Origin of the sequence: Streptomyces sp. CB01580 (assembly GCF_001905795.1) — a bacterium.
Classification (GTDB): domain Bacteria; phylum Actinomycetota; class Actinomycetes; order Streptomycetales; family Streptomycetaceae; genus Streptomyces.
Genome location: NZ_LIXJ01000003.1, coordinates 398968 through 456055 on the forward strand (window position 1 = coordinate 398968; position 57088 = coordinate 456055).

A 57088-nucleotide genomic window follows, 5' to 3' on the forward strand; every position below is an offset into this window, starting at 1 on the left:
TGCCCGGCTGGTCGACCAGGAGCACCAGAGCCGCGTCGGCGTCCGTGCCGGCGAGGGCCCCGAGCCCCGCCCGCAGCGACGAGCCCATGCCCTCCGTCCACCGGGGGTTGACGGTCACTGCGCACCCGGTGAGGTCGGCCCGCTCGCGTACCTCGTCGGCCGCGGCGCCCAGCACCACCTGCACGCGGTCGCAGCCACCCGCCCGCAGCACCCGCAGCGCGTGCTCCGCCAGGGGACGGCCACGGTGGTCGAGCAACGCCTTGGGGCGCCCGCCGAGGCGACGCCCACCGCCCGCGGCGAGCAGCAGCCCCGCGACCATGGGGGCCCGATCTGTTCGATTCATGCGGAGTCCCTACCCCGGACGCGGCGCCTCGGACGTGCGGGGACGCGCGAGTGGCGGGTGGGGCGGGCGGGGTGGAACAGGGGTGCGATGACCTGGTGCGGCGGGGTCTACACCGCGCCGCTCGGATCACCCGTACGGGACCCCCGAATTCTGTCCGCGGAGTGGCGCACGACACCTTTCATGGCGTTAACTTGCGGGAACCCCCGGAGACTTGGCCGCAATCCGGGACCCGGTCGGACACTGGCACACGGACGTGTGAGGGGGAGTGCTTTGTTGCGAAGCGTGGGACAGGCGCGGGTGACGAGCAGCGGTGAGGACCCGAGGGTGACGGAGTTGCGAACGGCCGTCTCCCGACTCCGCAGGGAGCTGGCGGGACACCCCGCGGAATTCCCCGACAGGGGGATCGCCGAGGACGAGCTGGCGGCCCTGGACGCGATGGCGATCAATGGTGAGCCCGAGATCCCGCGGCTGCGGCGTTCGCTGCTGCTGATCGCGGGGGCGATCGGATCGGTCAGCGCGCTGGCCTCCGCTCTCCGGGACGTGCGCGTCGCCGTGGACCTCTTCGGCGAACCCCCGCGCGGCTGACCGCACGAGCGGAGCGCCTGCCGGTGCGGAGCGTCGGCCGGACGGTCGGGCGGAACGCCTGCCGAGTGGCGGAGCGAGCGACGAGGGCGGGGGCGGCCGTACGGCAGCGGCGGGGGCGTGCCCTTCGTCCTCGACGTGGTGACCGTCCTCGGCCCGGCCGCCGTGCCGGACCTCCTGGTCACGCCGACCCGACAGAGGTCGACGGCGACCGTGCTGGTGACGTACGACCGCACCCATCTGGATCGGGCGGACCACACCGTCACCATGCACGACGGGCGGCCGGAGGTTCCCGCGCCGGCCCGAGGGGGCGGTCGTCCGTACGGCCGTGGGACCCCGGAACTCATCGGGCTCCACGGCCTCTTCGCCGTCCGGCCCGGCCCGGAACCGAACCGGGCCTCGCTCGTGACCCGTCCGGCGTCCGGCGTCCGGGCTCAGCCCGCGGAACCGGTGCCCGCCAGGGCGTCGGACAGATCCCTCGCGGCCTGCTGGAGGACCGGCACGATCCGCTCCGTCGCCGCTTCCGTCACCCGTCCCGCCGGACCGGAGATCGAGAGCGCGGCGGCGGTGGGGGAGTCGGGGACGGACACCGCCAGGCAGCGCACCCCGATCTCCTGCTCGTTGTCGTCCATCGCGTAGCCGACCCGGCGGACCTGGTCCAGCGCCTCCAGGAAGGCCTCCGGAGAGGTGATCGTCTTCTCGGTGGCGGCCGGCATCCCGGTACGGGCGAGCAGCGCCCGCACCTCCTCCGGGGGCGTGTGCGCAAGCAGCGCCTTGCCGACGCCCGTCGAGTGGGGGAGCACACGTCGGCCGACCTCGGTGAACATGCGCATCGAGTGCTTGGACGGCACCTGTGCCACGTACACGACCTCGTCGCCGTCGAGCATCGCCATGTTCGCGGTCTCGCCGGTCTCCTCGACCAGCCGGGCGAGATACGGGCGGGCCCAGGTGCCGAGCAGCCGGGACGCGGACTCGCCGAGCCGGATCAGTCGGGGGCCGAGCGCGTACCGTCGGTTCGGCTGCTGGCGCACGTATCCGCAGAGGACCAGTGTGCGGACCAGCCGGTGGATCGTCGGCAGCGGCAGTCCGCTGCTCGCGGAGAGCTCGCTCAGCCCGACCTCGCCCCCGGCATCGGCCATCCGCTCCAGCAGATCGAAGGCGCGTTCGAGGGACTGCACACCGCCGCTGGAGGCGGCGGGCTTGGAGTCGGATGTGCTGGCGTGGGACGACGGCACGTCAACGGTCCTTTCGGGACGGAAAAGCGGGTGCCTCGCCCGGCGAGGCACCCCGCAGCCTACCGGGCGGCCCCCGATCGGCCCACCGCTCCCGGTACGGCGTCCTGGCCGGTCAGGGCCCGTTTGCCCCGGTCTCGCGGCTGAGGTGGCGCGGTGGTGCGGCCGTTCCGTTCACGCCGCGGGGGTTCCGTCTTTCGGGATATTCGTTCCGGCCCTCGGAAATGCTCGGGGTGGCGGGCGTGGGGGTGGTGGCCGGTGCGCGTGGCGGGGCGGGGTCTTGACGAGGTCGGACCCTGCGTGAAGACTTCTTCAACAGTTCGTTGAATTTCTTGGTGGCCGCGGGGTCGGGGCCGAGCCGGAGGCGGGCGTGACCGTGCCGGAGCCGGGCCGGAGCGAGAAGTGAGGAGCACGGGTGTCCGGTGCGGACGTGGAGGCGGACGTGAATCTGGTGCTGCGCTCGACGCGCGTCGTGACCCCGGACGGGACGCGTCCCGCGTCGGTCGCCGTCTCCGGCGGGACCATCGATGCCGTCCTGCCCCACGACGCCGAGGTGCCCGTCGGCGCCCGGCTGGAGGACCTCGGCGACGACGTCCTGTTGCCCGGCCTGGTCGACACCCACGTCCATGTGAACGATCCCGGCCGTACCGAGTGGGAGGGCTTTCGCGCCGCCACCCGGGCCGCGGCGGCGGGCGGCATCACCACCCTGATCGACATGCCGCTCAACTCCCTCCCGCCGACCACCACCGTCGGGCACCTGCGCACCAAACGGCGGGTGGCCGCGCCCGAGGTGCACGTCGACACCGGGTTCTGGGGCGGGGCCGTCCCGTCCAACGTGCAGGACCTGCGCCCGTTGCACGAAGCCGGGGTCTTCGGGTTCAAGTGCTTCCTCTCGCCCTCCGGCGTCGACGAGTTCCCGGAGCTCGACCAGGAGCAGCTGGCCCGCTCCTTGGCCGAGATCGCCGGTTTCGGTGGCCTGCTCATCGTGCACGCCGAGGACCCGCGCCACCTGGACGCCGCCCCGATGCGTGGCGGACCCGCGTACGCCGACTTCCTGGCCTCGCGGCCCCGCGACGCCGAGAACACCGCGATCGAAGCGCTCATCGCCTGCGCGCGGCGGTTCGACGCCCGGGTCCATGTCCTTCATCTGTCCTCCGCCGACGCGCTGCCGATGATCGCCGCCGCCCGGCGGGACGGGGTGCGGGTCACCGTCGAGTCGTGCCCGCACTTCCTCACCCTCACCGCCGAGGAGGTCCCGGACGGCGCGACGGAGTTCAAGTGCTGCCCGCCGATCCGGGAGGCCGCCAACCAGGACGCGCTGTGGGCGGGGCTGGCCGACGGGACGATCGACTGCGTGGTGTCCGACCACTCCCCGTGCACCGCCGACCTCAAGACCCCGGACTTCGCCTCCGCGTGGGGCGGCATCTCCTCCCTCCAGCTGGGCCTCCCCGTCGTCTGGACCGAGGCCCGCAGGCGGGGCCACTCGCTCGACGACGTGGCCCGCTGGATGTCGGCCGCCCCCGCCGAGCTGGCCGGGCTGGCCCGCAAGGGCGCGATCGAGCCGGGCCGCGACGCCGACTTCGCGGTGCTCGCCCCGGATGAGACCTTCACCGTCGACCCCGCCGAACTGTTCCACCGCAACCAGGTCACCGCCTACGCGGGCAGGACCCTGCGCGGCGTCGTGCGTTCGACCTGGCTGCGCGGTGCACGGATCGCGGCGAACGGCGTTCTCGCCGAACCCACGGGCCGCCTCCTGGAGAGACGGGGTGCACAGGACCGGCGAGGGCAGGCCGGAAGGGAACGGCTGACCGCGACGGCGGATGCCGGAACAGGACGCCTTCTCCGGTCGTGACGCCTCGCCCGGTCGTGACGCCTCGCCCGGTCGTGACACCCCGCTCGGCCGTGCCCGATGAGTCGATGCTGATTAACGTATGCGAACATGATGTCATGATCTTTATCGCCGTGAAATTCACCGTACGCAGCGACGAGCGCGACAACTGGCTTCCCGCCGTCGAGGACTTCACCCGCGCCACCCGGGCGGAGCCGGGCAACGTGTTCTTCGAGTGGTCGACCAGCGTCGAGAACCCGGACCAGTTCGTCCTGCTGGAGGCGTTCGCCTCTCCCGAGGCCGGGGAGGCCCATGTGAAGTCGGAGCACTTCACGGCCGCGATGGACCGGATGGCGGATCTCGTCGCGGAGACTCCGGAGATCATCAACGTCGAGGTGCCGGGCGAGGGCTGGTCCCGGATGGCGGAAGTCACCCCGCGCTCGCGGTGAGCCGATGCCGGTGACCCGGCCTCGGTGAACCGGCGTCGGCGCGACCGCCCGGAGTTCCCCGGGCTTTCCGGCGTACAGCGGCGCCGCCGCCCGGCCCGGTTCCCGGCTCCTCAGAACTCCTCGTGGACCTCGGGGCCCCTCCGTAGCGCCGCTGCGGCCCGGTGGAGTCATGATCTCCCTCTTTGTTCGGCTTGTCGGGCTTGTTTCAGAAGTTCTCCCCGGTCAGGTGAGGGCGGACCGGCCCCGGTCGCCGTCCCGCGGTTGCCGGTGCGAAGCAGTCCGCGAATCCTGATGGGAAGCCGTTTCGTCCGTCGAGGGAAGTCCCGGCGGGCCGACCGATGAGTTCCGGCCGACCGTGAGGTCTGAAGAGCGAAAGCGACCGATCCGAACGAGCATGCTGGCACAACACGACCGTTCTCTCCGCGGATGTCGCCGCCGAGGTCGCCCGGACGAAGGAACGGACCGAGGGCGGCGAACTCCAGATCCACGGCAGTGGCTCCCTCGCCCGGTTCCTGATGGCGCACGACCTGATCGACCAGTACAACCTTCTCGTCTTCCCGGTCGTGCTCGGCCGGGGACGGAGGCTGTTCCCGGACGGCGGCCTGCCGACGGCCTTCGAGCAGACGGAGGCGCGCACGACCGCGAGCCGCATCTCGATCCACAGCTACCGGCCCACCGGCCGGGCACGGTTCGGTTCCTTCGCCCTCGACGACTGAGACCGGGGGCGAGAGCCCGTACACCCCGCCCCCGTCCCGCCCGCTCGCCCGCCCGCCACGATGCGACCGATGGGCTGACGGGCCGGGCCGAAAGTCTCGAGTCGCGCGACTTTGGTCGCTTCCTCGTGCGGGGCGCACGGGACCGGCGTCCGGCCTGGCTACTTTGACCGTATGACGCGTACGGAGTACCGCTGGCTGCTGCCGTCGGCGATGGCCGACCCCGAACTGCCCGGAGACCGGGGCGGCCGTTCGCGGCGCACCGTGCGGGACTGGGTCGTCGACATCCACGCGTTTGTCTGCGCGGTTCTTGTCGGCATGCTCGCGGTGACGGCGATCGATGCCGACCGCACCACGTCGGACGGTGTCGTGTTCGTCGACTGCCTCGTCGGCGCGGCGGCCTGCTGCGCCCTGTGGGTGCGACGCCGGTGGCCGGTCGGGGTGGCGGTGGGCCTGGCCCTGGTCTGCGCGGTCGAGCCGGTCGCCGCGGGCGCCCTGCTCGTGGCCCTGTTCAGCGTGGCGGTGCACCGCCCGTTCCGGCCGGCGGCCGGTGTCCTGGCGCTGACGGCGGCCCTCTCGCCGGTGCAGCCGTATCTGCGGCCCGACCCGGAGACCTCGTTGGTCGAGTCCGTGTCCGTCAGCCTGTTGCTGTACCTGTTGGTCCTCAGCTGGGGGATGGTCGTACGGTCCCGACGCCAACTGGTCGCCACCCTGCGCGAACGGGCCCGCCGGGCCGAGACCGAGGCGGAACTCCGCGCCGAACAGGCGCAACGGCTGGCCCGGGAGGCCATCGCCCGCGAGATGCACGACGTCCTCGCCCACCGGCTGACGCTCCTCAGCGTCCACGCGGGAGCCCTCGAATTCCGTCCCGATGCCCCCAAGGCCGAGGTGGCACGGGCCGCCGGTGTCATCCGGGACAGCGCGCACGAGGCGCTCCAGGACCTGCGCGAGATCATCGGAGTGCTGCGCGGGCCCGGCGAGAGCGACGGCGACCGGCCGCAGCCCACGCTCGCCACCCTGGACTCGCTGATCGCCGAGTCCCGGCTGGCCGGCATGAAGGTCAGCGTCGACAACCGCGTCACGGACCCCGCCGCGACACCCGCCGCCACCGGCCGGACGGCCTACCGCATCGCTCAGGAAGCCCTGACCAACGCCCGCAAACACGCGCCGGGCGCCGAGGTCGAGGTCGGCGTGGCCGGCGGTCCGGGCGAGGGGCTGACCGTCGAGGTGCGCAATCCGGCGCCCGAGGGACCGTTCGAGCGGGTTCCCGGCTCCGGCCAGGGGCTGATCGGCCTCCGGGAGCGCGCCGCCCTGGCCGGTGGCCGCATCGACCACGGGCCCCAGCCGGACGGAGGGTTCGCCGTCCGGGCCTGGCTGCCGTGGCCCTCGTCCTGAACACCGGCCCGGAGCTCGCGCCGGTACGCGCCCGGACATGGCCCGGAGCCCGTGTCGCCATGGGCCCGGACGTGGCCAGGACCGCCTTTGGACCGGGGCCGGAATCCGCCCGGCGGCCCGAAGCGTCCGCCGGTCCGGTGGCCCTGAACGCGCGTCGCACGACCTACGGTTGTCGTCATGACGACCCCGACCCCCATGGATCCCGTGGCACAGCCGGTCCGGCTGCTCATCGTCGATGACGACCCGCTCGTACGGGCCGGGCTCACCCTCATGCTCGGCGGCGCCGACGACATCGTCGTCGTGGGGGAGGGGGCCGACGGTTCCGAGGTCGCGGCCCTGGTCGACCGGCTCGGCCCCGACGTGGTCCTGATGGACATCCGGATGCCGACCATGGACGGGCTGACGGCCACGGAAGCGCTGCGGGCCCGGCCCGACGCCCCGGAAGTCGTCGTCCTGACCACGTTCCACGCCGACGAACAGGTGCTCCGGGCCATTCGCGCCGGGGCTGCGGGTTTCGTCCTGAAGGACACGCCCCCGGCACAGATCGTCGACGCCGTGCGGCGGGTTGGGGCCGGCGACCCGGTGCTGTCACCCGCCGTGACCCGTCGGCTCATGGCCCATGCCGCCGGTGCCGGTGCCGGTGCCGGTCCGGGGAGCGCGCGGGGTGAGCGGGCGGACCGTACCGACCGGGCACGGCGGCGGATCGCGACACTCGCCGACCGGGAACGCGAGGTCGCGATCGGCGTCGGACGTGGTCGTTCCAACGCCGAGATCGCGGCCGAGCTGTATCTGAGCGTCGCGACCGTGAAGACACAGGTTTCCAGGATTCTGGCCAGATTCGGCTTCAACAACCGTGTGCAGATCGCGCTGTTGGTCCACGACGCGGGCCTGCTCGACGATGACCACGGCGGCGGCGGTGGCGTTGCCGACGGCGATGGCAACGGCGACGGCGACGGTGCCGACAGGCCGTACCATCCATTCGCCTGACCTCCTGACCGTCCTCCATCGTCCAAGTCGGGGTCCATGCACGGTGTTTCGGCCGATTTCCTGCGCGACGGCGATGCCGAATCGATCAGAAGGGCCGTGGAAGATCGAAGCCGCCGTAGGGTGAACCGGTCGCTCTCCAGTGATTGAACCGATCAGACCGGGAGGGGCGATCCCATGTCCGACGTCGGCAGCCTTGTCGATCTCGATCTGCGTGAAGTCGAAGATTTCACCGCGAACCCTTATCCGTCCTACGAGAAGCTGCGTGCCGCGGGCCCCGTTCACACCGTACGTACCGACGAGTTCGAGCGGATCTGGCTCGTGGTCGGATACGACGAGGCCCGCGCGACCCTCGCCGACCCGCGGTTCTCCAAGCAGTGGCAAGGACGCATCGAGTGGCCCGAGGGCAACGATCCGATCTTCGCCAACATGCTGGAGCTGGACGCCCCACGCCACACCCGGCTGCGCAAGCTCGTCACCCGGGAGTTCACCGCGCGCCGGATCGAGGCACTGCGTCCGCGCGTGCAGCAGATCACCGACGAACTCCTCGACGCGATGGTTCCCGCGGGGCGCGCCGATCTCGTGGACGCGCTCGCCTTCCCGCTGCCGATGACCGTGATCTGCGAGCTGATCGGTGTGCCGGACCTGGACCGCAACGCCTTCCGTCGGCTGTCGAACGCCATCGTGACCCCGACCACGCCCGATCAGGAGCGCGAAGCCGTCACCGCCATGGGCGCCTACCTCGGTGAGCTCATCGAGGACAAACGGCGCTCGCCCGGTGACGACCTGATGAGTGCGCTCGTCAGGACCCGCGACGAGGAGGGGGACGCGCTGTCGCCCGAAGAACTCGTGGGCATGGCCTTCCTGTTGCTGGTTGCCGGGCACGAGACCACCGTCAACCTCATCTCGAACGGGGTGCGGGCCCTGCTCGACCATCCCGGCCAACTCTCCGCCCTGCGTGCCGACTTCGACCTGATCGACGGTGCGGTCGAGGAGATGCTGCGGTACGACGGCCCGGTGGAGACCTCCACGTTCCGCTTCCCGCGCGAACCGGTCGAGGTCGGGCGGCGCGTCATTCCGGCGGGGGAGCCGGTGCTGGTCTGCCTGGCGGGTGCCGACCGCGACCCCGACCGCTATCCCGAGCCGGACCGTTTCGACATCCGTCGTGAGACCCAGGGGCATCTGGCCTTCGGTCACGGCTCCCACTTCTGTCTGGGGGCGTCACTGGCCCGGATGGAGGGCCGGATCGCGATCCGTACGCTGTTGGAACGGTGCCCCGGCCTCGCGCTGGACGAGGAGGCGTGGCGCCCGGACTGGCTTCCCGGCATGCTGATCCGCGGGGTCCGGTCCCTGCCCGTCCGCTGGTGAGAGAGGATTCCGTCATGACCGAACTCGATCTGAGCATGGCGCGCAAGGTTCTTGAGAGTCAGCCGTTCAGCGGGCTCGTAGGGGCACGGATCACCGCCTTCGGGTCCGGCGCCGCCACGCTGGAAGTGGACATGAGTCAGGAACTCCGGCAGCAGAACGGCTTTCTGCACGGTGGCGTCCTGGCCTACGCGGCCGACAACTCGATCACCTTCGCCGCCGGGACGACCCTCGGCCCGGCCGTACTGACCGGCGGCTTCTCCATCCAGTACGTGCGGCCCGCCACCGGCCGCACCCTGGTCGCCCGCGCGGAGGTCGTGCACACCGGACGGCGGCAGGCCGTGGTCCGGTGCGACCTGCTCGCGGTGGGGGAGGACGGGGCGGAGACGCTCTGCGCGGTCGCCCAGGGCACGGTCCTCTCCGTCACGTAGCAGTGACGGAGCATCACAAACCCATATGATCGAGGAGGGTTGGCGTCCTGCGGCGGCGTGTCACCTCGGGGCGCCGCCCCCGGTCCGGTCGGCCATCCCGTCGGACACCTCCGTGATCCCCACGGGGCGCCGCTCCCTGCGGGACACCTCGCACGCCTCCGCGATCAGCAGCGCATGCCATGCCTCCCTGCCGTCGCACGGGTTGGGCAGCTCGCCCCGCACCAGCCGGACGAACGCGTTCAGTTCCGCCTCGTACGCCGGGGCGAACCGTTCGAGGAAGCCCGGCCAGGGGTTCGGTGGCGCGGCGGGGCCCAGTGGTTCCGCCGACGTGACCGGTGTGCGGTCGTCCAGCCCGACCGTGATCTGCCCCTTCTCACCCGCCAGTTCCATGCGTACGTCGTAACCGGCGCCGTTGCAGCGGGTGGCCGTCGCCGTGGCCAGGGTGCCGTCGTCGAGGGTCAGCAGCGCCGCCGCCGTGTCCACGTCACCGGCCGCCCGGAACATCGCGGGCCCGGCGTCCGACCCGACGGCGTACACCTCCGTCACCTCGCGGCCCGTCACCCAGCGCAGCATGTCGAAGTCGTGCACCAGGCAGTCCCGGTACAGCCCGCCGGAGAGCGGCAGATACCCGGCGGGCGGCGGCGCCGGGTCCATGGTCATCGCCCGCACGGTGTGCAGCCGGCCCAGCGCCCCCGAGCGCACCGCCTCGCGCGCCGCGCCGTACCCCGCGTCGAACCTGCGCATGAAGCCCATCTGGAGGACGCTCCCCGCCCGCTCCACCTCGCGCAGCGCGCCGAGCGTCCCCGGCAGGCCGAGTGCGATCGGCTTCTCGCAGAACGCGGGGAGCCCCGCCCGCGCGGCCCGCCCGACCAGCTCCGCGTGCGACGACGTGGCCGAGGCGATCACCACGGCGTCCACCCCCGCGCCGAACAGCTCGTCGGCGCCGTCCGCGCGCTTCGCGCCGAGGTGGTCCGCGACCCGCGCGGCGCGCGCCCCGTCGGTGTCGGTCACCACCAGGGCGTCCACCGCCGGGTGGCGGGCCAGCACACCCGCGTGGAAGGAGCCGATCCGACCGGTGCCGATGAGTCCGATGCGCATGGACCCAACGTGCCGCCCACCCGTGACGCTGTCAACCATATGTCAGGACAACAGCACAACAGCGTGACAGGACGACGGGGCGACAGGACTACAGGACACCGGGGCAACAGGACGCCACGACGGCCGGACGACACGACGACAGAACGACGTGACGACAGAACGACATGACTACCGGAGGTTCTGACGTCGGCGTTACCCTCCACGCGTGTCCAAACCCACCGCCGACCCCGCCGCACTCGAACTCGGCGTGGACCGCGCGAGCCCGGTGCCCCTGTACCACCAACTGGCCCAGCAGCTGGAAGCGGCCGTCGAGGAGGGCCGACTCGCCCCAGGCACCCTTCTCGGCAACGAGATAGACCTGGCCTCCCGGCTCGGCCTGTCCCGGCCCACCGTCCGCCAGGCCATCCAGTCACTGGTCGACAAGGGGATCATGGTCCGCCGCCGAGGCGTCGGCACACAGGTCGTGCACAGCGGGGTCGGGCGCCCGCTCGAACCGAGCAGCCTGTACGACGACCTGGAGGCCGCGGGCGGACACCCCACGACCCGCGTCCTGCGCAACACGCTGGAGCCCGCCGGTCCCCGGGTCGCCGACGCCCTCGGCGTCGCGGAGGGCAGCGACGTCCACCTCGTCGAGCGGATCCGGTACGCGTACGACGAACCGCTGGCTCTCCTGCGCAACCACCTGCCGCCCGGAACCGTCGACCTGGACACCGCGCGGCTGGAGAGCACCGGCCTCTACCGGATGTTGCGCGGCGCCGGCATCGCCATGCACAGCGCCCGCCAGTCCATCGGCGCCCGCCCGGCCACCGCGGAGGAGGCCGCCGTGCTCGCCGAGACCGAAGGGGCCGTCCTGCTCACGATGGAACGCACCACCTTCGACGACACCGGTCGGGCGATCGAATGCGGGTCCCACCTCTACCGGGCCTCGCGCCACTCCTTCGACTTCCAGCTGCTCGTACGGTGACGGCGTCCTCCGGTTCGTCCGTCCGGTGACGGCTGCTCCCGGCCGGCTCGTACGGTGACGACCGTCACGCCCGGGGCGCCGCCCGCGGGCAGCAGGCCGGCCGCCCGGTATCGGCCGACCGCCGTCGGACGGATCGTCGACGACCGTCACGCGGACCGTTGACGCCGGGGCGGCCCGCCGCTACAACTGCCCTCGGGGCGACCGGACACCCGCGCCTTCCGGCCCGTCCGCCGCCGCCCGGTACCACGTACCACAGCGGGAGAGGGCCCACCGAGCACCGCCCCAAGACCCTCCCGCGTCCCGCACGGCACACCCCGCGCCGACGCCTGTGCCCCGCCCTGCCGGGCGGTCCCGTCGTCGACTCGGGGATACTTGGCCAGCCGGGCCGGGGGCGACACGCCTCCGGCCGACCACAGGGCACAGCGAGCAGCACAAGAAGGGCACGGCGTCGTGGCAAGGGTTCGGACAGGGGTACGTGCGATGGGCGCCGTGCTTGCGGCGGTGCTCGCGGCCTCCCTCGCGGGATGCAGCAGCACCGGTGGCAAGCGGGCGGAGGAGCGCGCGGCCCGGGCCGCCGCCGAGGGCCGCGCCGCGGTGGACACGCCCCGCTGGACCTTCGCCATGGTCACCCACTCCGGTGACGGCGACACCTTCTGGGACATCGTCCAGAGAGGCGCCGAGCAGGCGGCCGTCAAGGACAACATCAAGTTCCTGTACTCGCACCACGACGAGGCCCAGCAGCAGGCCCAGCTGGTCCAGGCCGCCATCGACCAGAAGGTCGACGGGCTGATCGTCACGCTCGCCAAGCCCGACGCGATGAAGGACGTCGTCGCCAAGGCCACCCGGGCCGGGATCCCGGTGATCACGGTGAACTCGGGCTCCGTCGAGTCCAAGCGGTTCGGCGCCCTCGCCCACGTCGGCCAGGACGAGTCCATCGCGGGGGAGGCGGTCGGCGACGAGCTGAACGCGCGCGGTCGCAAGAAGGCCCTGTGCATCCTGCACGAGCAGGGCAACGTCGGCCACGAACAGCGCTGTGCCGGGGCGAAGAAGACCTTCGACGGACAGATGCAGAACCTGTACGTCGAGGGCACCAACATGCCCGACGTCCAGGCGTCCATCGAGGCCAAGCTCCAGGCCGACAGGAGCATCGACGCGGTCGTCACCCTCGGGGCGCCGTTCGCGGACGCCGCCGTGAAGGCGAAGAAGACCGCGGGCAGCACGGCCGAGATCGACACGTTCGACCTGAACGCCAAGGTCGCCACCGCCCTGGAGGACAAGACCCTCGGCTTCGCGGTCGACCAGCAGCCCTACCTCCAGGGGTACGAGGCCGTGGACCTGCTCTGGCTGTACCGCTACAACGGCGACGTGCTCGGCGGCGGGCGCCCGGTCCTCACCGGTCCGCAGATCATCACGGAGAAGGACGCCGCCGCGCTCGCCCCGTACACGAAGCGGGGGACCCGATGAGCGCAACTGCGGATCCGGCCGCCCCGGCGGGCCCCGACGAACGGCTGCTGCGCACCTCCCCGCTGCGCAGGCTCCTCGGCCGTCCCGAACTCGGCTCGGTCGTCGGCGCCGCCGCCGTATTCGTCTTCTTCGCGCTCGTCGCCGACAGCTTCCTGCGCGCCTCCAGCCTCGGCACGGTGCTGTACGCGGCCTCCACCATCGGGATCATGGCCGCCCCGGTGGCGCTGCTGATGATCGGCGGCGAGTTCGACCTGTCCGCCGGGGTGCTGGTCACCAGCTCCGCGCTGGTCTCGTCGATGTTCAGCTACCAGATGACCGCCAACGTCTGGGTCGGCGTCCTCGTGTCGTTGCTGGTCACGCTCGCCATCGGCGCGTTCAACGGCTTCATGCTGACCCGTACCAAACTGCCGAGCTTCATCATCACGCTCGGCACGTTCCTGATGCTGACCGGCCTGAACCTCGGCTTCACCAAGCTGATCAGCGGAACCGTGTCGACGAAGACCATCGGCGACATGGAGGGCTTCGAATCGGCCCGCCGGGTCTTCGCCTCGCAGTGGACCATCGGCGGCGTCGAGTTCAAGGTCACGATCCTGTGGTGGGCCGTGCTCGTCGCGATCGCCACCTGGATCCTGCTCCGCACCCGTTTCGGGAACTGGATCTTCGCCGTCGGCGGCGAGGCGGACGCGGCCCGCGCGGTCGGCGTCCCGGTGATCCGCACCAAGATCGGGCTCTACCTCGGGGTCGCCTTCGCCGCCTGGGTCTCCGGACAGCACCTGCTGTTCTCGTACGACGTGGTGCAGTCCGGCGAGGGCGTCGGCAACGAACTGATCTACATCATCGCCGCGGTCATCGGCGGCTGCCTGATCACCGGCGGCTACGGCTCCGCGATCGGCTCCGCGGTCGGCGCCGTCATCTTCGGTATGACGAGCAAGGGCATCGTGTACGCGGAGTGGAACCCGGACTGGTTCAAGTTCTTCCTCGGAGCCATGCTGCTCCTGGCCACCCTGCTCAACGCATGGGTACGCAAGCGAGCGGAGGCGACGAAATGACGGCCCCCCTGGCACCGGCCGGCCGGGAGACGACCGGCCGGGCCCTCGTCGAGCTGGACCACGTCAGCAAGTTCTACGGCAACATCAAGGCGCTCACCGACGTCTCGCTGGAGGTCCACGCGGGGGAGATCTCCTGCGTGCTCGGCGACAACGGCGCCGGCAAGTCCACCCTGATCAAGATCATCGCGGGGCTGCACCGGCACGACGCGGGCAGCTTCCTGATCGACGGCGAACAGACCGTCCTCGTCAATCCGCGCGACGCCCTCGACCGCGGTATCGCCACCGTCTACCAGGACCTGGCCGTCGTCCCGCTCATGCCGGTCTGGCGGAACTTCTTCCTCGGCTCCGAGCCGACGACCGGCGCGGGCCCCTTCAAGCGCCTCGACGTACGGCTGATGCGCGAGACGACCCGCACCGCACTGCTGCGCATGGGCATTGACCTGCGCGACGTCGACCAGCCGATCGGCACCCTCTCCGGCGGCGAGCGCCAGTGCGTCGCCATCGCGCGGGCCGTCCACTTCGGCGCCAAGGTCCTCGTCCTGGACGAGCCGACCGCCGCGCTCGGCGTCAAGCAGTCCGGGGTCGTCCTCAAGTACGTCGCGGCCGCCCGCGACGCCGGTCTCGGCGTGGTCCTCATCACGCACAACCCGCATCACGCGTATCTCGTCGGCGACCGCTTCGTCCTGCTCAAGCGAGGCGCCATGGCCGGCAGCCACACCCGGGAGAGCATCACGCTGGACGAGCTGACCCGCCAAATGGCGGGCGGCAGCGAGCTGGAGGAGCTCAGCCACGAGCTGGAACGGGCGACGGAACCGGGTCGTCCGCAGGGGCCGGACCAGTCGTAGGACCGCGTCCGCGGCGGTCGGACCCCCGGCGGGCGCGCCCTCCGGCGCCGTCCCGGGGGTCCGGGCAGTGGCAGAATCGAGGCCGACGGGCGCAGTCCGCCGCCGGGGAGCACCCGCCCCCGGCCCCCCGACCCCGCAGGGACGATGAGCACGTACCGCGACTTCACCCACCGCGGCTCCGCCCGCGCCACCGTCCTGCGGACCGTGGGCACCCGCGAGCGCCGCTCGCACCTCACCGCGCCGAGAGTGCCCACCGTCGGCATCGACATCGGCGGTACGAAGGTGATGGCCGGAGTCGTCGACGCCGACGGCAACATCCTGGAGCAGCTGCGCGCCGAGACGCCGCACAAGTCCAAGAGCCCCAAGGTCGTCGAGGACACCATCGTCGAGCTGGTCCTGGACCTCTCCGACCGGCACGACGTGCACGCCGTCGGCATCGGGGCGGCCGGCTGGGTCGACGCGGACCGTTCCAAGGTGCTGTTCGCCCCCCACCTCGCCTGGCGCGACGAACCGCTGCGCGACGCCCTCGCCTCCCGCCTCGTCGTCCCCGTCATGGTCGACAACGACGCCAACACGGCCGCCTGGGCGGAATGGCGATTCGGAGCGGGCCGGGGCGAGGACCACCTCGTCATGATCACGCTCGGCACCGGCATCGGCGGCGCGATCCTGGAGGAGGGCCGGGTCAAGCGCGGCAGGTTCGGGGTCGCCGGGGAATTCGGCCACATGCAGGTGGTACCCGGCGGACACCGCTGCCCGTGCGGGAACCGCGGCTGCTGGGAGCAGTACAGCTCCGGCAACGCCCTCGTCCGCGAGGCCAAGGAGCTGGCCGCCGCCGACTCACCGGTGGCGCACGGCCTCATCGAGCGCGTCCAGGGCAACATCCCCGACATCACCGGACCGCTCATCACCGAACTGGCCCGCGAGGGCGACGCGATGTGCGTCGAGCTCCTCCAGGACATCGGCCAGTGGCTCGGCGTCGGCATCGCCAACCTGGCCGCCGCGCTCGACCCCTCCTGCTTCGTCATCGGGGGCGGCGTCAGCGCCGCCGACGACCTGTTGATCGGCCCCGCCCGGGACGCCTTCAAGCGACACCTCACCGGCCGCGGCTACCGCCCCGAGGCCCGCATCGTCAAGGCACAGCTCGGCCCGGAGGCGGGCATGGTCGGCGCAGCCGACCTCGCCCGGCTGGTGGCCCGCAGATTCCGCCGCACCAACCGGCGCCGCGTCGAACGGTACGAGCGGTACGCACAGATCTACGACCAGGCCGCGAGCACCATCCGAAACACCCGCAGCACCCGCACCTCCTAGGGATCGCCACAGACATGACCGCAGCCGAACACGTCGTCCTGCCGCGCCAGTCCCCGCCTCCCGACGACAAGCCGCCGCAGGACCGGCGCCGGACGATCCGACGCCGTCTGATCACCGCGACCATCATCGTGCTGCTCATCGGCATCCCGGCCGGCTATCTGCTGATCTCCGCCGGGCAGAGTCGGCGAGCGGGCCAGAACAAGGAGGCCGAGGCGGCGGCGCAGGGGCTCCAGGAAGGCTGGCCGTCGCGCTTGCAGCGCCGGATCTACGAGCTGCCGATGCCGGGCAACTCGCTGGACGTCCAGTACTACGAGACCAACAACTGGAAGGTCAGTCGGCTGTACGTGGAGTTCCGCACCACCTCCGCCGGACTCGACCGTTTCCTGAGCCGGCTGGGCAGCGGTCGCGCCGCGCTGGAGCCGGGCAAGGTGACCATCGGCGCGCGCGACCAGCAGATCTCCGGGTGGAGCTTCGGCCCCGGCATTCAGTGGGCGGGCACCACGCACACCAACAAGGGCCCGCGGCCCACCCAGGACATCACCGTGAACATGGCCGACCCGATGAACCCCGTCGTCTACGTCGTGTCCGCGGCGACCCCCTGAGCCGGGCCCCCGCTCACAGGCCCGAGGCCGCCGGGACGGGCCTCGTTCCGGATGGTGCCTTCTGCACCGTCTTGCCGAGGCCGTCCCCGAACATGCTCATCGTCGCCTTCTTCTCCTACTCGCCGGTCGGCGCCGACGGTGCCGCCCTTGATGTACCGGGCCGCCCCCGGCACCCCGTAGCCGGCGAGGTGCTCGGCTTCCCGGCGGATCGTGCACATTGGATACATGCACGTTGGGCAGCACATCGCCCGTGTACGGCAGCTCCGGCAGTCGCGCCATGCGCTGGTGGCGATTCCCCTGGTGCTGATCGCGGCGATCACCGTAGCGGACATCCGCACCCCTGAAACCATCCACCTCGGCCCGCTGCTCGTCGTAGCGCCTGCCCTCACCACCGCATTCGCCGGCTACCGGCTGACGGCACTGATCGGGGCACTGGCCGTGGGAGGCCAGAGCCTCATCGCCGTGTTCCAAGGCGGTTTCGACGAGAACCACATCGCGCAGCTCATCGGGCTCACGGTCTTGTCGGTCTTCGCCGTGGTCGTGTGCTTCGTGCGCGACCGGCGCACGGAGGAGCTGGCCCAGGTGCGGTCGGTCGCCGAAGCCGCGCAGCGGGCCCTCCTGCGCCCGCTGCCCGACCGGCTCGGCCCCCTGCACATCGCCTCCTCATACCTGGCAGCCGAGAAAGAGGCCTGCATCGGCGGTGACCTGTACGCGGTGGCGCGCACCGGCAGCCGAACCCGCGTGATCATCGGCGATGTCCGGGGCAAGGGGCTGGCCGCGATCGAGGAGGCGGTCACGCTGCTCGGCGCCTTCCGGGAAGCCGCCCACCAGCACGCCACCCTGCCCGCCCTCGCCGACGCCCTGGACCGCAGCGTCTCCCGCCACCTCACCCAGTTCCCGGAAGCGGACGAGGAGTCCCAGGAACACTTCATCACCGCCTTGCTGCTGGAGATCCCCGACCACAGCCCCGTGGCGCGGCTGACCCTCTGCGGGCACCCGCCGCCCCTGCTGCTCAGAAACGGCCGGGTGACCAGCCTCGACAGCCCCCACCCCGCGCCACCGCTGGGGGTGGTCGAGCTGGGGCCGGACATCCACACCGTGCGCACCTTCTCCTTCCAGGCCGGCGACACCCTCCTCCTCTACACCGACGGCGTCGCGGAGGCCCGCGACAGCAACCAGGCCTTCTACCCCCTGGAGCAGAGGGCCGCCCTGTGGACCAAGGCCGGCCCCAAGACACTCGTGCAGCGCGTCCAACAGGACCTCCTCGCCCACGCCGGCGGGGCACTCGGCGACGACGCCGCCCTCCTCGCCCTCCAGCGCACAACCGCGCCGCACACCAGATTCCACATCGGCGATCCGGCGGACGACGGCGTCCATGGGCAAGCCCATGAAGGCCCTGAGCAGGTCACACGCTAGTGCTGTGGCCGGAAAGGTTTGCCGGTGAACCTTTCCGGTCGCAGCACCAGGCCGGAGCCTGGTCGCGCCTGCCGATCGCCCTCGAGAGCGAGGAGCGCAAGGGCACGCCGTCGCCACGCCCCCCGTTCACCGAGTGGGACAAGACCTTCGGCCATGCCTGCCTCTGCGCGGCCATCGTGATGCCGTCCATCAGCCGCCGGCGCGGCCATACCCGCGGCCGGCCCGGCTCGATGCCCCGCGGCAGCAGCGGCTCGAGCCGAACCCACTGGCCGTTCCTCAGATCGCCACGCCCCACAAGACGTGATCACGAACGCACAAGATCTACATTTGCGGAGCCATGGGAAGGCGGCTCCACCTCCGCGTCGGGCCGCGCGGAAAGTGATCGCCCCGGGCGGGCGACCGGGATCCCGCCATCATGACCAGGTTCCGAGGTCACGGCAGCAGAGGCCAGACGGACAGCGGCCACCCAGTCGAGCGATGCCTACGAAGACCTGGAGCGAGAGCACACCGGGCTTCGCCGGTACTGCCGCCATCCGGAGAGCCGCCTGGAGATCCACGCGACGGCCCTCAACCGGCTCGCACGGGAGAACGCGGCTCTCTCCGGGCGCGATGCCGATGCAGCCAAGGCCGGAGCGCTGCCACGACGCCCTTGTCGCCGGACCTTGTAGAGCGGTTCCGGTCCACGGTTCACCGGGATCCGCACCGTCCGCATCAGTGCATACACGTAATGGGCCGCCCCTCCGAAGAGGAATGCGGCCCATCGGTCGTGGGGGCTTGGGGGCTGCGCGGTGATCGCGTCGGAGGCCGCGAAGACCACCGCGCAGACCGGTCGTCCGCGATTCGCAACGACGATCCAGGATTCCTGCCTCGCGTGCGGCCTGAGCGGGAAGACCTGCCCGCCCCTCGGGGTGCTGTGAACAGCCCCAAGAACTCCACCGGTCCACCGGCCGAGCCGATCCCGCCGCCCCGGCGTCGACAGTGTCGTGCCGGGGCAGCCGCAGCCGTCAGGTTCCGTCTTCCGCCGCCACCGGCTTGGGGATCAGGAAGGACGCCACGGTGGCGAGGCCCAGCAGGACGACGCCCGCGATCATGCCGGCGACATAGCCGTCGGTCGATGCCGGGTCGGCGGGCTGGAAAGCCGTCTGGACCGCGTAGAGCGCCGCGAAGCTGAGCCCGGCCCCGAGGTTGAACGCGCCGGCGTTCAGCCCGGGCAGGAATCCGGGGTTCTCACGGGGGGACAGCACGATGCCGAGGCCGTTGAGCACGATGTTGCCCACGCCCGCGTACGTGATGCCGACCAGGAGCGAGGCCACGAGCAGCAGGGCACGCGACTGGCCGCCCAGGGTGAGGATCATCAGGACGACGGAGGCGGCCGCGCCGATCAGGCCCAGACGCAGGATTCGGCGGTAACCGAAGCCGGCGGCGAGCCGGCCGGCGATGGGACCCATGGCGAGCCCGGCCAACGCATACGGCGTGAGCGTCCACCATGCGGACTGTTCGGCGGACATGCCGAGCCCTGCTTGTGCGTCCTGGGCGAACGCAGGGATCAGCCCGTTCATGACGGCGAACACGCCGGTCATGGTGAGCACGGTGGTCAGCAGCGTCGCCCAGGTCGCGCGCTGTCGCAGGTGCCGGGTGGCGACCAGCGGGTGCCCGCTCCTGTCCTCGGTCCGCCAGAACAGGGCGAAGGCGATCGCGGCGACGACGACGAGGACGGCGACGAGCAGCCAGTTCGCGGCGCCGAGCTTTCCGGCCTCGTTCAGGGCGATCAGCAGTGCTCCGACGGAGACGACCAGCAGTGCGACGCCGGGCCAGTCCATCCGGGACGCGGCGGCCGCCTTGGTCTCCGGTGTCATGGTGGCGACCAGGACCGCGGCGATCGCCGCCACCAGGGCCATCACCCAGAACACCGAGGCGAAGCCGTGCTTGTCGGCGAGGAACCCGCCGACGAGGGAGTCGACCCCGGCGATACCACCGTTGACGGCGGTGATCACGCCCAGCAGCGTGCCGTACTTCTTCGGCTCGGTGACCTCGACCCGCAGCATGATCAGGCACAGCGGCACCGTAGGCCCGGACACGCCCTGGATGATGCGGCCGACGAACAGCATCGGCACGTTCTGTGCCAGCGCGGAGACCACGCAGCCGATCGCCATGAGCACCATCATCGCGACCAGCACCCGGCGGCGGCCGATGATGTCGCCCAGCCTCGGCAGGAACAGCGAGAACAGGGCCGCGGAGGTGAAGAACGCGGTCTGGGTGAGCCCGATCTCGGCCGAAGTGGCGCCCAGGCTGTCCTCGATGCTCTTCAGGGCCGGGCTGAGCATGCTGGCGTTCAGCTGGAAGGCGAAGCACGCCATGAGGAGCGCGGCGAGCAGCACGCCCACCCGGACCGGACGCCGGTCGGTCACCGGCGTCGGTCCGTCCGGGACGGCTTTGGGACTGGTGGAGACGTTCATTCGGCGCCGTCACCGATCCGCGTCAGGGCGTCCACGACGAGGTCCCAGAAGCGCTCGTGGTCGAGCTTGACGGCGACCTGGGTGTGGCAGTCGGGCGGGGCGGGCGCCCGGAAGTCGGTCACGGTCATGCCGAGGGTCAGCCCACCGGTGAGCTCGATGTCCACCGGGGCCTTGCGCACCGTCATGACGGTCGGGTCGATGACGTAGGCGACGGCGCACGGGTCGTGCACCGGAGGGTGCTCGAAGCCCTGCGCCTCGAGGTAGGTGGCGCCGAAGAAGTCGAGCAGCTCGCCCACGAACGCGGCCGGCTTGGTGCCGACCGCGGCGATCTTCTTCCGCACCTCCGGGGTCGCGAGCGCCTGGTGGGTCAGGTCGAGACCCACCATGGTGACCGGCCAGCTCTCGTTGAAGACGATGTGCGCGGCCTCCGGGTCGATGATGATGTTGAACTCGGCGACCGCGCTCCAGTTGCCCTCGTGGTACCCGCCGCCCATCAGCACGACCTCGCGGACGCGGGAGGCGATGCGCGGCTCCTTGCGAACGGCGAGCGCGATGTTGGTCAGGCCGGCCGTGGGGACGATGGTGATCTCGCCCGGCTCATGGGACATCACCGTGTCGATGATGAGGTCCACGGCGTGGCGGCGGTCCAGCTCCAGGGTCGGTTCGGGCAGCACCGGGCCGTCGAGTCCCGACTCGCCGTGGATGTCCGGCGCCGTCTCGACGGTCCGCACCAGCGGCCGCGGACTTCCCGCGGCGAAGGGAATCCCGGTGATGCCGGCGATACGCGCCACGGACAACGCGTTGCGCGTCACCTTCTCCAGCGTCTGGTTGCCGACCACGGTGGTCACGGCGACCAGATCCACGTCCGGATTCCCGTACGCGAGGAGCATGGCAATCGCGTCATCGTGTCCGGGGTCGCAGTCCAGGATGATCTTTCTGGCCATCAAAAGAGCCCCTTCGCTCAGCTGAACAGTTTGAGGTGGATCTCGGCCAGCGCCGCAACAGGGCTACTGCACAGAGTGCGCCGGTACGGTCCCCCGACCGCCGTTGCGGTCCACGCCGGCATGCGGCGCCGACCCACGGGCGGGCAGCGAAACAGACGGGTACCGCGCACTCTTCCTTGATCACGCGGTAGGAAAACGTTGGGAAAACGATCTGGGAAATCGTTCTCCGAGAACTTTGCGCACCGACGCCCACGATGTCAATGGGTGAAGTCTTATCTCACGTTGTGACCCGTTTGGGACAGCGGATCGCAGTCTGGGCACGGGGAACGACCGGTGATAACGTTTGCCAACTCCCCGCAGGCATCCGCCCGCTTCACGCGGCCGGACCAGAAGAACAGGGCAGGCGATCCGAAGTGGCGGAAGTAACACTGCGAGACGTGGCTCGACATTCTGGCTGTTCCGTCGCCACGGTGTCCCGGGTGCTCGCCGGCAGCCGCCCGGTCGGCGCGGAAACCGCCCGGCGGGTACGTGCGGCCGTCGACAGTCTCGGCTACCGGCCCAACCACGTGGCCCGCGCGTTGCGCAGCCGCTCGACAGGCACCATCGGCCTCGTCCTGCCGCAGATCACCAACCCGTTCTACCCCACTCTGGTACGGGAACTGACGCGCGCGCTGCACACCCACGACCGTGCCGTGATCCTCGCCGACTGCGACGACGACCCGATGACCGAAGCGGCCCGGATCGACGCCCTGCTGGCCCGGCAGGTCGACGCCCTGCTCGTCGTCCCGGTCGACGAGAAACGCAGCGTGGCCGCGGTGACCGCCGCAGCGGCCCGGGTGCCGTTGGTGCTGCTGGACCGAGGCTGCGGCCCCGGCGTCGCCGACTCCGTGGTCGTCGACAACGCCGCGGGCATACAGCTCGTGCTGGACCACCTCGCGGCCGCGGGGCGTCGCCGTCCGTGCTTCGTCGGGGCTGCGGGCACCGCCTCTGCGGCGGTCGAACGCCGCGCCGCGTACGAGTCCGGCGTCGGCGCACTGGACCCGCAGGCGCCCGGACGTGTCGAACTCGGTGAATTCAGCGTCGAGTGGGGGCGGGCCGCGGTGGACCGGGTGCGCGCACACCGCCCGGACGCCATCGTCTGCGCCAACGACCTCATCGCCATCGGTGCACTGCAACGACTGCGACAGCTGGGAGTGGACGTCCCGGGCGAGATCGCCGTCACCGGCTTCGACGACATCCCCATGGCGAGCCTCACCGACCCCGGCGTGACCACCGTCCGCCAACCCGTTGCCGAACTGGCCGCGGAGGCCGCCCGGTTGCTGGACCGGCGGCTGACCGGCGAGAAGGCAGGCCCGAGCCGCACAGTACGACTCGGGCCGGAACTCGTCGTCCGCGGCTCCAGCACGACGGACCGCAGCGGTCCGGCCGACGCCGCGCCCGGCGCCGACGCGGCCTGGGCCCGGGAACCTGCCGGAAACCCGGCGTCATGACCGTGGTCGGCATCCGGGGCTGACCGGTTGCCGGCCAGGCGCCCCGATCTCCGCCTGCACGCATCCGGCACGCCGCACCGTGTGTCGTCCCGTCGGCACCCCGGCGGGACGACAGTTGGGCATTCCCGCTTCCTTCACAGCACGGAGACTTCCTCCGCGCTCGGGTAGGACTCCTGCGCGCCCTGCCGGGTGACGGCCACAGCACCGACCCTGACGGCGAACGCGGCGGCCTCGGCCAGTTGCTCTCCCAGGCCGAGCCGCCAGGCCAGGGCGGCGGTGAACGCATCGCCCGCCCCCGTCGTGTCCACGGCCTCGACCTTGGGGCTCGGTACGAGTACGACGTCACCCGTACGGCCGTCGGCGACGAGCGCGCCCGCCGCCCCCAGCGTGACCACGACCGACCGCGGGCCGAGCTTCAGCAGTGCTCGCGCCCACTCCTGAGGCGTGGCGCCGGCGGCTTCCCCCAGCATGTAGCGCGCCTCGTGCTCGTTGACGACCAAGGGATCGCAGGCGGCCAGCACGTGATCGGGCAGGGGTGCGGGCGGGGACGGGTTCAGAACCAGCCGGGTATCGGGGGACAGGGCACCGGCCACCTCGGCAACCGTCTCCAGCGGAATCTCCAGCTGGACGGACACGACGCGCGCCGCCTCGAAGAGGGGTCCGGCCGCCCGGATGTCCTCCGGGGTCAGCCGGGCATTGGCGCCCGGCGACACCACGATGCTGTTGTCGCCGGAGGGGTCCACGGTGATCAGTGCGACTCCGGTCGGCGCCCCGCCCACGAGGACGCCCTCGGTGTCCACTCCGGCGGCCCGCTGCGCTTCGAGCAGCAGGCGGCCGTGGGCGTCGTCGCCGACCCGTGCCAGCAGCGCAGTGGCGGCCCCGAGGCGGGCGGCGGCCACCGCCTGGTTCCCTCCCTTGCCGCCCGGGTGAACGGCAAGATCGGAACCGAGCACGGTCTCACCGGGTGCCGGCCGGCGTTCGACACCGATGACCAGGTCGGCATTGGCCGAGCCCACAACCAGCAGGTCGTACTGGTGGTGGTCGTTGACGTGCATTGTTCCTGCTTTCCGGGGTCGGACGCTGCTCAGGCGCTGTTCGGGAGAAGTCGGCAACATTCTTCTCGTTGACTACCTTGAACTGGCACCTCGACCATGCTAACGACCTTCTTTCCCTCTGCGGCTCGCACCGCGTTCTGCACGGCGTCGGCCCAGTTCCTCCGGCCGTGACTCCGGCCGGCTTCGTCTCCACCCGGGCACACGCCCCCGTCCGCGCGAAGAAGGGGGCGTCGATCGGCGAACTCCACCATCTCCCGCCGGGCGGAGCCCGGTTCGCGCGCCTTGGTCCTGCGTACGCCTTCGACGCGCAGCAACTCGTCCTGGGTGCTCACGGGCTGCTGCTCCGGTTCACCGCGGGTTCGCCGCACGAGCTGCGTACGACAAGGCGGGCGGGAAGGGTGACGGACTGCGGGGAGCGTCCCTCGACGATGTCGACCAGGGCGTGCACGGCGGCGCGGCCGAGTTCGCCGGTCGGCTGGGCGATCGCCGTGATCGGCGGATCGGTATGCGGGAACCACGGGATGTCGTCGAAGGCCGCCAATCCGATGTCCTGCGGGACGCGCAGTCCGCGCGCCCGGATCGCGTCCAGCGCGCCGAGTGCCATCAGGTTGTCGGCGGCGAACACGACCTCGGGCGGTTCGGGAAGCGTCAGGAAGCGCTCGGTGACACGGCATCCGCTGTCCGCCTGGAAATCGCCCTGGCCGATGTAGCTGTCGGGCAGCGCGAGTCCGTGCTCGCGCATCGCCTCGCGGAAGGCTTCGACTCGCTCGTCGCCCGTGGTGGTGGCGGCCGGGCCCGCGATGATCGCCAGCCTGCGGTGGCCGAGGCGGTGCAGGTGGGCGACGAGGTCCCGGACGGCGGCGCGGCCGTCGGTACGCACCACGGGCACGTCCACGCCCTGGATCCAGCGGTCGACGAACACCATCGGTGTGCCGCCCGCCGCCGCACCGAGCATGCACGGCGAACTGCCGTCGGCCGGGGAGACGAGGAGCCCGTCGATCCGACGGTCGAGGAGCGTACGGATGTGATGTTCCTGCAGGTCGGGGCGTTCGTCGGCGTTTCCGATGATGACGCTGTAGCCGAGCGCGCGGGCCTCCTCCTCGACGAAGCGGGTCAGTTCGGTGAAGTACGGGTTGAGTACGTCACTGATGACCAGGCCGAGGGTGCGTGTCTGATCGGTGCGCAGCGAACGGGCGACGGCGTTGGGCCGGTAGCCGAGGGCCTCGACGGCGGCGAGGACGCGTGTGCGCGCGTCGGGGCTGACGGAGGGATGGCTGTTGAGAACGCGAGAGACCGTGGCGACGGACACCCCCGCCTCGGCCGCCACATCCTTGATGCTCGCCATTCTCCGGACCACCTCCTCGCGGTTCCCGTGGCCTCGAAACCAGCGACCCATCGCAGTGGAATCGATTACATGGAAGATTGGAATCGATTACGTGACCGAAAACAAGACCTCACCCGGTAGCCGAGACCAGATCGTGACGAAGCGCCCGCCGCATCCGCGGCATTGCCGCCCGGTCCTTCCTCCTGCCTTCCGGATCGCCCACGCCGGCCATCGAAAACGCACCAACTGGCTCGGCACCCTCCAACTTGCCGACCGGACCGCCCGCCGCTGCGGGGATGTGCTGTCGTGGTCATCCACCACTGGAGGCACTGGGCCCGTTGCTGCGCGGGTCCGGACAGGCGGCGGGGCTGGCGCTGGAGGGGCCGGCTGATGCGGGATCGGCCGCTCGGACCGGCTCGCGGAGGCTCAGCGCCCTCGCCGAGGCCGCCGCAGGACTGCCGGTCCGTCTGGAGGTCATGGCCCCGATGGTCGCCGACCGGACCGACGCCGCCGCCTTCGCCGGCGCCTGCCGCCGGGCGGGGCTCACCGCGAAGACCGGTGCCATGGTGGAGATCCCATCCGCCGCGCTGCGCGCACACGCCACCTGCGGGAGGTCGAATTCCTCTCGCTGGGGGCCAACGACCTGGCGCAGTACACCTTCGCCGCCGACCGGCAGGTCGGCGCGCTCTCCCGACTGCAGGACCCGTGGCAGCCCGCACTGCTCGACCTGGTCGCGTCCGCGGCCGGGGCCGCCCGCGACGCGGGCCAAAGCTGCGGTGTGTGCGGCGAGGCCGCCTCGGACCCGCTGCTGGCCTGCGTGCTCACCGGACTCGGCGTCACCAGCCTGTCCATGAGCTCCGCCGCGATTCCCCACGTCCGCGCAGCCCTCGCCGCCCACAGCCTCGACCAGTGCCGCACGGCCGCCGCAGCGGCACGCGGCGCGGACACCGCCGACCAGGCCCGTAATGCGGCCGCGGCTGTTCTGCACGCCACCTGACAGTCCGTCACGGTGCCCCGCGCGCCGGCCCCACCGCCCTCGCAACACGAAGATCCGGAAGGACACCCATGCCCAGCATCCAGGTCACCGTCGGCGCAGCCGACGGCCTGCACGCCCGCCCCGCCTCCCTGTTCGTGCAGGCCGCTGCCCGCCGGCCGGTCAGGGTCACCGTCGCCCGCCCGGGCGCCGCGCCCGTCGACGCACGCAGCCTCCTCGCCGTCCTCACCCTGGCTGTCGGCCATGGCGAGACCCTCGAACTCACCGCGGAGGGCGATGCGGCGCCCGCCGCGCTGGACGAGCTTGCCACCTCCTCGCCTCCGACCCCGACACCGCCAAGCCGGCCTGGTTGACCGTTGAGCCTTGAGCCTTGGGCGTTGGCGGAGGCAGTGCCTCGGCCCTGAGCCCCCGAGGTTCCGGCAGCGCCGGTCCTGTCGTGGCGAGCGGCACAAGGGCCGTTAGGTTGGGACCGGTCATGTGGGATTTTGCGAGAGATGAAAGAGTCTGACGGGTGAGCGAGACACCACCGAACACCTTGCAATACCGCTTCGACGGGCCAGAAGACGCTCCGGTCCTGATCCTGGGCCCCTCACTGGGTACCACATGGCACATGTGGGACCGGCAGATACCGGAGCTCACCCAGCGCTGGCGGGTCCTCCGCTTCGACCTGCCCGGCCACGGCGGCGCCCCCGCCCGCCCGGCCGCCGCCGTCCCCGAACTCTCCGACCGGCTGCTCGCCACCCTCGACGCACTGGGTGTGCGGCGCTTCGGGTACGCGGGCTGCTCCATCAGCGGAGCGATCGGCGCCGACCTCGCGCTGCGGCATCCGCACCGGATCGCCTCGCTCGCCCTGGTCGCCGCCTCGGCCCGGTTCGGCAGCGCCGACGAGTTCCGCCAGCGCGGGGTGGTCGTCCGAACCAACGGGCTGGAGCCGATGGCCCGCACCGCGCCCGAGCGCTGGTTCACCCCCGCGTTCGCCGAAGCGCAGCCGGCCATCGTCGAGTGGGCCGTCCAGATGGTCCGTACCACAGACCCCGGCTGCTACATCGCCGCCTGCGAGGCCCTGGCCGCCTTCGACATCCGCGCAGGACTCGCCAGCATCACCGTCCCGACCTTCGTCCTGGTCGGCGCCGAGGACCGGGTCACCGGGCCGGGCGACGCCCGCACCCTGGTCGCGGGCATACCGGACGCCCGGCTCGCCCTCGTCCCCGGAGCCGCCCACCTCGCCCCGGTCGAACAGCCCGCGGCCGTCACCGATCTGCTCCTCACTCACTTCTCCACGGCCTGGCAGGACACCCTCGCCGGCATCCCCATGCCCGCCGACACCCCGCGGCTCTCGGCCCCCGTGCTGCCCGTCGCGGAGATCACCGCCGCCGAGCGGCCCGAGCCTCCGGCCGCCGGGCGGCCCGACCCGTACGACCACGGTCTGAAAGTGCGCCGCGAGGTGCTCGGCAACGCCCACGTGGACCAGGCCACGGGCGAGGCCGACGAGTTCACGGGCGACTTCCAGGAACTCGTCACGCGGTACGCCTGGGGCGAGGTGTGGACCCGAGAGGGCCTGGACCGCCGCACCCGCAGTTGCGTCACGATCGCCGCGCTGGTAGCCGGAGGGCACCTGGACAGCCTCGCCGCCCATGTCCGGGGCGCCCTGCGCAACGGCGTCGCACCGACGGAGATCAAGGAGGTGCTGATGCAGACCGCCGTGTACTGCGGCGTCCCGGCCGCGAGCGCCGCGTTCTCGGTCGCCCGGACCGTGATCCGGGAAGAAACCACGCCCCGGCCGTAGCAGGATGGACCCCATGAACGCCGTGAATCCCACGCACCTCACGCTGACCAAGAAGAAGCACTCCTGCGTCCGGCTGGAGAAGGAGGGGCGCACGCTGGTCGTCGACCCGGGCGGCTTCTCCGAGGAGGACGCCGCCGTCGGCGCCGACGCGATCCTGGTGACGCACGAGCACCCCGACCACTTCGACGAGCGGCGGCTGCGCGCCGCCCTGGAGGCCGACCCCGCCGTCGGGATCTGGACCCTGCGCAGCGTCGCCGACCGGCTCTCGGCGGCCTTCCCCGGCCGAGTCCACACGGTCGGTCACGGCGACACGTTCACCGTGGCGGGCTTCGACGTGCAGGTGCACGGCGAGCTGCACGCGGTGATCCACCCCGACATCCCGAGGATCACCAATGTCGGCTTCCTGGTGGACGGCTCGGTCTTCCACCCGGGCGACGCGCTCACCGTCCCCGACCACCCGGTCGACACGCTGATGCTCCCCGTGATGGCCCCCTGGAACAAGATCTCCGAGGTCATCGACTACGTGCGCGAGGTCGCGCCGCGCCGCGCCATCGACATCCACGACGCCCTGCTCACCGATCTCGCCCGGCCGATCTACGACAGCCAGATCGGTGCGCTCGGCGGCGCCGACCACGGCCGACTGGCCCCGGGGGACTCCACCGGCCTGTGACCTCCCGCCGGCCCGCGCCCGCCGGAGCGAAGGGCGCTAGGTTTACGTACATGCGCATCGCCACCTGGAACGTCAATTCGATCACCGCCCGGCTCCCGAGGCTGCTGGCCTGGCTGGAGAGCACCGGCACGGACGTGCTGTGCATCCAGGAGACCAAGTGCACCGCCGAACAGTTCCCCACCGAGCAGCTCCGCGAGCTGGGCTACGAATCGGCGGTCAACGCCACCGGCCGGTGGAACGGGGTCGCACTGGTCTCCAGGGCCGGTCTGTCCGATGTCGTGACGGGCCTGCCCGACGGCCCCGACTACGAGGGCGTGCAGGAGCCGCGGGCGATCTCCGCGACCTGCGGTCCGGTCCGGGTCTGGTCGGTGTACGTGCCCAACGGCCGCGAGATCGAGCACGCGCACTACGCGTACAAGCTGCGCTGGTTCGAGGCCCTGCAGAAGGCGGTCGCCGCGGACGCGGCGGGCTCGCAGCCGTTCGCGGTCCTCGGCGACTTCAACGTGGCCCCGACCGACGAGGACGTCTGGGACCCGGCCCTCTTCGAGGGCGCCACGCACGTCACCCCCGCCGAACGCGCCGCCCTCGCCGCGCTGCGCCAGGAGGGCCTGTCCGACGTCATGCCCCGTCCCCTCAAGTACGACCGCCCGTACACCTTCTGGGACTACCGCGAGCTGCGCTTCCCGAAGAACAAGGGCATGCGCATCGACCTCGTCTACGGCAACGCGCCCTTCGTCGGGGCGGTCCAGGACAGCTACGTCGACCGGGAGGAGCGCAAGGGCAAGGGCGCGTCCGACCACGCCCCGGTGGTCGTGGACCTCGGCTTCTGACGCCATGGACCGGGGCCCCGCCGTCGTCGCGCGGCCGATGTCAGTGGCCGCCGTTACGGTGGTTGTCGTCCTTATCCCGCTTGCTGGCTGCTTGCTGAGACCAGGACAGCCCCGCCCGTTCAGCGCCGGGCGGGGCCTCGGCCGTCCTCGGACCGGGTGTCCGCCTACCGGGCGGCGGGCACGCCGTCCCGGCTCCGCTCGGTGGCCGGGCGCGTCCCGAGCACGGTCCAGCCGGTGCCCAGCGCCAGGACCATCAACAGCGCGCTCACCCACAGCGGCGACCGGAAGCCGAACCCCGCGTCGATCGCGAGCCCGCCGAGCCACGGTCCGAGCGCGGCGCCCACATTGAACGCGGACGTCGCGAACGAGCCGGACAACGTCGGCGCGTCGGCCGCCAGCCGGAACACCCACGACATCAGCGCCGTCCCCGTGCCGAACGCGAGCATCCCCTGCACGAGGACGAGGAGCACCGTCGCGACCGGGCTGCCGGCGGTCAGCGCGAACACGGTCCAGCCGACGGCGAGCAGGGCCAGCCCGCCCGCGGTGAGTGCGACCGGCCGCGCGTCCACGACCCGCCCGGTGATGGTGACCCCGATGAACGAGCCCAGGCCGAACAGGGCGAGCAGCACCGGCACCCAGCCCTGGCCGAGCCCGGTGACGCGGGTGGCGAGCGGTTCGACGTAGGAGAACGCGCAGAACGTCGCTCCCTGCACGAGGGCGCTGGTCAGCAGCGTCAGCAGCAGCCGCGGACCCGTCAGGGCCCGCAGCTCGGTCCCGGCGGACGCCGTGGCGGACCGCGTCCGGCCCCCGGGGATCGTCCTGGCGATCACGACGGCGGCCGGGACGCAGACCAGCGCCACCGCCCAGAACGCCGACCGCCAGCCCAGGTGTCCGCCCAGCACCGCCCCGGCGGGCACCCCCGCCACGCAGGCGACGGTGACGCCCCCGACCACCACGGCCGTGGCGCGCGCCCGGGCCCCCGGGCCGACCAGGGACACCGCGGTCACCAGCGCCACGGCCCAGAAACCGGCGTTCGCGAGCGCCCCGACGACACGTGTCGCCAGGAGCACCCCGTAGTGCGGGGTGAGCGCCCCCACGACGTGGACGGCGCCGAAGACGCAGAGGAAGAACAACAGGGCGCGGCGGCGCGGCCAGCTCCGGCTGAAGAGGGCCATGAGCGGCGCCCCGGCGATCATCCCGACGGCGAAGGCCGAGGTGAGCAACCCGGCGGCGGGAATGGACACATGAAGGTCGGCGGCGATGTCCGAGACCAGACCGGACAGCATGAACTCTGACGTGCCCTGGGCGAAGACGGCGAGCCCGAGCGCGTATACGGCGAATGGCATGAAGGAACCCCATGAACGGCTGACGGATGGACCGGGTGGAGGGGTGCGGGCCGCGCCCGGACGTCGTGACGGGACGACGGTCGGCGACGCGGAAGACGTCCGGGTGTCCGGGACGGAACCGGCCGGGCGGTGAACGCCGGGACGGGAAACCCGCGCACGAGCGCGGACGGGGAAACGCGCGGCCCGCATGAGGACGGTCCGCGGCGGCAACCGGGCAGGAGCGGCACTCCCGGCGGCTACGGCCGCGGGGGCGCACTCGACTCCGACATGGCCACCGGGGGACCGGTGGCTAGCCTCTGTTCGCCTCGGGGCTGGACATGGCCGCGAAGCTACCAGCCGACGCCGGTGCGCCGCCACCCCGTTCCCGGTCCGCGGCCCGGTGCTGGGTGCGGGGCCCGTTCCCGGTCCCGTCCCCGGACGGCGGCCCGCGCGCCCTGTGGTGCGTATTCCGGACGGGATGCGACCCTGACTGGTATGAACATCCCTTTCCTGGACAACTGGCGTAAGCGGAACGACGATACGCGAGGGCCGGGGCTCGCCTCGGCCGTGGCGGCCGATCCCGAAGGCGTGGCGGAACTGCTCGCCGAGTGCGAACTGCTGCGCGTCCGGGCGGAGCAGCGGGGCCTCGAACTGGACGACAGCCCGGCCTCGTTGGCGGCCCTCGACCAGTTGCCGCCGCGCTGGCGAGACGATCCCGAGGAACTGCCCTGGCTGGGCAACGACGCGGGGCTGTACCTCGGCACGGTCCTGGTGCGCAATGTCCCCGGCGCGGTGTGGAGCATCTGGCTGAGCGGGCGCCCCGTGGTGCGGCTCGCCTCGGGGCGGGAGATCGACGTGGTCGAGGCGGGGCTGGACTGGGCGATGGCCGGAAGCCCCGAGCTCTCGCAGGTGTACGCGGAGTCGGCCGAGGGATAGGGCTCTCCGTAAAATCGAAAAAGAATCCTTATGCCCTGTTTATGCGTGTCGCCGGTGAAGCCCCTTTTTCCGCTGGATAGTTTGCGCTGACCTCGACAAAGCGAAGAGTGGGTGGGGCAGCGCATGGCCGTCGATCCGTTGATCGAACTGCGGAACGTCAACAAGTACTACGGACGGTTGCACGTACTGCGGGACATCGATCTCACCGTCGACCGCGGCGAGGTGGTGGTGATCATCGGCCCCTCCGGCTCCGGCAAGTCGACGCTCTGCCGGACCATCAACCGGCTGGAGACCATCGAGTCGGGCCGCATCGTGATCGACGGCAGGCCCCTTCCCGACGAGGGGAAGGCGCTCGCCGGGCTCCGCGCCGAAGTGGGCATGGTCTTCCAGTCGTTCAACCTCTTCGCGCACCGGACCGTGCTGGCCAATGTCTCGCTCGCCCAGCTCAAGGTCCGCAAGCGGAAGAAGGCCGAGGCCGACCGGCGCTCCCGGGAACTGCTGGAGCGGGTCGGACTCGCCACGCACGCCGACAAGTTCCCCGCCCAGCTCTCCGGCGGTCAGCAGCAGCGGGTGGCCATCGCCCGCGCCCTCGCCATGGATCCCAAGGCCCTTCTCTTCGACGAACCCACCTCGGCGCTCGACCCCGAGATGATCAACGAGGTCCTCGAAGTCATGCGGCAGCTCGCCCGGGACGGCATGACCATGGTCGTCGTCACGCACGAGATGGGCTTCGCCCGCTCCGCGGCGAACCGCGTGGTCTTCATGGCCGACGGCCGGATCGTCGAGGACCGCACTCCCGAGGCGTTCTTCACCGCCCCGGAGAGCGACCGCGCCAAGGACTTCCTGTCCAAGATCCTCAAGCACTGACGGGGGCTGCCTGTTGCGTACGAGAAGAGTTCTGGCCGCCTGCGCCGGTCTCCTGCTGGCCGTGCTGGCCGCCGGATGCGGGAAGGAAGGCAGCCCGCCGGTGAAGGGACCGCGGCCCGACCAGCTGCCCGTCTACCGGGTCGACACCGCCTTCCGGCTTCCCCAGTCGCCGACCTGGACCGCGGCGAGAAAGCGCGGCTTTCTGCGGGTCGGGGCCAAGGAGGACCAGCCGTACCTCGGCGAGAGGGACCCGGCCACCGGAACCTACTCCGGATTCGACATCGAGATCGCCCGGATGACGGCCGCCTCGCTCGGCTTCGATCCGAAGACCATCCGCTTCCGGACCATCGCCTCCGCCAACCGCGAGACGGCGCTGCAGAACGGCCAGATCGACTTCTACGTCGGCACCTACACCATCAACGACCTGCGCAAGAAGCTCGTCGGCTTCGCCGGGCCCTACTACATGGCAGGCCAGTCGCTGCTCGTGCGCACCGACGAGCACGACATCCACGGTCCGCAGGACCTGGCCGGGAGGACGGTCTGCTCGGCGGCGGGATCGACCCCGTACCAGCGCATCGCCGCCGAATACCCGAAGGCGGTCCTGGTCTCCTACGACACGTACTCGATCTGCGTCGACAACCTGCTCACCTACCAGGTCGACGCCGTCACCACCGACGACGCGATCCTGCTCGGCTTCGCGGCCAAGGCGCCCGACGAGCTGAAGGTGGTCGGCAAGCCGTTCTCGAGGGAGCCGTACGGCATCGGCGTCCCGAGGAGCGACAACGCGCTGCGGTTCGCCATCGACGACGCCCTGGCCGCCAACGTGCGCAACGGCAACTGGAAGAAGGCGTTCGAGGCCACGCTCGGTCTGTCCGGAACGCCCGCGCCGACCCCGCCGCCCATCGACCGCTACCCGGCCGGCTGAGAGGACGGGACACGACATGGACGTACTCACGCACAACTTCTCGCTGTACGGCAAGGGCTTCCTCGGTACCGTCGAGCTGACCGTCTACTCCTCCGTCCTGGCCCTGCTGCTCGGCTTCGTCATGGCCTCCTGCCGGGTGGCGCCCGTCGGCTCGCTGAGGGTGCTCGGCACGGCATGGGTGACGGTGCTGCGCAACACCCCGCTGACCCTGCTCTTCTTCGCCGTCCTGCTCGGACTGCCGCGCTTCGGCCTGGTGCTCCCCTTCAAGGTCTTCGCGGTTCTCGCGCTCGGTTGCTACACCTCCGCGTTCATCTGCGAGGTGCTGCGCTCCGGCATCAACACCGTGCCCAAGGGGCAGGGGGAGGCGGCCCGCAGTCTCGGCATGACCTTCGGCCAGACGCTCAACCACATCGTGCTGCCGCAGGCGTTCCGCTCGGTGATCCCGCCGATCGGCTCGACGCTCATCGCCCTCGCCAAGAACTCGGCGATCGCCGGGGCGTTCAGCGTCACCGAGCTCCTCGGCACCTACAAGACCCTCAACGAACTCGGATACAGCATCATCTGGAGCTTCGTCTGGATCGCCGTCGGCTACCTGATCATCACCCTGTCCATCAGTGCGCTCTTCAACGTGATGGAGAAGCGCTGGGGAGTCGCCCGATGACCACCCGCACCGCGCCGGCCCCGACCGCCCTCTACGACGTCCCGGGACCCGCCGCCCGCAGGCGCCACCGCACGTACGGGATCGTCTCGACGACCCTGATCCTCGCCGCCGCCGGCTGGATCGTCTTCCTGCTCCTCGACACCGGACAGTTCAGCGGGGCCAAGTGGACACCCTTCGCGTACAAGGGAATTCAGGAACTCCTGCTGCGCGGCCTGGGCAACACCCTCAAAGCGTTCGCGTACGCCGCGGTGCTCTCCCTCGCGCTCGGGGCGGTGCTCGCCGTCGGCAGGCTCTCCGACCACCGGGCCGTGCGCTGGGTCTCGACGCTGCTCGTCGAGTTCTTCCGGGCCATGCCCGTGCTGGTGATGATCTTCTTCGTCTTCGTGGCGCTGAAGGCGCAGCCGCTGACCGCGCTGGTCACCGGGCTGACCCTGTACAACGGCTCGGTGCTCGCCGAGGTGTTCCGCACCGGGATCAACTCCGTGGACCGCGGCCAGCGCGAGGCGGCGTACGCACTCGGGATGCGCAAGACCCAGGTCACCACGTTCGTGCTGGCCCCGCAGGCGGTGCGCGCCATGCTGCCCACGATCATCAGCCAGCTGGTGGTGGCGCTGAAGGACACCTCGCTCGGCTTTCTGATCACCTATGAGGAGTTCCTCCACGCGGGCAAGCTCATCGCGTCCAATCTCGACTACGATCTTCCCTTCATCCCCGTGGTGATGGTGATCTCGCCGATCTACATCGGGCTGTGCATGCTGCTCTCCTGGTTCGCGACCTGGGTGGCCAGGCAGGAGCGGCGCAGCCCGAAGACGAAGGCGGTGGAGGTGGCCCCGGCCGAACCGGGAACGGTGCTGCCGGGAGTGCGGTAGCCGGGAACCGCCGCGCGGCGGTTCCCGAGGAGCGGTACCCGTCCGGCGGCAGTCGGTGATCACTCCTCGTGCACGGGACGGACCCGTACGCACGCGCGCATGCGCGCGTGTCGCGTCGGGTCCGCCGCGGCCGAGGAGAAGGTCAGCTGCGAGCCGGTCGGGCCGCTCCCCGCGCACGGCGGGGTCGATCTCGTGCGACGGGGAGCCGCTGCGCCGCTGCCCGGCTCACCTCAGCGAGCTCTTGGCGCGCCAGTCGGCCCAGGACACGTTCCAGTTCCCGTATCCGTTGCCCTCGGCGACCGTGCCCTTGGCGTCCGCGCCGGTGATCTCGAAGGGGTCGCCGACGCGCACCTGCCGGTACAGCTCGGCGGCGTTCGCGTCGCTCATCCCGACGCAGCCCGAACTGCGGTTGGCCGCCCCGAAGTAGGCGGCGTTCCACGGGGCGGCGTGGGCGTACATCCCCGACCAGGTCAGCCGCATCGACGAGTCGACCATCTTGTCGTAGGCGTCGCCCAGGCCGACCGTCTCCGAGCGCATGTTGATCGTGCCCTCCTTGGACATCAGCACGGCCGTTCCGCGCCACGAGGCCTTCACGCCGCCCGGGGTACCGGCCGACATGGGTACGTCCAGCACAGTCTTCCCGTCCCGCTTCAGCGCCAGCCGGTGCCGGTCGAGGTCGACCTTGACCACCTGGTGGGCGCCGATGCTGAACGTGGTGCGGTAGTCGCGCACGAACCAGCCGCCGGAAGGGCCCGAGTCGACACCGTTGAGAGCGGCGTCGAGCGTGACCTTCGTACCGGACTTCCAGTACTCCTTGGGGCGCCAGTCGACACGGTCGCGGCCGGAGTAGTCCCGCAGCCAGCCCCAGGAGCCCTCGGTGTTGTTCGAGGTGGTGACCTTCAGCGCCCTCTCGACCGCGGCCCGGTTCTTCACCGGGTTGTCGAAGACGATCGACAGCGGCTGGGCGATGCCGACCGTGGTGTTCTTGCCGGGGACCAGGGTGAGCTTGTTGACCTTGTCCGCCGCGGCGGTGGTGAACCGGGCCTCGGCGTTGCCGCCCCCGGTGTCCCGCGCCTCGACCCGGTACGCGGTGCCGGGTGCGGCCGGCCGGTCCGACGTCCAGGTCCGTCCGTTCGCCGATATCCGGCCGGTGAGTGCGTCGCCCCCGTCCGCGCGCACCGTGACCGCCTTCAGCTTCCCCGTGTCCATGGTCACCTTCACCGGCTGTCCGGGGGCGGCGCCGGAGCCTCGGAGGTTCACCGAGATCCTGGTTTCGTGCGCGGGCGCGTTCCCGGCGCCCTTTCCCGAGTCCGTCCCGGAGTCCGACGCGGATGCGCCGTTGCAGGCGGTGAGGGAAAGGCCCAGCACCGCGGCCCCGACGATCAGGGTGAGCCGGGCGGGGCGGGCGAGCGGTGACGTGCGGCGGGTGCGTCGGCGTGCGGACGGCAAGGGAGGACCTCCAGGGCAGTGCTTTTCGATGAGGGAAGAGGTGCGCATCCGACGATAGGTTCCGCAAATCGGTCGAAAACTGGGAAATCCCCTGTGTGACATCGGTCGCAGCGCAACGGTCATCGTCCGGTCACATACGCCGCTCGGCGCGGTCACGGACCGCTGTGAGCATCCTTCTCGCCCCGCGGAGCCGACAAGCGGGGCGGAACAGGGAGGGCCACGAAACATGTCAGCGCTGCTCGCCGCCGAGGACCGCGGCCGTGACCGGGAATCGCGGATACGCGTCCTGACCGCCGACGAACACCGGGCCTTCCTGGCCACCCGCACCGACGCGAGCTTCCTGCAGCACCCGTCCTGGGCCGGGGTGAAGGACCAATGGGCCGCCGAGACGATCGGCTGGCACGACGACTCCGGTGAACAGGCCGGGGCCGCACTGGTCCTGTACCGCCAACTCCCCGGAACCCGAAAGTACTTCGCCTACCTTCCCGAGGGGCCGGTGGCCGACTGGGCCGACCCCGGCATCGACCGCTGGCTGGACCCGCTCATGACGCATCTGCGAAGGGCCGGCGCCTTCGCCGTCCGGATCGGCCCCTCGCCCGCGTACCGCCGCTGGGACGCCGCCCGCCTCAAGGCGGCCACCGGACCGGGCCGCAAGATCGGTGACGTGCTCGCCACCGAGGTCGACCCGCTCGGCACCGCCGTCGCCGAACGCCTCCGGGCCCGGGGCTGGCGCCGCTGCGGAGGCGACACGGGCGAGGACGCCGACGCGCAGCCCCGCTACGTCTTCCGGGTGCCGCTCACCGGACGGACCCCCGGTGACCTGTGGTCCGGGCTCAACCAGGAATGGCGCCGCAACGTCCGCAAGGCCGAGAAGGCCGGGGTGCGCGTCGTCATCGGCACCGCGGCCGAACTCCCCGAATTCCACCGGCTGCTGCGGATCACCGAGGAACGCGACGGCTTTGGCCTCGGCCGTTCCCTCGCCTACTACCAGCGGCAGTACGCCGTGCTCAACGCCGAACACCCCGGCCGCATGAGGCTCTACCTCGCCGTCCACCAGGGCGAGATCCTGGCCGCCCACACCATGATCAGCACCGGCCGGCGGGTCTGGTACCAGACCGGCGCCTCCGCCGACCACCGCCGCGAGGTACGCCCCAGCAACGCGCTCCAGTGGAAGATGATGCTGGACGCCCACACCCTCGGCGCCGATGTGCACGACATGCGCGGGGTACCCTCCACCCTTGACCCCGACGACCGTCCCTTCGGACTGCTGCGCTGGAAGCTGGGCACCGGCGGGCAGGTCGTCGAGACCCTCGGAGAGTGGGAGGCATCGGTGGGCGGAGCCACCAACAACGCCCTGTACCGGGCGTTCCAGAGTTACATGGCCCGCCGATGACGGCCGCCACCACGCACCCCGCGAAGACCCCGGAGCGCGGCTCGGGCTCGGTACTGCGCAGCGGCGCCCTCATGGCGTCCGGCTCCCTCGTGTCCCGGGCCACCGGCTTCGTCCGCTCCGCCGTCGTCGTCGCCGCACTCGGCACCGGACTCCAGGCCGACGGATACACCGTCGCCAACACCGTGCCGAACATCCTCTACATGCTGCTCATCGGCGGCGCGCTCAACGCCGTGTTCGTCCCCGAACTGGTGCGTGCCGCCAAGAACCACGCCGACGGCGGAGCCGCGTACACCGACCGGCTGCTCACCGTCTGCACGACCGGGCTGCTCGTCCTCACCGCGCTCACCGTCGTCGGCGCACCCTGGATCGTCTCGCTCTACGCCCCCGGCTACCACGGCGAACAGGCCGAGCTGACCATCGCCCTGACCCGCTACTGCCTGCCGCAGATCCTCTTCTACGGCCTGTTCACGCTCCTGGGCCAAGTCCTCAACGCCCGCGACCGGTTCGGCGCGATGATGTGGACCCCGGTCCTCAACAACCTCGTGATCATCGCGGTGTTCGGGATCTACCTGGCCGTCGCGGCGGGCTCCGACGGCACGTTGAGTGCCGCGCAGGCCCGCTGGCTCGGCTGGGGCACGACCGCCGGGATCGTCGTGCAGACGCTCGCCCTGCTGCCCTCGCTGCGCGCCGCGGGGTTCCGCTGGCGACCGCGGTTCGACTGGCGGGGCAGCGGACTGACGCGCCCGCTGCGCGCGGCGGGCTGGCTCGTCCTGCTCGTGCTCACCAACCAGATCGCCTACTGGGTGGTCACACGGCTGTCCACCGCCACCGGCCAGCACGCCGTGGAACAGCATGTGGCGGGCGGACCCGGCTACACGGCGTACAGCTACGCCTACCAGCTGTGGGTCGTGCCGCACGGCATCGTGACCGTCTCGCTGGTCACCGCCCTCATGCCCCGGATGAGCCGGGCCGCGGCCGAGGGCGACCTGGCGGGGGTGCGCAGCGACGTCTCGTACGCCCTGCGGACCTCGGCCGCGGTCGTGGTGCCCGCGGTGACCGTGCTGTTCGCGCTGGCACCGTGGGTGATGGGCGCCGTGTACGGATACGGGCGCACCAGCGACGCGGACATCGCGGTCATGGCGGGCATGATGGCGGCGTTCGCGCCCGGTCTGATCGCCTACTCCGGTCAGTACGTGCTCTCGCGCGCGTTCTACGCGATGAGCGACACCCGCACCCCCTTCCTCCTCAATCTGGTGATCGCCGCCCTCAACGCGGGGTTGTCCGTCGCCGCGTACCTGCTGCTGCCGGTCCGCTGGGCCGTGACGGGCATGGCCGGGGCGTACACGATGGCCCTGTTCGCGGGCTTCGGCGTCACCGCGTACGTCCTGCACCGCAGGATCTCCGCGCCCGGCGCCGGGGGAGTCCCGGACACGGGAGCCGGGGAGGTCCCGGGCATCGGGGGAGTCCCGGGCAAGGGTCTCGACACGGCCTCGCTGCTGCGGTCGCCGGGACTGTGGGCGCAGATACGACTGGTGGTCGCGGGGGTGCCGGCCGGGCTGCTGGGCCACGTGACCGCCCGCGCCTGCGACGGGCTCGGCGACTTCGCCGCGGTGGGGGCGGGGACCGTCGTGCTCCTGCTCACGTTCGTGCTGCTGGCCCGGCCGCTGCGGCTGCGGGAGATCGGCACCGCCCTCGCGGCGGCCCGCGGCCGGCTCCGACGCACCTGAAGCCCGAGCGGGCCGCACGGGCCCGGGCCGACTCCGACGTGCATGACGCCCGCGCGAAACGGTCGTACGTTCGAATCCACTCCTTGATCGCTGGGATACTGCTGCCATGCCTCGCGTGCTCCTGATCGAAGACGACCCCTCCGTACGGGAAGGGGTCGAGCTGGGGCTGCGGCGGCGCGGTCATGAGCTGAGGGGCGTCGAGACCGGCGAGGAGGGGCTGGCCGCCCTGGCGGAGTTCCGGCCCGACCTGGTCCTCCTGGACCTGATGCTGCCCGGGATGAACGGGGTCCAGGTCTGCCACCGGATACGGGAGACCAGCCAGCTGCCGATCATCATGCTCACGGCGCGTGGCGACGACTTCGACGTGGTCGTCGGCCTGGAGGCCGGGGCCGACGACTACATCGTCAAGCCCGCCCGCACCGAGGTGATCGAGGCGCGGATCCGCGCCGTACTGCGCAGGCTCGCCGAACCCGCGGGCCGCGACGGCATCGAGTTCCACGGCGAGCTCGCCATCGACCGCGCCGGGCTCTCCGTCGCCAAGGCCGGGCAGCGCCTCCTGCTCGCCCCCTCCGAGCTGAAGCTGCTCCTGCACCTCTCCGCCTCGCCCGAGCAGGTCTTCAGCAGGCAACAGCTCCTCGAATACGTCTGGGAGCACAGCTACCACGGGGACGCCCGGCTGGTCGACGCCTGCGTACGGCGGCTGAGGCAGAAGATCGAGGACGTGGCGGGCAGTCCCCGCTACATCCAGACCGTCCGCGGCTTCGGCTACCGTTTCGGGCCGCTCGCATGAGGCTGCGCCCCGTTCTTCTTCGGCCCACCCGGTCCGGGCTGAGGACCCGGCTCGTCGCGGCCTTCCTCCTGGTCGCCGCGATCAGCGCCGTCACCACCGCGACCCTGACCTACCGCGAGGCCCGCTCCGCCATCCTCCAGCAGGCCCAGGACACCGCCGTGGACCAGTTCCGCGACCGGATCGGCACCCTGGCCATGACCCTGCCCGTGGAGCGCGAGCACCTGCGCCGGGCCTGTCAGTCCCTGGCCAGGGAGGGCAAGCCGCACACCTGGCGGGTCTTCGCCGAGTACGGGGACATCAAGGTCTCCTCGACGGACCGGCCCACCTCCGACGTGATCACACCCGCCCTGCGCGAGGCCGCCCGGGGCAGCACGCACGGCTCGTTCCAGCGCGTCGTCAAGGACGGGGACCCCTGGCTGACCGTGGGCATGCCCGCGCTCTTCGACCGGGGCGACGGGCGGCAGCCCACCGGCCTCGTCCTGTACGCCGTGATGCCGCTCACCACGGAGGAGGCCAATGTCGCCGCCATGGTCACCGCGGCCCGCGACGGCGCCCTGCCCGCACTGGCGATCGCGGTGATCCCCGCCCTGCTCGCCGCCCGCAGTGTGCTGCGCCCGGTGCGCGACCTGGAACGGGCCGCGGCCGGCATCGGCAGGGGGGAGCTCGACACCCGCATCGAGGTCAAGGGGTCGGACGAACTCGCCGAACTCGCCCGCACGTTCAACGAGTCGTCGACGAAACTCCAGGAGTCGGTGGCGGAACTCCAGCGGGCGGAGGCGCGGGCCAGACGCTTCGCCTCCGACGTGTCGCACGAACTGCGCACCCCGCTCGCCGGGATGCTCGCGGTCACCGAGGTGCTCGACGAGGACGCCGCGCAGCTGAACGCCGACACCGCCGCGGCCGTGCGGCTGATCAGCGTCGAGACCGGAAAGCTCGCCACCCTCGTCGAGGACCTGATGGAGATCTCCCGGTTCGACGCGAAGGCCGCCGACCTCCATCTCGACGAGGTGGACGTCGCCGAGACCATCCGCAAGACCCTGCAGAACCGCCACTGGCAGGACCGGGTCGACACCGAACTCGCCGACGGGGTAAGGGCGATGCTCGATCCGCGCCGCTTCGACATCGTCGTCGCCAACCTCGTCGGCAACGCGCTGCGGCACGGCTCGTCGCCCGTCACCGTACGGCTGCGGACGGAGCGACGGGGCGCCGACCGGTGGCTGGTGACCGAGGTCGCGGACAGCGGGCCGGGCATCGACCCCGCGGTCCTGCCGCACATCTTCGACCGGTTCTACAAGGCCGACGCGGCCCGCACCCGGTCGGCGGGCAGCGGACTCGGGCTGGCGATCACCCAGGAGAACGTACGGCTGCACGGCGGTACCGTGCGCGCGGCAGGCGGACCCGGGGGAGGGGCCGTCCTCACCGTGGAACTGCCGTTGGAGGGGACGTGAGGCGCGTACGGCTGCCTGCCCTGCTGCTGCCCCTCGTGGTGGTGGCGACGGGCGGGTGCGGCATACAGGGGACCGAGATCGTCGAGGTCGGTGATCCGGCGACCGTGGAGGTGGCCCCGGGACGCGAACAGGGCACCCTGCTCTACTTCGTGTCCCCACCGCCCGCGAAACGCCTGATGCCCGTCGTGCGGCCGGTCGACCTGACGGTCCATGACCGGCCCGACGGCACGGGGGCGGTGCGCGCGTGGCGCGGCTCCGACAAGGCGATCGCCATGCTCCTCGACGGCCCCGACGAGACCGAGACCGCCGCGGGCCTGCGCACCGAACTGCCGCACGCCGACGCCATGTCGAGCCCGAGCCTGACCCTGGGGCCGGACGGGGTGCTGGTCCGGCTGGGCACACCGGTCGGGGAGTTGTCCGGCATCGCCCGGCAGCAGCTGATCTGCACGGCCGCGCAGGCACTCACCTCGGGCCGTGCGGTGGCGGTACGGGTGTCCGGTACCGACGGGACCATCGGGCCGGACCACTGCTCCCTGTGAGGACGGCGCCCGCCTCCCCGGCCGGCGGCCCGGTGCTCGGCGACGCCCTTCTCCGCCCGGTGGCGTTCCGTACCTGTCCGTAACGCGCCCCGATCCGGGCCGGGTTCGGGATCGGTGTTGATCCTTACACCGGGCAACAGCGAATGCGGATGGGCGGCCATCCGACGGTTGGACACCGGCCCGCCGACGCAGAACTCGGTGCGTTCCCCGGCGCGGTCGTGTGCGACCGGGCCCACGGCGCTCCTGACGGCGTGGGCGGAGCGGCGCTACCCTGCGGCGGACAATCCTTCACCGGAGGTGCGCATGCGACGATCCCTCGCACGGAAAGTGTCGTTGACGGCGGTGCTCGCCGCCGTCGCCACGATCGGGGCGGCCGCCCCATCGTCCTCGTCGGCGCCGCCCCACACGCCGACCCCCAAGTCGCCGGTGGCGGTGGGCTACGGAGGGGCGGTCGCCAGCGTCGACGCGGACGCCTCGGCCGCCGGGATCGAGGTGCTCCGCAAGGGCGGCAACGCGGTGGACGCCGCGGTGGCGACGGCCGCCGCGCTGGGCGTGAGCGAACCGTACTCGTCCGGGCTCGGGGGCGGCGGTTACTTCGTCCACTACGACGCCAGGAAACACACCGTGGAGACGATCGACGGCCGGGAGACCGCCCCGCGCAGCGCCGACTCCTCGCTGTTCCTGGAGAACGGCAAACCGATCGCCTTCGACGACGCCGTCACCAGCGGGCTGAGCGTGGGCACCCCCGGCACCCCCGCCACCTGGGCCACCGCGCTCGACGCCTGGGGCAGCAAGTCGCTGCGGGAGGTGCTGAAACCGGCCGTACGGCTCGCCAGGGACGGCTTCGTCGTCGACGGCACCTTCCGCTCGCAGACCGAGGCGAACCAGGCCAGGTTCGCGGACTTCCCGGCGACCCGGAAGCTCTTCCTGCCGGGCGGCCGACTTCCGGTGGTCGGCTCCGTCTTCAAGAACCCGGACCTGGCGCGCACCTACGAGCTGGTGGGCCGCGAGGGTGTCGGCGAGCTGTACCGGGGCGAGGTGGCCGACGACATCGTACGCACCGTGCGCAGGCCGCCGGTGGATCCGGGAGCCTCCAGGGCCGTGCGTCCGGGCGACCTCACCGCCAAGGACCTGCGCTCGTACCGTGTGCTGCGGCAGGCCCCGACGAAGGTCCGCTACCGGGGCCTGGACGTGTACGGCATGGCGCCCTCCTCGTCCGGCGGCACGACCGTCGGCGAGGCGCTCAACATCCTTGAGGGCACGGACCTTTCGAGGTCGACCGAGACGCAGTACCTGCACCGCTTCATCGAGGCGAGCCGGATCGCGTTCGCCGACCGGGGCCGGTGGGTCGGCGACCCGGCGTTCGAGGACGTACCGACGAGGGAACTGCTGCGGCAGCGCTTCGCGGACTCACGGGCCTGTCTGATCAAGGACGACGCGGTGCTGACCAGCCCGCTCGCCCCGGGAGACCCGAGGCATCCGTCGTCCGGCTGCCGGACCGGGGGACCGGCGTCCCCGACGACGTACGAGGGCGAGAACACCACGCATCTGACGACGGCCGACAAGTGGGGCAACATCGTCGCCTACACCCTCACGATCGAGCAGACGGGCGGCAGCGGCATCACCGTCCCCGGGCGTGGCTTCCTGCTCAACAACGAACTGACGGACTTTTCGTTCGCACCGGCCTCCCCGGCCGTCCACGACCCCAACCTGCCCGGTCCGGGCAAGCGGCCCAGATCCTCCATCTCCCCGACGATCGTGCTCAAGGACGGTCGACCGGTGCTGGCCCTGGGCTCTCCGGGCGGTGCCACGATCATCACGACCGTGCTGCAGTCGCTCATCGGCACCGTCGATCGCGGACTGCCACTCGTCGAGGCCATCGCGGCGCCGCGCGCCAGCCAGCGCAACGCGGCGGCCACGGAACTCGAACCGGGGCTCTGGAACAGTCCGGTGCGGGCACGCCTGGAAGCCCTGGGGCACGTCTTCAAGCCCAACCCGGAGATCGGGGCGGCGACGGGCGTGCAACGCCTCCCGGACGGCCGGTGGCTGGCGGCGGCGGAGAAGGTGCGCAGGGGAGGCGGGTCGGCGATGGTCGTCCGGCCCGCCGGAAGCCCCTGAGTCTCTGACGTTCCATCAATAATGTTTAATGCGGGGCTGTTTGGTCACATCCGTTGGGTGGTGAAACGGCCCCGCAGTCTTGACGAGGGCATGGCTTCGGGTCCATCTTTGCGGCGTCGGTAAGGAAAGTTTCCTAATAGAAGGGCACCCCCCCTGTGCGTACCCGAACGCTCGCCCTCTCCGCAGCCTCCGTCGTAGCCCTGTTCGCGACCGCCGCGCTGTCGTCGGCCGCCGAGGCCCGCCCCGCGCCGGACGCCGCGTCCGCCCCCACCGCCCCCCGCGCGGGCTCCGCCGTCGCGGCGACCGGCGCGGGGGTTAAGGAGGGCTCCGTCAGCGCGGCCGACCTGCTGGCCAAGGTGACCTCGTGCTCGCAGATATCCAACGGCAAGTACCGTACGGACGAAGAGAGTTCGGCGACCGTGCCGGTCTGCGGCAAGAACGGTGCCGTGTTCTGGAAGGCCGACATGGACATCGACTGCGACGGCCAGATCACCGCCGCGTGCAACGAAGACACCGACCCGTGGTTCCAGCCCGACACGGCGTTCCACACCTCCGACGACAAGCCGTTGAACGCCGAGAAGCTGCCGTACGTGGTCGTACCGAGCAGCAGCAGCATCTGGAACTACAGCAACGCGGGGATCAAGGGCGGCGGCATCGTCGCCGTTATCTACAACAACAAGGTCGAATACGCCGTCGTCGGCGACACCGGCCCCAGCAAGATCATCGGCGAGGCCTCGTACGCCACCGCCAAGGCGCTCGGCATCGATCCCGATCCGGAGACCGGCGGCGCCGAGTCGGGCGTCACCTACATCCTGTTCAAGAACTCCAAGGCGTCCCCGATCGAGAGCCACAGCGCCGCCGTCACGGCCGGCGAGGCGCTCGCCAAGCAGTTCATCCAGAACAACTAATGCTGTGACCGGGAAGGTTCACCGGCTCGCGACGCCCGGCACGGCACCTCGCGGTGTTGTCGCATCACCCGCGTACGTCCAGTACGCGGACGATGCTCCGCCTTGCGATGCACCGCACCGGACGCCGCGAGCCACCCGGCAAACCTTCCCGGTCACAGCACTAGCGTTTCTCCCGGCGCTGGCATGCGCCGGGGCCGGGGGCGGGAACGGGCGCGGGGTCACAACGCGGTCAGGATGCGCGGGCCGTCGTCGGTGATGGCCACGGTGTGCTCGGCGTGCGCCGCGCGGGAGCCGTCCGTGGTGCGCAGCGTCCAGCCGTCCCGGTCCTCGCGGAAGGTGTCCACGCCGCCGCCGATCAGCATCGGCTCGATGGCCAGCACCATTCCGTGCCGCAACGGCATGCCGCGGCCCGGCCGCCCCTCGTTGGGGACGGCCGGGTCCTCGTGCATGGACCGCCCCACGCCATGCCCGCCGAACCCCTCCGGAATGCCGTAACCGGCCTTGCGGCACACCGTGCCGATCGCATGCGCGATGTCCCCGATCCGGTTGCCGACGACCGCCGCCGCGATCCCCGCGTCCAGCGCCGCGAACGCGGTGTCGATCAGCCGGGTGTCCTCGGACCGGGCGCGCCCGACGGTGAAGCTGATCGCGGAGTCGCTCGCCCAGCCGTCGAGCGTCGCGCCCGCGTCGATGCTCACCAGATCGCCGTCGCGCAGCCGCTGGTCGGTCGGGATGCCGTGCACGATCGCGTCGTTGACCGACGCGCAGATCACGGCGGGGAACGGGGTGGGAGCGAAATGCGGCCGGTAGTTCAGGAAGGGCGACCCGGCGCCCGCCTCGCGGAGCACCCCCCGGGCCACCTCGTCCAGTTCCCGCAACGAGACGCCGACCGCCGCCGCCTCCCGTACGTCCGTCAATAGCCGGGCCGCGACCCGGCCGCTCTCGCGCATGGCCTGGATGGATGTGTCTGTCTTCAGCTTCACCATGCCAATTACTATACCGGTCCGAGTGGTATTAGAATGACGGCATGGTACGAACGCCCCTGACCCCGGAGGAACGCCGCCGCGGCGAACGCCTCGGAGCACTGCTCCGCGAGGCGCGCGGTGGACGCAGCATGGTCGAGATCGCGGCGGGCGCCGGCATCTCCGCCGAGACGCTGCGCAAGATCGAGACGGGCCGCGCCCCGACCCCCGCCTTCTTCACCGTCGCGGCCCTGGCCGGCGCCCTCGGACTCTCCCTGGACGACCTCCTCGCCCGCTGCGCCCCGGAACCGGACGCGGTGCCGCTGGCCGGGTAGGCGTTCGCTCCTGGTTCCTCCGGCCCGGCGGCCCTCCGAGGTCTGAGGCTCTTCCGTCCGGTGGGCGCCACATGCCCCTGGGCAGGGGCATGTCGAGAGGAGTCAGTCGGCACCCGGGAGCGGCACCGACCAAGGGCTGTCCGGTGATCCATGACGGGACCGGCGCGGCGTCGGATGTGGTGCATCGCACGACGGGGGCCGCCCTCAGGCCGGCTGCGGCGCCGCGTCCTCGGCCGGTGGCGGGTAGAACCGGCGGGCCCAGCGGCGGAACGGGCCGATGGGGCCGTCGCCGGGGGCGAGGCGGGGTGGTTGCCGGTACTCCTTGTGGTGCCAGATCGGGAAGTCGGCGGCGGTGAACTCGCAACTGGACCGGAAGATGGCGCGGTCCAGCAGCCGGGCGGCGGCACGGCTCACCGCGCGGGCCAGCGGCGCCGGGAGCCGGGCCGGTTCCGAGAAGGCGACGCGGTTCTGCTGCCGGAACTGCATGCGGTTGGGGGCGATGGCCGTCGGCATCACCATCGTGCACATCCGCAACCCGATGCGGGGCGTGTGCACATCGGCGTGCAGACAGCCGAGGCCGTAGCCGTCCACCTCGACCTCGACCTCGAAGTCCCCGAGCACCGGGGCGGATTCGTGGGCCCGCATCGACACGTGGAACCGGGCGTCGTCGTACACGACCGGACCGCCCATCTCGGCCTTCTTCCAGCCGTGCAGGGTGGCGAAGTGCCCGAGGTCCACCGAGTTCTCGATGACCTCCTGGGCGTGCCCGGCCAGCTCCCAGGCGGCGGTACGGGCGGGACGGTGTCCGATCCGGTGCCATTGGGGGACGAACCAGTCCGGGGCGCGGCCGTCGTGGTGCCGCCACACGAAGACGGCACCGTTGACCTCGTGGACCGGCAACTGCGCCAGGGGTGATCTCGGCGGGCTGGTGTCGTACCCCGTCCGAACGCACTTGCCGTCCGGACCGAACGCGAAGAAGTGGAACGGGCACACCAGATCGTCGCCGTCGACCGTTGCCAGGCCGAGATGGGCGCCGAGGTGCGGACAGTACGGCTGGACGGCGCGCAGCGCTCCCGTACCGAGCCGGTAGAGGACCACGTCCTGTCCCGCGAGCGGCCGGGTGAGTACGGTACCCGGCCGTAACTCGCCGGAGAAGGCGAGTGCGGACCAGCCGCTCGGGTAGGGCAGGGCGGGTGTGCCCGCGGCATCGGAAGGTGTCGGTCCCTCGCTGAAGCCGCGCCCGAACTCGCGTGACAGTCCCACGACGTCCCCCTTTCAAGGCTGATCGTTCGGAGCCTGCCCAGACCGTTCCGAGATCCTCGCCGCGCCGACCACATCACCCGAACGGGAACGGCGGAAAGGGGAGGGGAGCACGGCGTGGTGGACGACAACCGACGGGGGACGGGGGACGGGGGACGGGACGCCCGTGGTGTCGCCCGGTGAGCGCGAGCGGGTCCGGCCCTCGACGCCCGACGGGGGATCAGCCCGGGGCCATGCGGCTGAGGTGCTCCCAGGTCCGGTCCTGCTCGGCTCGGGCCTGCTTCATCTCCTGGACGAGATCGAACGACCGGCTGCCGAGGATCAACCGCCGTGGTGGCTCCGGCAGTCCGGCCAGCTCCATGAGCGCGGGCGCCGCCGTGCGGGGATCCGGACCGGCGTCGTCTCCCCATGTCTCCGCCATCCTGGCGCGCAGCGTGTCGTAGGCCGGACCGGGTGCGGTCGTCGTGGTGCCCGTGGTGAACAGCCCGGTGTCGTACCCACCCATCTGCACGGAGGTGACCTTGATGCCGAACTGTTCCACCTCCATCGCCAGCGCCTCGCTGAGCGAGTCGAGCGCGGCCTTGCCCGCCCCGTAGAAGCCGACGGTGGCCATGCCACCACCGGCGCCCATGGACGTGATCTGGAGGAGGCGTCCCGAGCCCTGTGCGCGCAGATGGGGGACGACGGCCTGGGCCACCCACACCGCGCCGAAGAAGTTCACATCGAGATGGGCGCGGATCTGTTCCTCCGTGGCCTCCTCCACCATGCCGTAGAGCAGGCCGCCCGCGTTGTTCACCACGACGTCGAGTCGGCCGAAGGACGCCACCGCCCGGTCCACCGCCGCGAACACGGCCCCTCGGTCCGAGACGTCCAGCGAGAGTCGCACGAGCTCGTCCGGGTACTTCCCGGCCAGGTCCGCGAGCGGGTCGATGTCGCGGGCCGCCGCCACCACCCGCTCCCCGGCGGACAGCGCGGCCTCGGTGAACGCGCGCCCCAGACCGCGGGATGCGCCGGTGATGAACCAGGTTCTCGTGCCCGGCACGGGATCCTCCTCGCTCGCGATGCCCGCCGTCCGGCCGCGGACCGCCATGTCCGCCGGATCCACCTGGGCTGCCGGGTCTGCCGCGTCCGCCGGACCTCCGGGGGCCGGCCGATCTGTCGGATCTCTCGGATCCTTCGGGTCCACGAAAACCCTCCTCACGTTCATGGGGAACGCCGCGCTCTGCGGATGCTGCCGGTCCGGCAGTCCCGGATGTCCAGGCAGCCTCGGGTGTCCCGGGCGTTCCCCGTAAGTCTCTAGAGAGACGAAACGATCCGTCTCGTTGGGCACGTGGGAGACGTTAACCGAGCCGCGCCTTCCGGGCCAGTGGATTACGTCTCGCCGCTGCGGAGGAGGCCCGAGGAAACGGAACGGTGGCCACTCGCACCGGGATCGTGCGAGGTGACCACCGTTCCGTTCCGTTCCGGGCCGGGGTGCGGCCCGCGCGTGCCTACCGGGCCCGCTGCTCGTACCCCACGAGGCGTACGCAGACGGCGAGTCCGGCGATCGCCTGCTCCAGTTCCGCGAGGCCCGGGTAGCTGGGCGCGATGCGGATCACCGCGTCACGCGGGTCGTCGCCGTACGGGTGCGTCGCGCCGGCCGGGGTCAGCACGATGCCCGCCTCGGCGGCCCGGCGCACGACCTCCTTCGCGCAGCCGCCCGGCACCTCCAGGGTCACGAAGTAGCCGCCCTTGGGGGACGTCCAGGTCGCGAGGCCGGTACCGCCCAGCTCGGCGTCCAGGATCCGCGCCACCGCCTCGAACTTCGGCTGCAGCAGGGCCCGCTGGCGCTCCATGTGGGCGCGCACACCGTCGGCGTCCCGCAGGAACAGGACGTGCCGCAGCTGGTTGATCTTGTCGGGGCCGATCGACCGCTTGGCGTTGTTGCCGAGCAGCCACTGCACGTTCGCGGGAGACGAACCGAAGAAGGCGACTCCGGCACCCGCCGCGGTGATCTTCGACGTGGAGCCGAAGACGAACGCGCGGTCCGGGTTGCCGGCCTCGGCACAGGCTGCGAGCAGATCGGCGATCTCGACCGGCTTGTCGGTGAGGTGGTGGGCGGCGTAGGCGTTGTCCCAGAAGATCCGGAAGTCGGGTGCCGCGGTGCTCATGGCGGCCAGCCGGGCCACGGTCGCGTCGCTGTAGCAGACACCGTCCGGGTTGCTGTACTTCGGTACGCACCAGATGCCCTTGACGGTCGGATCGTCGGCGACGAGCCGCTCCACGGTCTCCATGTCCGGGCCCTCGGCGGTCATCGGAACCGGGATCATGTCGATGCCGAACCGCTCGCAGAGTGCGAAGTGCCGGTCGTAACCGGGCACCGGACACAGGAAAGCGATCCGTTCCTGGTCCACCCAGCGCGATTCGGCGCCGGGTATCACGCTCAGCAGGGCGTGCACCAGGCAGTCGTGCATCAGCTCCAGGCTGGAGTTGCCGGCCGCGAGCAGCTGGGCTACCGGCACTTGGAGCACCTCGGCGAAGATCTCGCGGAGTTCGGGCAGGCCCTGCAGACCGCCGTAGTTGCGCACGTCCGTGCCGTCGGCGGACGTGCGCTGCCCGCCCGGCAGGCTGAGCAGGAGGTCGGAGAGGTCGAGCTGCTCCGGCGCGGGCTTGCCGCGGGTGAGATCGAGCGCGAGTCCGAGTCCCGCCAGGGCCTGATAGTCCTGGCGGGCCTGATCGAGAAGTCCGGGCAGGGCGTCGGGGCTCGGCTCGGTGGTCATGGTGTTTCCTCTCGCAGATGCCGCGTGGAAGGGATCCCCGCCGAGAATACAAACTGCTCATCGGTCACCCACCGGCGCGCTCCGGTTAAGGGAGCGATACGGCCGACGCGCTCCGGTCGGGGAGGAGGGCCTCTGGTGGCGCCGCCGGGACTCGGCCGGCGGCGATGAGACGAACGGCGCTCCGCCCACCCCGCCCCGGCTGCCTCGGCCCGGGGCGACCCGGCTTCCCCGGCCCCCTCGGCGCATCCCGGGCGTTCCCGGCCGGACGAGCGACCGCACGGGGGCACACGGGCCGTGCGGGTAGGTGGCGGGTACGAAACTGGACCGCACGGGTGCGAATCATGATCGACTCCGCTGGTTCACGGCGATGGTCTTGCCCCGCTGTGTGGCGGGGCTTACGTTCTCCTCTACGTCCGTGTCTACGGGCGTAGAAAACGCGTTGAGGCTCTCTGACGCCGCGTCGAAGGAGCAGCTCATGTCCCACGTCGTACGCGCCGCACTCGTCCAGGCGACCTGGACCGGCGACACCGAATCCATGATCGCCAAGCATGAGGAGCACGCGCGCGAGGCCGCCCGCCGGGGCGCGCGGATCATCGGTTTCCAGGAGGTGTTCAACGCCCCCTACTTCTGCCAGGTGCAGGAGCCCGAGCACTACCGCTGGGCCGAACCGGTTCCCGACGGTCCGACCGTCCGGCGGATGCGCGAACTCGCCCGGGAGACCGGCATGGTGATCGTCGTGCCGGTCTTCGAGGTCGAGCAGTCCGGCTTCTACTACAACACCGCCGCGGTCATCGACGCCGACGGTTCCTATCTCGGCAAGTACCGCAAGCACCACATCCCGCAGGTCAAGGGATTCTGGGAGAAGTACTACTTCAAGCCGGGGAACGTCGGCTGGCCGGTCTTCGACACGGCTGTCGGCAAGGTCGGCGTCTACATCTGCTACGACCGGCACTTCCCCGAGGGATGGCGGCAACTCGGGCTCAACGGAGCCCAGTTGGTCTACAACCCCTCCGCCACCTCGCGCGGCCTCTCCGCCTATCTCTGGCAGTTGGAGCAGCCCGCCGCCGCGGTCGCCAACGAGTACTTCATCGCCGCGATCAACCGCGTCGGACAGGAGGAGTACGGCGACAACGACTTCTACGGCAGCAGCTACTTCGTCGATCCGCGCGGACAGTTCGTCGGTGACGTGGCCTCCGACAAGGAGGAGGAACTCGTCGTGCGCGACCTCGACTTCGGTCTGCTCGACGAGGTCCGGCAGCAGTGGGCGTTCTACCGGGACCGCCGTCCCGACGCCTACGAGGGACTGGTCGAGCCGTGAGCAGCCTGCACGAACGCCATCTCGCCGTCAGCCCCGGCTGGCTGACGCTCTATTACAAGAATCCGCTGGAGATCACCCACGGCGAGGGCCGGCACGTCTGGGACGCCGACGGCAGGCGCTATCTCGACTTCTTCGGCGGCATCCTCACCACCATGACCGCCCACGCCCTGCCCGAGGTGACCAAGGCGGTCGGCGAGCAGGCCGGGCGGATCATCCACTCCTCCACGCTCTACCTCAACCGTCCGATGGTCGAGCTGGCCGAGCGGGTCGCCACGCTCTCCGGCATCCCGGACGCCCGGGTCTTCTTCACCACTTCCGGGACCGAGGCGAACGACACGGCCCTGCTGCTCGCCACCGCGTACCGCCGGTCGAACCAGGTCCTCGCGATGCGCAACAGCTACCACGGCAGATCGTTCTCCGCGGTCGCCATCACCGGCAACAGTGCCTGGTCGCCCACGAATCTGTCCCCGCTGCAGACGCTGTACGTGCACGGCGGAGTGCGCGGCCGGGGGCCGTACGCGCACCTGGACGACGCCGAGTTCATCGCGGCCTGCGTCGCAGATCTGGAGGACCTGCTCGGCCATACCCGCCCGCCCGCCGCGCTGATCGCCGAACCGATCCAGGGCGTCGGCGGGTTCACCTCGCCGCCGGACGGCCTGTACGCGGCGTTCCGCCGGGTCCTCGACCGGCACGGAATCCTGTGGATCTCCGACGAGGTGCAGACCGGCTGGGGCCGCACCGGTGAGCACTTCTGGGGCTGGCAGGCGCACGGCCGGAACGGGCCGCCGGACATCCTCACGTTCGCCAAGGGCATCGGCAACGGCATGTCGATCGGCGGGGTGGTGGCCCGCGCCGAGGTCATGAACTGCCTCGACGCGAACTCGATCTCGACGTTCGGCGGGTCCCCGGTCACGATGGCGGCCGGACTCGCCAACCTCTCGTATCTCCTGGAACACGATCTGCAGGGCAACGCCCGGCGCGTCGGCGGACTGTTGATCGAACGGCTCCGCGCGGTCGGCGCCGCTTCCGATTGCGTACGGGAGGTGCGCGGCCGGGGGCTGATGATCGGGATCGAGCTGGTGAAGCCGGGCACGGACGAGGCGAACCCGCAGGCGGCCTCCGACGTGCTCGAAGCGGCCCGGGAGGGCGGCCTGCTCATCGGCAAGGGCGGCGGCCACGACACGAGTGTGCTGCGGATCGCGCCGCCGCTCTCGCTGACCATCCCGGAGGCGGAGGAGGGCGCCGAGATCCTGGGCCGGGCCCTTCGCGCGGTGGGATGAGCGGCGCGGTGCCGGGGGAGTGGTCCGGCCGGGGGCCCGCGCGTCACGCGTGCGCGCCCCGGCCGGACCCCGGCCGGTCCTCGGGGGTGGTCCCGGGCCTCGGGCTCCGAGGTTCGGGTGCCCCCGGGGCCCGGCCGGAGGGTCAGCCCCGGTGACCGGTGGGCCGGTCGAGGTCCAGGGTGCGGACAGGGTCGAGCTCGCCGTGGTACGCGAGGTCCCGGTAGCGCACGTCCGTCACGGTGAGTGCGGCCTCGGCGACGCCCCGGGGGACGGTGACCTTGAACGTCACCGAGCCGTCCTTCTTCGTCGTGCCGGTCAGTTCGCGCACCGTGCCGTCGGCGGTCAGCTCGGCCGTCACCCTCGCGCCCTTCACCGGCTCGCCCTGCGCGGTCCGCACCACGGCGTGCGCGGTGACCTTCCAGGGGGAGTCGGAGCCGGGCCACCCCTTGGCGTCGGCCGGGAGCCTGGTCTCGTCGACGGGGCCCCGCAGCGAGCCGCGCAGCGCGTCGTGGTCGGCGGTGACGACGACGAGCCAGTCCTCGTCGGCGTACGTCGGACGGGAGGCGACGGCGTCGAGCAGTCGGCCCACCTGGGCGTCGGCGGTGTGCAGGGCCTTGATGTACGCGGGGCTCGCGGACCCGGTGCTGTGACCGGCGCCGTCGACCTCGTCGAGGTGGACGAAGGTGGAGTCGGGGTTGCCGTTGGCGAGGTAGTCCGCCGCCTTGGCGGTCGTGCCCTCGTCGTTGCCGCCCGCGATCCGCAGATCGGTCTTCGCGCCGAAGATCTTCTGAGGTACGGGGCTCCAGGTGCCGACGACCAGCGTGGAGACGGCCGGGTCGGCGGTCTCCAGCCGGGTCGCGTACTCGGGGTACCGACCGTAGTTCGGGTTCGTGAAGTCGTTGTCCTTCACGTTGTGCTTGTCGGGCCAGACACCGGTGGCGATGGACGACCAGCCGGCGCCGGAGACGGTCGGGGCCATGGGGGAGGCGTAGAGATTGCTGCGCGCGGTCAGCCCCTTGGCCATGAGCTGCCTGAGGTTCGGGACGTCGGCGCGCGAGAAGGCGTCGAAGGTGGCGCCGTCGATACCGATGACGAGCGTCTTCGCCTGCTTGGTACCGGACGGCAGCCCTGCGTACGCGACGGCGGTCGGTGCGCCGGAACCCCGGGCGCCGCCGCCCGTCGCGCGCTGTAGGCCGGTGGAGTGCCGGGCGGCGGAAACGGAAACGTCTTCAGCCGTTGATCGCAGCGGTATTGCCACAGTGGGTGACCCGCTTCTACGTTCTTCACCACGCACCTGTCTACGTGCGTAGACCCGTTCCGCCACAGTGAGGAGGGGTACATGAGCCGCACCGTCATCCACGGCGGTCTCGTCATCACCGCGTCCGACGAGATCCACGCCGATGTGCTCATCGAGGACGGCCGCATCGCCGCGCTCGCGGCACCCGACAGCGAGGCCGCCGGGAGCTGGAGCGCCGACCGGAGCATCGACGCCACCGGCAAATACGTCATCCCCGGCGGCGTCGACGCGCACACCCACATGGAGATGCCCTTCGGTGGCACCTACGCCTCGGACACCTTCGAGACCGGCACCCGGGCGGCCGCCTGGGGCGGCACCACCACGATCGTCGACTTCGCCGTCCAGACCGTGGGCCACGCGGTCCGTGAAGGGCTCGACGCCTGGTATGCGAAGGCCGACGGCAACTGCGCCGTCGACTACGCGTTCCACATGATCCTCTCCGACGTGAACGAGTCCTCGCTCAAGGAGATGGACCTCCTCGTCGCGGAGGGCGTCACCTCCTTCAAGCTCTTCATGGCGTACCCCGGCGTCTTCTACAGCGACGACGGACAGATCCTGCGCGCCATGCAACGGGCCTCCCACAACGGCGGGCTGATCATGATGCACGCGGAGAACGGCATCGCCATCGACGTCCTCGTCGAACAGGCCCTGGCCGCCGGCCACACCGATCCGCGCCACCACGGGGACGTCCGCAAGGTGGCGCTGGAGGCCGAGGCCACCCACCGCGCCATCCAGCTCGCCCGTGTCGCCGGAGCCCCGCTGTACGTCGTCCACGTCTCCGCCGACGAGTCCGTCGCCGAGCTCGCAGCCGCCCGCCACAAGGGGCTGCCCGTCTTCGGCGAGACCTGCCCGCAGTACCTCTACCTCTCCACCGACAACCTCGCGGAGCCGGACTTCGAGGGCGCCAAGTACGTCTGCTCCACCCCACTGCGGCCCAGGGAGCACCAGGAAGCCCTCTGGCGGGGCCTCAGGAACGACGAACTCCAGGTGGTCTCCACCGACCACTGCCCCTTCTGTTTCTCCGGCCAGAAGGAACTGGGACGCGGGGACTTCTCGAAGATCCCCAACGGGATGCCCGGCGTGGAGAACCGGATGGACCTTCTCCACCAAGCGGTCGTGGACGGACACATCTCACGCCGCCGCTGGATCGAGATCGCCTGCGCCTCCCCGGCCCGGATGTTCGGCCTCTACCCGAAGAAGGGCACCATCGCCCCGGGTGCCGACGCCGACGTCGTCGTCTACGACCCGGCGGCCGAACACACCATCTCCGCCGAGACCCACCACATGAACGTCGACTACTCGGCCTACGAGGGCAAGCGCATCACCGGCCGGGTGGAAACGGTCCTCTCGCGCGGCGAACTCGTCATCGACGGGCGGAAGTTCACCGGCCGGGCCGGTCACGGCACGTACACCCCGCGCGCCACCTGCCAGTACCTGGACTAGGAGTACCCGCATGGACTTCGGACTCGTCCTCCAGACCGACCCGCCCGCCTCATCGGTCGTCGACCTGATGCGCCGCGCCGAACACAACGGCTTCAGCCACGGCTGGACCTTCGACTCGGCGGTGCTCTGGCAGGAACCGTTCGTCATCTACAGCCGGATCCTCGAACACACCGACCGCCTCGTCGTCGGCCCCATGGTCACCAACCCCGGCACCCGCACCTGGGAGGTCACCGCCTCCACCTTCGCCACCCTCAACGACATGTACGGCAACCGCACCGTCTGCGGCATCGGCAGGGGCGACTCCGCGATGCGGGTCGCGGGACGCAAGCCCAACACCCTGGCCCGTCTGGGCGAGGCCATCGACGTCATCCGCGACCTCGCCGAGGGGCGGGAGGCCGTCGTTGACGGGCAGTCGCTCAGGATCCCCTGGGTGAAGGACGGCAAGCTGCCGGTGTGGATGGCCGCCTACGGTCCCAAGGCGCTCGCCCTCGCCGGGCAGAAGGCGGACGGCTTCATCCTCCAGCTCGCCGACCCGTTCCTGACCGAATGGATGGTCAAGGCGGTGCGGGACGCGGCGCAGCGGGCCGGCCGCGACCCGCGCTCCGTGACCATCTGCGTCGCCGCACCCGCGTACGTCACTGCCGACGACTCGCCAGGGGCCCTGGCCCACGCCCGCGAGCAGTGCCGCTGGTTCGGCGGCATGGTCGGCAACCACGTCGCGGACCTCGTCGCCAAGTACGGCGAGCACTCCGGCATGGTCCCGGACGAACTCACCGCGTACATCAAGGACCGGCACGGCTACGACTACAGCCACCACGGCCGCACCGGAAACCCCGACACCGCGTTCGTGCCGGACGAGATC

49 protein-coding genes and 5 pseudogenes (2 of these 54 running past the window's edge) are annotated in these 57088 nt (G+C 71.3%); 39 read left to right on the forward strand and 15 right to left on the reverse strand.

Annotation, left to right across the window (positions count from 1 at the left end):
- Positions 1-343 carry the 5' portion of a nucleotidyltransferase family protein gene (locus AMK22_RS06800; protein WP_073782319.1) on the reverse strand. It extends 263 nt beyond the left edge of the window, so only the first 343 of its 606 coding nucleotides appear in the window; the start codon lies at positions 341-343; its stop codon lies beyond the left edge, outside the window.
- A gap of 282 nt (positions 344-625) precedes the next feature.
- On the opposite strand from AMK22_RS06800, the gene AMK22_RS06805 reads away from it, so the two are divergent.
- A complete protein-coding gene (locus tag AMK22_RS06805; protein WP_199883143.1) occupies positions 626-928 on the forward strand; it encodes a DUF5955 family protein in 303 nt (100 codons plus the stop codon).
- Positions 929-1084: 156 nt separating this feature from the next.
- A pseudogene (locus AMK22_RS40615) lies at positions 1085-1222 on the forward strand (ABC transporter ATP-binding protein); the annotation flags it as partial.
- A 137-nt stretch (positions 1223-1359) separates the two neighbouring features.
- Here AMK22_RS40615 and AMK22_RS06815 read toward each other — a convergent pair.
- Positions 1360-2160: an IclR family transcriptional regulator gene (locus AMK22_RS06815; RefSeq protein WP_073782322.1), complete on the reverse strand. Its 801-nt coding sequence runs from the start codon at positions 2158-2160 to the stop codon at positions 1360-1362.
- Between the two features lie 412 nt (positions 2161-2572).
- Here AMK22_RS06815 and allB point away from each other — a divergent pair.
- The 7 genes and pseudogenes from allB to AMK22_RS06850 form a co-directional block, all read left to right on the forward strand.
- Positions 2573-3919, forward strand: a pseudogene (gene allB / locus AMK22_RS06820) (allantoinase AllB); the annotation flags it as partial.
- Between the two features lie 185 nt (positions 3920-4104).
- Positions 4105-4434 (forward strand): putative quinol monooxygenase, encoded by a 330-nt coding sequence (locus AMK22_RS06825; protein ID WP_073782324.1) that lies wholly within the window; start codon positions 4105-4107, stop codon positions 4432-4434.
- A gap of 362 nt (positions 4435-4796) precedes the next feature.
- A complete protein-coding gene (locus tag AMK22_RS06830; RefSeq protein ID WP_079185955.1) occupies positions 4797-5150 on the forward strand; it encodes a dihydrofolate reductase family protein in 354 nt (117 codons plus the stop codon).
- Positions 5151-5321: 171 nt separating this feature from the next.
- Positions 5322-6542, forward strand: a complete 1221-nt coding sequence (locus AMK22_RS06835) for a sensor histidine kinase (RefSeq protein WP_073782326.1) — start codon at positions 5322-5324, stop codon at positions 6540-6542.
- A 177-nt stretch (positions 6543-6719) separates the two neighbouring features.
- On the forward strand, positions 6720-7529 hold the full coding sequence (locus AMK22_RS06840; RefSeq protein WP_107430485.1) for a response regulator transcription factor: 810 nt from the start codon (positions 6720-6722) through the stop codon (positions 7527-7529).
- Between the two features lie 174 nt (positions 7530-7703).
- A complete protein-coding gene (locus tag AMK22_RS06845; RefSeq protein WP_073782328.1) occupies positions 7704-8894 on the forward strand; it encodes a cytochrome P450 family protein in 1191 nt (396 codons plus the stop codon).
- Between the two features lie 14 nt (positions 8895-8908).
- On the forward strand, positions 8909-9322 hold the full coding sequence (locus AMK22_RS06850) for a PaaI family thioesterase (RefSeq protein WP_073782330.1): 414 nt from the start codon (positions 8909-8911) through the stop codon (positions 9320-9322).
- A gap of 60 nt (positions 9323-9382) precedes the next feature.
- On the opposite strand, the gene AMK22_RS06855 is transcribed toward AMK22_RS06850, so the two are convergent.
- Positions 9383-10420, reverse strand: a complete 1038-nt coding sequence (locus AMK22_RS06855) for a Gfo/Idh/MocA family protein (RefSeq protein WP_073782332.1) — start codon at positions 10418-10420, stop codon at positions 9383-9385.
- A gap of 205 nt (positions 10421-10625) precedes the next feature.
- Between AMK22_RS06855 and AMK22_RS06860 the strand changes: the two genes are divergently transcribed.
- The 7 genes from AMK22_RS06860 to AMK22_RS06890 all read left to right on the forward strand — a co-directional run bounded on the left by AMK22_RS06860 (position 10626) and on the right by AMK22_RS06890 (position 18068).
- Complete coding sequence (locus AMK22_RS06860) at positions 10626-11384, forward strand: GntR family transcriptional regulator (protein ID WP_073782334.1); 759 nt, start codon at positions 10626-10628, stop codon at positions 11382-11384.
- 450 nt (positions 11385-11834) lie between these two features.
- Positions 11835-12848, forward strand: coding sequence for a sugar ABC transporter substrate-binding protein (locus tag AMK22_RS06865; protein WP_443333273.1), 1014 nt, complete (start codon positions 11835-11837; stop codon positions 12846-12848).
- Entirely contained in the window at positions 12845-13897 is a 1053-nt protein-coding gene (locus AMK22_RS06870; protein ID WP_073782338.1) for an ABC transporter permease, read from the forward strand. The genes AMK22_RS06865 and AMK22_RS06870 overlap by 4 nt, the downstream gene beginning before the upstream one ends.
- Positions 13894-14742 (forward strand): ATP-binding cassette domain-containing protein, encoded by an 849-nt coding sequence (locus tag AMK22_RS06875; RefSeq protein ID WP_073782340.1) that lies wholly within the window; start codon positions 13894-13896, stop codon positions 14740-14742. Before AMK22_RS06870 ends, AMK22_RS06875 begins: the two co-directional genes overlap by 4 nt.
- A gap of 144 nt (positions 14743-14886) precedes the next feature.
- A complete protein-coding gene (locus tag AMK22_RS06880; protein WP_073782342.1) occupies positions 14887-16050 on the forward strand; it encodes an ROK family glucokinase in 1164 nt (387 codons plus the stop codon).
- Between the two features lie 14 nt (positions 16051-16064).
- Positions 16065-16652 (forward strand): hypothetical protein, encoded by a 588-nt coding sequence (locus tag AMK22_RS06885; protein ID WP_073782344.1) that lies wholly within the window; start codon positions 16065-16067, stop codon positions 16650-16652.
- A 225-nt stretch (positions 16653-16877) separates the two neighbouring features.
- Entirely contained in the window at positions 16878-18068 is a 1191-nt protein-coding gene (locus AMK22_RS06890) for a PP2C family protein-serine/threonine phosphatase (RefSeq protein WP_199883144.1), read from the forward strand.
- Between the two features lie 1004 nt (positions 18069-19072).
- On the opposite strand, the gene uriT is transcribed toward AMK22_RS06890, so the two are convergent.
- Together uriT and uriH are read right to left on the reverse strand one after the other, a co-directional pair.
- Positions 19073-20524, reverse strand: coding sequence for a uridine transporter UriT (uriT, locus tag AMK22_RS06900; RefSeq protein ID WP_073782346.1), 1452 nt, complete (start codon positions 20522-20524; stop codon positions 19073-19075).
- Positions 20521-21468, reverse strand: coding sequence for a uridine-preferring nucleoside hydrolase UriH (uriH, locus tag AMK22_RS06905; RefSeq protein WP_073782348.1), 948 nt, complete (start codon positions 21466-21468; stop codon positions 20521-20523). Before uriH ends, uriT begins: the two co-directional genes overlap by 4 nt.
- 437 nt (positions 21469-21905) lie before the next feature.
- On the opposite strand from uriH, the gene AMK22_RS06910 reads away from it, so the two are divergent.
- Positions 21906-22958: a LacI family DNA-binding transcriptional regulator gene (locus AMK22_RS06910; RefSeq protein WP_242433860.1), complete on the forward strand. Its 1053-nt coding sequence runs from the start codon at positions 21906-21908 to the stop codon at positions 22956-22958.
- Between the two features lie 134 nt (positions 22959-23092).
- Here AMK22_RS06910 and AMK22_RS06915 read toward each other — a convergent pair whose 3' ends face one another.
- Positions 23093-24013, reverse strand: coding sequence for a ribokinase (locus AMK22_RS06915; protein ID WP_073782350.1), 921 nt, complete (start codon positions 24011-24013; stop codon positions 23093-23095).
- Positions 24014-24341: 328 nt separating this feature from the next.
- Entirely contained in the window at positions 24342-25358 is a 1017-nt protein-coding gene (locus AMK22_RS06920) for a LacI family DNA-binding transcriptional regulator (protein ID WP_073782352.1), read from the reverse strand.
- A gap of 296 nt (positions 25359-25654) precedes the next feature.
- Here AMK22_RS06920 and AMK22_RS06925 point away from each other — a divergent pair.
- The 5 genes and pseudogenes from AMK22_RS06925 to AMK22_RS06945 form a co-directional block, all read left to right on the forward strand.
- Positions 25655-26334, forward strand: a pseudogene (locus AMK22_RS06925) (putative PEP-binding protein); the annotation flags it as partial.
- Positions 26335-26402: 68 nt separating this feature from the next.
- A pseudogene (locus AMK22_RS06930) lies at positions 26403-26698 on the forward strand (HPr family phosphocarrier protein).
- Between the two features lie 144 nt (positions 26699-26842).
- A complete protein-coding gene (gene pcaDC, locus AMK22_RS06935; protein WP_073782356.1) occupies positions 26843-28117 on the forward strand; it encodes a bifunctional 3-oxoadipate enol-lactonase/4-carboxymuconolactone decarboxylase PcaDC in 1275 nt (424 codons plus the stop codon).
- A gap of 13 nt (positions 28118-28130) precedes the next feature.
- Complete coding sequence (locus AMK22_RS06940) at positions 28131-28787, forward strand: MBL fold metallo-hydrolase (RefSeq protein ID WP_073782358.1); 657 nt, start codon at positions 28131-28133, stop codon at positions 28785-28787.
- A 50-nt stretch (positions 28788-28837) separates the two neighbouring features.
- A complete protein-coding gene (locus tag AMK22_RS06945) occupies positions 28838-29617 on the forward strand; it encodes an exodeoxyribonuclease III (protein ID WP_073782360.1) in 780 nt (259 codons plus the stop codon).
- 164 nt (positions 29618-29781) lie between these two features.
- On the opposite strand, the gene AMK22_RS06950 is transcribed toward AMK22_RS06945, so the two are convergent.
- A complete protein-coding gene (locus AMK22_RS06950; RefSeq protein WP_073782362.1) occupies positions 29782-30963 on the reverse strand; it encodes a Cmx/CmrA family chloramphenicol efflux MFS transporter in 1182 nt (393 codons plus the stop codon).
- Positions 30964-31437: 474 nt separating this feature from the next.
- Here AMK22_RS06950 and AMK22_RS06955 point away from each other — a divergent pair, with 474 nt between their 5' ends.
- From AMK22_RS06955 to AMK22_RS06975, 5 genes are all read left to right on the forward strand, one after another.
- The gene (locus tag AMK22_RS06955; protein WP_073782364.1) at positions 31438-31878 is read left to right on the forward strand and encodes a DUF6278 family protein; all 441 of its coding nucleotides are present in this window, start codon (positions 31438-31440) and stop codon (positions 31876-31878) included.
- 123 nt (positions 31879-32001) lie between these two features.
- On the forward strand, positions 32002-32745 hold the full coding sequence (locus AMK22_RS06960; protein ID WP_073782366.1) for an amino acid ABC transporter ATP-binding protein: 744 nt from the start codon (positions 32002-32004) through the stop codon (positions 32743-32745).
- A 13-nt stretch (positions 32746-32758) separates the two neighbouring features.
- Positions 32759-33670 (forward strand): glutamate ABC transporter substrate-binding protein, encoded by a 912-nt coding sequence (locus AMK22_RS06965; protein ID WP_073782368.1) that lies wholly within the window; start codon positions 32759-32761, stop codon positions 33668-33670.
- 16 nt (positions 33671-33686) lie between these two features.
- Positions 33687-34331: an amino acid ABC transporter permease gene (locus AMK22_RS06970; RefSeq protein WP_073782370.1), complete on the forward strand. Its 645-nt coding sequence runs from the start codon at positions 33687-33689 to the stop codon at positions 34329-34331.
- A complete protein-coding gene (locus AMK22_RS06975) occupies positions 34328-35200 on the forward strand; it encodes an amino acid ABC transporter permease (RefSeq protein WP_073782372.1) in 873 nt (290 codons plus the stop codon). Before AMK22_RS06970 ends, AMK22_RS06975 begins: the two co-directional genes overlap by 4 nt.
- Before the next feature lie 225 nt (positions 35201-35425).
- Here AMK22_RS06975 and AMK22_RS06980 read toward each other — a convergent pair whose 3' ends face one another.
- Positions 35426-36649 (reverse strand): L,D-transpeptidase, encoded by a 1224-nt coding sequence (locus AMK22_RS06980; RefSeq protein ID WP_073782374.1) that lies wholly within the window; start codon positions 36647-36649, stop codon positions 35426-35428.
- A 226-nt stretch (positions 36650-36875) separates the two neighbouring features.
- Here AMK22_RS06980 and AMK22_RS06985 point away from each other — a divergent pair, with 226 nt between their 5' ends.
- The 5 genes from AMK22_RS06985 (at position 36876) to AMK22_RS07005 (ending at position 42546) form a co-directional block, all read left to right on the forward strand.
- The gene (locus AMK22_RS06985; protein ID WP_073782376.1) at positions 36876-38042 is read left to right on the forward strand and encodes a lipid II:glycine glycyltransferase FemX; all 1167 of its coding nucleotides are present in this window, start codon (positions 36876-36878) and stop codon (positions 38040-38042) included.
- Positions 38039-39769, forward strand: coding sequence for a murein biosynthesis integral membrane protein MurJ (murJ, locus tag AMK22_RS06990; RefSeq protein WP_073782378.1), 1731 nt, complete (start codon positions 38039-38041; stop codon positions 39767-39769). Before AMK22_RS06985 ends, murJ begins: the two co-directional genes overlap by 4 nt.
- A gap of 106 nt (positions 39770-39875) precedes the next feature.
- Positions 39876-40559 carry a response regulator transcription factor gene (locus AMK22_RS06995; protein ID WP_073782380.1) on the forward strand — a complete coding sequence of 228 codons (684 nt, stop codon included), beginning with the start codon at positions 39876-39878 and terminating at the stop codon, positions 40557-40559.
- Positions 40556-42007, forward strand: coding sequence for a sensor histidine kinase (locus tag AMK22_RS07000; RefSeq protein WP_073782382.1), 1452 nt, complete (start codon positions 40556-40558; stop codon positions 42005-42007). Before AMK22_RS06995 ends, AMK22_RS07000 begins: the two co-directional genes overlap by 4 nt.
- Positions 42004-42546 (forward strand): hypothetical protein, encoded by a 543-nt coding sequence (locus AMK22_RS07005; protein ID WP_199883145.1) that lies wholly within the window; start codon positions 42004-42006, stop codon positions 42544-42546. Before AMK22_RS07000 ends, AMK22_RS07005 begins: the two co-directional genes overlap by 4 nt.
- A 5-nt stretch (positions 42547-42551) precedes the next feature.
- On the opposite strand, the pseudogene AMK22_RS42240 reads toward AMK22_RS07005, so the two are convergent.
- A pseudogene (locus AMK22_RS42240) lies at positions 42552-42773 on the reverse strand (hypothetical protein); the annotation flags it as partial.
- 76 nt (positions 42774-42849) lie between these two features.
- Here AMK22_RS42240 and ggt point away from each other — a divergent pair.
- Together ggt and AMK22_RS07015 are read left to right on the forward strand one after the other, a co-directional pair.
- Positions 42850-44664, forward strand: coding sequence for a gamma-glutamyltransferase (gene ggt / locus AMK22_RS07010; RefSeq protein WP_073782384.1), 1815 nt, complete (start codon positions 42850-42852; stop codon positions 44662-44664).
- 155 nt (positions 44665-44819) lie between these two features.
- Positions 44820-45572 carry a glycoside hydrolase family 75 protein gene (locus AMK22_RS07015; protein ID WP_073782386.1) on the forward strand — a complete coding sequence of 251 codons (753 nt, stop codon included), beginning with the start codon at positions 44820-44822 and terminating at the stop codon, positions 45570-45572.
- Positions 45573-45790: 218 nt separating this feature from the next.
- Here the strand turns inward: AMK22_RS07015 and map are convergent, their stop codons facing one another.
- The gene (gene map / locus AMK22_RS07020) at positions 45791-46558 is read right to left on the reverse strand and encodes a type I methionyl aminopeptidase (RefSeq protein ID WP_073782388.1); all 768 of its coding nucleotides are present in this window, start codon (positions 46556-46558) and stop codon (positions 45791-45793) included.
- Positions 46559-46599: 41 nt separating this feature from the next.
- Between map and AMK22_RS07025 the strand changes: the two genes are divergently transcribed.
- Positions 46600-46869 (forward strand): helix-turn-helix domain-containing protein, encoded by a 270-nt coding sequence (locus AMK22_RS07025; RefSeq protein WP_073782390.1) that lies wholly within the window; start codon positions 46600-46602, stop codon positions 46867-46869.
- Between the two features lie 204 nt (positions 46870-47073).
- Here AMK22_RS07025 and AMK22_RS07030 read toward each other — a convergent pair whose 3' ends face one another.
- The 3 genes from AMK22_RS07030 to AMK22_RS07040 all read right to left on the reverse strand — a co-directional run bounded on the left by AMK22_RS07030 (position 47074) and on the right by AMK22_RS07040 (position 50888).
- Entirely contained in the window at positions 47074-48132 is a 1059-nt protein-coding gene (locus tag AMK22_RS07030; protein ID WP_073782393.1) for a Rieske 2Fe-2S domain-containing protein, read from the reverse strand.
- Between the two features lie 217 nt (positions 48133-48349).
- On the reverse strand, positions 48350-49171 hold the full coding sequence (locus AMK22_RS07035; protein ID WP_242433861.1) for an SDR family NAD(P)-dependent oxidoreductase: 822 nt from the start codon (positions 49169-49171) through the stop codon (positions 48350-48352).
- 448 nt (positions 49172-49619) lie between these two features.
- Positions 49620-50888, reverse strand: coding sequence for an aminotransferase class I/II-fold pyridoxal phosphate-dependent enzyme (locus AMK22_RS07040; protein ID WP_073782395.1), 1269 nt, complete (start codon positions 50886-50888; stop codon positions 49620-49622).
- Between the two features lie 475 nt (positions 50889-51363).
- On the opposite strand from AMK22_RS07040, the gene AMK22_RS07045 reads away from it, so the two are divergent.
- A complete protein-coding gene (locus AMK22_RS07045) occupies positions 51364-52206 on the forward strand; it encodes a nitrilase-related carbon-nitrogen hydrolase (protein WP_073782397.1) in 843 nt (280 codons plus the stop codon).
- A complete protein-coding gene (locus AMK22_RS07050; protein WP_073782399.1) occupies positions 52203-53486 on the forward strand; it encodes an aspartate aminotransferase family protein in 1284 nt (427 codons plus the stop codon). The genes AMK22_RS07045 and AMK22_RS07050 overlap by 4 nt, the downstream gene beginning before the upstream one ends.
- Positions 53487-53628: 142 nt before the next feature.
- Here the strand turns inward: AMK22_RS07050 and AMK22_RS07055 are convergent, their stop codons facing one another.
- The gene (locus AMK22_RS07055) at positions 53629-54744 is read right to left on the reverse strand and encodes an alkaline phosphatase family protein (protein ID WP_073782402.1); all 1116 of its coding nucleotides are present in this window, start codon (positions 54742-54744) and stop codon (positions 53629-53631) included.
- An 81-nt stretch (positions 54745-54825) separates the two neighbouring features.
- On the opposite strand from AMK22_RS07055, the gene hydA reads away from it, so the two are divergent.
- Both hydA and AMK22_RS07065 read left to right on the forward strand, forming a co-directional pair.
- Positions 54826-56226, forward strand: coding sequence for a dihydropyrimidinase (hydA, locus tag AMK22_RS07060; RefSeq protein ID WP_073782404.1), 1401 nt, complete (start codon positions 54826-54828; stop codon positions 56224-56226).
- 10 nt (positions 56227-56236) lie between these two features.
- Positions 56237-57088, forward strand: partial view of a TIGR03842 family LLM class F420-dependent oxidoreductase gene (locus AMK22_RS07065; protein ID WP_073782406.1) — the 5' portion only. Its footprint extends 165 nt past the window's final position; 852 of the gene's 1017 nt are visible here — the first part of the coding sequence; the start codon lies at positions 56237-56239; its stop codon lies off the right edge, out of view.

What these genes read in the sequence shown, in the direction of transcription:
- AMK22_RS06825 (WP_073782324.1), top strand. Translation starts at nt 4,105, where the DNA reads ATGATCTTTATCGCCGTGAAATTCACCGTACGCAGCGACGAGCGCGAC.
- AMK22_RS06835 (WP_073782326.1), top strand. Translation starts at nt 5,322, where the DNA reads ATGACGCGTACGGAGTACCGCTGGCTGCTGCCGTCGGCGATGGCCGAC.
- AMK22_RS06840 (WP_107430485.1), top strand. Translation starts at nt 6,720, where the DNA reads ATGACGACCCCGACCCCCATGGATCCCGTGGCACAGCCGGTCCGGCTG.
- AMK22_RS06845 (WP_073782328.1), top strand. Translation starts at nt 7,704, where the DNA reads ATGTCCGACGTCGGCAGCCTTGTCGATCTCGATCTGCGTGAAGTCGAA.
- AMK22_RS06850 (WP_073782330.1), top strand. Translation starts at nt 8,909, where the DNA reads ATGACCGAACTCGATCTGAGCATGGCGCGCAAGGTTCTTGAGAGTCAG.
- AMK22_RS06855 (WP_073782332.1), bottom strand. Translation starts at nt 10,420, where the DNA reads ATGCGCATCGGACTCATCGGCACCGGTCGGATCGGCTCCTTCCACGCG.
- AMK22_RS06870 (WP_073782338.1), top strand. Translation starts at nt 12,845, where the DNA reads ATGAGCGCAACTGCGGATCCGGCCGCCCCGGCGGGCCCCGACGAACGG.
- AMK22_RS06875 (WP_073782340.1), top strand. Translation starts at nt 13,894, where the DNA reads ATGACGGCCCCCCTGGCACCGGCCGGCCGGGAGACGACCGGCCGGGCC.
- AMK22_RS06880 (WP_073782342.1), top strand. Translation starts at nt 14,887, where the DNA reads ATGAGCACGTACCGCGACTTCACCCACCGCGGCTCCGCCCGCGCCACC.
- AMK22_RS06885 (WP_073782344.1), top strand. Translation starts at nt 16,065, where the DNA reads ATGACCGCAGCCGAACACGTCGTCCTGCCGCGCCAGTCCCCGCCTCCC.
- AMK22_RS06890 (WP_199883144.1), top strand. Translation starts at nt 16,878, where the DNA reads ATGCACGTTGGGCAGCACATCGCCCGTGTACGGCAGCTCCGGCAGTCG.
- uriT (WP_073782346.1), bottom strand. Translation starts at nt 20,524, where the DNA reads ATGAACGTCTCCACCAGTCCCAAAGCCGTCCCGGACGGACCGACGCCG.
- uriH (WP_073782348.1), bottom strand. Translation starts at nt 21,468, where the DNA reads ATGGCCAGAAAGATCATCCTGGACTGCGACCCCGGACACGATGACGCG.
- AMK22_RS06915 (WP_073782350.1), bottom strand. Translation starts at nt 24,013, where the DNA reads ATGCACGTCAACGACCACCACCAGTACGACCTGCTGGTTGTGGGCTCG.
- AMK22_RS06920 (WP_073782352.1), bottom strand. Translation starts at nt 25,358, where the DNA reads ATGGCGAGCATCAAGGATGTGGCGGCCGAGGCGGGGGTGTCCGTCGCC.
- AMK22_RS06940 (WP_073782358.1), top strand. Translation starts at nt 28,131, where the DNA reads ATGAACGCCGTGAATCCCACGCACCTCACGCTGACCAAGAAGAAGCAC.
- AMK22_RS06945 (WP_073782360.1), top strand. Translation starts at nt 28,838, where the DNA reads ATGCGCATCGCCACCTGGAACGTCAATTCGATCACCGCCCGGCTCCCG.
- AMK22_RS06950 (WP_073782362.1), bottom strand. Translation starts at nt 30,963, where the DNA reads ATGCCATTCGCCGTATACGCGCTCGGGCTCGCCGTCTTCGCCCAGGGC.
- AMK22_RS06955 (WP_073782364.1), top strand. Translation starts at nt 31,438, where the DNA reads ATGAACATCCCTTTCCTGGACAACTGGCGTAAGCGGAACGACGATACG.
- AMK22_RS06960 (WP_073782366.1), top strand. Translation starts at nt 32,002, where the DNA reads ATGGCCGTCGATCCGTTGATCGAACTGCGGAACGTCAACAAGTACTAC.
- AMK22_RS06970 (WP_073782370.1), top strand. Translation starts at nt 33,687, where the DNA reads ATGGACGTACTCACGCACAACTTCTCGCTGTACGGCAAGGGCTTCCTC.
- AMK22_RS06975 (WP_073782372.1), top strand. Translation starts at nt 34,328, where the DNA reads ATGACCACCCGCACCGCGCCGGCCCCGACCGCCCTCTACGACGTCCCG.
- AMK22_RS06985 (WP_073782376.1), top strand. Translation starts at nt 36,876, where the DNA reads ATGTCAGCGCTGCTCGCCGCCGAGGACCGCGGCCGTGACCGGGAATCG.
- murJ (WP_073782378.1), top strand. Translation starts at nt 38,039, where the DNA reads ATGACGGCCGCCACCACGCACCCCGCGAAGACCCCGGAGCGCGGCTCG.
- AMK22_RS06995 (WP_073782380.1), top strand. Translation starts at nt 39,876, where the DNA reads ATGCCTCGCGTGCTCCTGATCGAAGACGACCCCTCCGTACGGGAAGGG.
- AMK22_RS07000 (WP_073782382.1), top strand. Translation starts at nt 40,556, where the DNA reads ATGAGGCTGCGCCCCGTTCTTCTTCGGCCCACCCGGTCCGGGCTGAGG.
- ggt (WP_073782384.1), top strand. Translation starts at nt 42,850, where the DNA reads ATGCGACGATCCCTCGCACGGAAAGTGTCGTTGACGGCGGTGCTCGCC.
- map (WP_073782388.1), bottom strand. Translation starts at nt 46,558, where the DNA reads ATGGTGAAGCTGAAGACAGACACATCCATCCAGGCCATGCGCGAGAGC.
- AMK22_RS07025 (WP_073782390.1), top strand. Translation starts at nt 46,600, where the DNA reads ATGGTACGAACGCCCCTGACCCCGGAGGAACGCCGCCGCGGCGAACGC.
- AMK22_RS07040 (WP_073782395.1), bottom strand. Translation starts at nt 50,888, where the DNA reads ATGACCACCGAGCCGAGCCCCGACGCCCTGCCCGGACTTCTCGATCAG.
- AMK22_RS07045 (WP_073782397.1), top strand. Translation starts at nt 51,364, where the DNA reads ATGTCCCACGTCGTACGCGCCGCACTCGTCCAGGCGACCTGGACCGGC.
- hydA (WP_073782404.1), top strand. Translation starts at nt 54,826, where the DNA reads ATGAGCCGCACCGTCATCCACGGCGGTCTCGTCATCACCGCGTCCGAC.